General features: G+C 66.9%; 44 protein-coding genes (1 of these 44 running past the window's edge). 16 read left to right on the top strand and 28 right to left on the bottom strand.

Going from position 1 to position 57,671, the window contains the following annotated elements:
• Together C0R07_RS13675 and C0R07_RS13670 are read left to right on the top strand one after the other, a co-directional pair.
• Positions 1-1,521 carry the 3' portion of an MFS transporter gene (locus C0R07_RS13675; protein ID WP_102789162.1) on the top strand. The gene continues 165 nt to the left of window position 1, outside the view, so the window shows 1,521 of its 1,686 coding nt (coding positions 166-1,686); its start codon lies beyond the left edge, outside the window; it ends in the stop codon at positions 1,519-1,521.
• An 8-nt stretch (positions 1,522-1,529) separates the two neighbouring features.
• Positions 1,530-2,714, top strand: coding sequence for an HlyD family secretion protein (locus C0R07_RS13670; protein WP_102789161.1), 1,185 nt, complete (start codon positions 1,530-1,532; stop codon positions 2,712-2,714).
• Positions 2,715-2,871: 157 nt separating this feature from the next.
• Here C0R07_RS13670 and C0R07_RS13665 read toward each other — a convergent pair whose 3' ends face one another.
• From C0R07_RS13665 to creB, 7 genes are all read right to left on the bottom strand, one after another.
• Complete coding sequence (locus C0R07_RS13665) at positions 2,872-3,357, bottom strand: Fur family transcriptional regulator (RefSeq protein WP_019184450.1); 486 nt, start codon at positions 3,355-3,357, stop codon at positions 2,872-2,874.
• 16 nt (positions 3,358-3,373) lie between these two features.
• Entirely contained in the window at positions 3,374-4,777 is a 1,404-nt protein-coding gene (gltX, locus tag C0R07_RS13660) for a glutamate--tRNA ligase (RefSeq protein WP_070473343.1), read from the bottom strand.
• Between the two features lie 119 nt (positions 4,778-4,896).
• Positions 4,897-6,483 carry a M28 family metallopeptidase gene (locus C0R07_RS13655; RefSeq protein WP_070427558.1) on the bottom strand — a complete coding sequence of 529 codons (1,587 nt, stop codon included), beginning with the start codon at positions 6,481-6,483 and terminating at the stop codon, positions 4,897-4,899.
• 100 nt (positions 6,484-6,583) lie between these two features.
• The gene (locus tag C0R07_RS13650; RefSeq protein ID WP_070473522.1) at positions 6,584-7,015 is read right to left on the bottom strand and encodes a hypothetical protein; all 432 of its coding nucleotides are present in this window, start codon (positions 7,013-7,015) and stop codon (positions 6,584-6,586) included.
• A gap of 9 nt (positions 7,016-7,024) precedes the next feature.
• Entirely contained in the window at positions 7,025-8,344 is a 1,320-nt protein-coding gene (gene creD, locus C0R07_RS13645; protein ID WP_019184454.1) for a cell envelope integrity protein CreD, read from the bottom strand.
• An 89-nt stretch (positions 8,345-8,433) separates the two neighbouring features.
• The gene (gene creC, locus C0R07_RS13640) at positions 8,434-9,891 is read right to left on the bottom strand and encodes a two-component system sensor histidine kinase CreC (protein ID WP_070473346.1); all 1,458 of its coding nucleotides are present in this window, start codon (positions 9,889-9,891) and stop codon (positions 8,434-8,436) included.
• Between the two features lie 2 nt (positions 9,892-9,893).
• Positions 9,894-10,583 carry a two-component system response regulator CreB gene (gene creB / locus C0R07_RS13635; protein ID WP_070473347.1) on the bottom strand — a complete coding sequence of 230 codons (690 nt, stop codon included), beginning with the start codon at positions 10,581-10,583 and terminating at the stop codon, positions 9,894-9,896.
• Between the two features lie 45 nt (positions 10,584-10,628).
• On the opposite strand from creB, the gene C0R07_RS13630 reads away from it, so the two are divergent.
• The 4 genes from C0R07_RS13630 (at position 10,629) to C0R07_RS13615 (ending at position 16,538) form a co-directional block, all read left to right on the top strand.
• On the top strand, positions 10,629-11,486 hold the full coding sequence (locus C0R07_RS13630; RefSeq protein WP_019184457.1) for a 23S rRNA (adenine(2030)-N(6))-methyltransferase RlmJ: 858 nt from the start codon (positions 10,629-10,631) through the stop codon (positions 11,484-11,486).
• Between the two features lie 127 nt (positions 11,487-11,613).
• Entirely contained in the window at positions 11,614-12,159 is a 546-nt protein-coding gene (locus C0R07_RS13625) for a GNAT family N-acetyltransferase (RefSeq protein ID WP_019184458.1), read from the top strand.
• A gap of 208 nt (positions 12,160-12,367) precedes the next feature.
• Positions 12,368-15,835 carry a transcription-repair coupling factor gene (gene mfd / locus C0R07_RS13620; protein ID WP_070473348.1) on the top strand — a complete coding sequence of 1,156 codons (3,468 nt, stop codon included), beginning with the start codon at positions 12,368-12,370 and terminating at the stop codon, positions 15,833-15,835.
• 106 nt (positions 15,836-15,941) lie between these two features.
• Positions 15,942-16,538, top strand: coding sequence for an HD-GYP domain-containing protein (locus tag C0R07_RS13615; protein ID WP_019184460.1), 597 nt, complete (start codon positions 15,942-15,944; stop codon positions 16,536-16,538).
• A gap of 84 nt (positions 16,539-16,622) precedes the next feature.
• On the opposite strand, the gene C0R07_RS13610 is transcribed toward C0R07_RS13615, so the two are convergent.
• From C0R07_RS13610 to C0R07_RS13600, 3 genes are all read right to left on the bottom strand, one after another.
• Positions 16,623-18,716 (bottom strand): M13 family metallopeptidase, encoded by a 2,094-nt coding sequence (locus tag C0R07_RS13610; RefSeq protein ID WP_102789160.1) that lies wholly within the window; start codon positions 18,714-18,716, stop codon positions 16,623-16,625.
• A 219-nt stretch (positions 18,717-18,935) separates the two neighbouring features.
• Positions 18,936-19,685 (bottom strand): 2,3-diphosphoglycerate-dependent phosphoglycerate mutase, encoded by a 750-nt coding sequence (gpmA, locus tag C0R07_RS13605; RefSeq protein WP_070426899.1) that lies wholly within the window; start codon positions 19,683-19,685, stop codon positions 18,936-18,938.
• Positions 19,686-19,772: 87 nt separating this feature from the next.
• The gene (locus tag C0R07_RS13600; RefSeq protein ID WP_070473352.1) at positions 19,773-20,819 is read right to left on the bottom strand and encodes a cation diffusion facilitator family transporter; all 1,047 of its coding nucleotides are present in this window, start codon (positions 20,817-20,819) and stop codon (positions 19,773-19,775) included.
• Between the two features lie 143 nt (positions 20,820-20,962).
• Between C0R07_RS13600 and C0R07_RS13595 the strand changes: the two genes are divergently transcribed.
• Both C0R07_RS13595 and C0R07_RS13590 read left to right on the top strand, forming a co-directional pair.
• Entirely contained in the window at positions 20,963-22,387 is a 1,425-nt protein-coding gene (locus C0R07_RS13595) for a diguanylate cyclase (RefSeq protein ID WP_102789159.1), read from the top strand.
• Positions 22,388-22,515: 128 nt separating this feature from the next.
• Positions 22,516-23,649 (top strand): metallophosphoesterase, encoded by a 1,134-nt coding sequence (locus tag C0R07_RS13590; RefSeq protein ID WP_102789158.1) that lies wholly within the window; start codon positions 22,516-22,518, stop codon positions 23,647-23,649.
• 32 nt (positions 23,650-23,681) lie between these two features.
• On the opposite strand, the gene C0R07_RS13585 is transcribed toward C0R07_RS13590, so the two are convergent.
• The 4 genes from C0R07_RS13585 to C0R07_RS13570 all read right to left on the bottom strand — a co-directional run bounded on the left by C0R07_RS13585 (position 23,682) and on the right by C0R07_RS13570 (position 29,402).
• A complete protein-coding gene (locus C0R07_RS13585) occupies positions 23,682-23,957 on the bottom strand; it encodes a hypothetical protein (protein ID WP_046272084.1) in 276 nt (91 codons plus the stop codon).
• A 69-nt stretch (positions 23,958-24,026) separates the two neighbouring features.
• The gene (locus C0R07_RS13580; RefSeq protein ID WP_102789157.1) at positions 24,027-26,717 is read right to left on the bottom strand and encodes a serine/threonine-protein kinase; all 2,691 of its coding nucleotides are present in this window, start codon (positions 26,715-26,717) and stop codon (positions 24,027-24,029) included.
• Positions 26,714-27,316 carry an ECF-type sigma factor gene (locus C0R07_RS13575; RefSeq protein ID WP_102789156.1) on the bottom strand — a complete coding sequence of 201 codons (603 nt, stop codon included), beginning with the start codon at positions 27,314-27,316 and terminating at the stop codon, positions 26,714-26,716. Before C0R07_RS13575 ends, C0R07_RS13580 begins: the two co-directional genes overlap by 4 nt.
• A 112-nt stretch (positions 27,317-27,428) precedes the next feature.
• Positions 27,429-29,402: an oleate hydratase gene (locus tag C0R07_RS13570; protein WP_102789155.1), complete on the bottom strand. Its 1,974-nt coding sequence runs from the start codon at positions 29,400-29,402 to the stop codon at positions 27,429-27,431.
• Between the two features lie 221 nt (positions 29,403-29,623).
• On the opposite strand from C0R07_RS13570, the gene C0R07_RS13565 reads away from it, so the two are divergent.
• The 3 genes from C0R07_RS13565 to C0R07_RS13555 all read left to right on the top strand — a co-directional run bounded on the left by C0R07_RS13565 (position 29,624) and on the right by C0R07_RS13555 (position 33,800).
• Entirely contained in the window at positions 29,624-30,010 is a 387-nt protein-coding gene (locus tag C0R07_RS13565) for a BlaI/MecI/CopY family transcriptional regulator (protein ID WP_102789154.1), read from the top strand.
• Positions 30,007-31,509, top strand: coding sequence for a M23/M56 family metallopeptidase (locus tag C0R07_RS13560; RefSeq protein ID WP_102789153.1), 1,503 nt, complete (start codon positions 30,007-30,009; stop codon positions 31,507-31,509). Before C0R07_RS13565 ends, C0R07_RS13560 begins: the two co-directional genes overlap by 4 nt.
• Positions 31,510-31,625: 116 nt before the next feature.
• A complete protein-coding gene (locus C0R07_RS13555) occupies positions 31,626-33,800 on the top strand; it encodes a TonB-dependent receptor plug domain-containing protein (RefSeq protein WP_102789152.1) in 2,175 nt (724 codons plus the stop codon).
• A gap of 6 nt (positions 33,801-33,806) precedes the next feature.
• On the opposite strand, the gene C0R07_RS13550 is transcribed toward C0R07_RS13555, so the two are convergent.
• Complete coding sequence (locus C0R07_RS13550) at positions 33,807-34,940, bottom strand: fatty acid desaturase family protein (protein ID WP_102789151.1); 1,134 nt, start codon at positions 34,938-34,940, stop codon at positions 33,807-33,809.
• A 2-nt stretch (positions 34,941-34,942) separates the two neighbouring features.
• A complete protein-coding gene (locus tag C0R07_RS13545) occupies positions 34,943-36,016 on the bottom strand; it encodes a ferredoxin reductase (RefSeq protein WP_102789150.1) in 1,074 nt (357 codons plus the stop codon).
• Positions 36,017-36,109: 93 nt separating this feature from the next.
• Between C0R07_RS13545 and fabR the strand changes: the two genes are divergently transcribed.
• Positions 36,110-36,772, top strand: coding sequence for an HTH-type transcriptional repressor FabR (fabR, locus tag C0R07_RS13540; protein ID WP_026069985.1), 663 nt, complete (start codon positions 36,110-36,112; stop codon positions 36,770-36,772).
• A gap of 101 nt (positions 36,773-36,873) precedes the next feature.
• On the opposite strand, the gene C0R07_RS13535 is transcribed toward fabR, so the two are convergent.
• From C0R07_RS13535 to C0R07_RS13485, 11 genes are all read right to left on the bottom strand, one after another.
• Positions 36,874-37,236, bottom strand: a complete 363-nt coding sequence (locus tag C0R07_RS13535; protein ID WP_102789149.1) for a glycine zipper 2TM domain-containing protein — start codon at positions 37,234-37,236, stop codon at positions 36,874-36,876.
• A 128-nt stretch (positions 37,237-37,364) separates the two neighbouring features.
• A complete protein-coding gene (locus C0R07_RS13530) occupies positions 37,365-38,321 on the bottom strand; it encodes a transaldolase (protein ID WP_102789148.1) in 957 nt (318 codons plus the stop codon).
• A 16-nt stretch (positions 38,322-38,337) separates the two neighbouring features.
• On the bottom strand, positions 38,338-39,528 hold the full coding sequence (locus tag C0R07_RS13525; RefSeq protein WP_102789147.1) for a CaiB/BaiF CoA transferase family protein: 1,191 nt from the start codon (positions 39,526-39,528) through the stop codon (positions 38,338-38,340).
• A gap of 137 nt (positions 39,529-39,665) precedes the next feature.
• A complete protein-coding gene (locus tag C0R07_RS13520; RefSeq protein ID WP_254427851.1) occupies positions 39,666-41,531 on the bottom strand; it encodes a glycoside hydrolase family 127 protein in 1,866 nt (621 codons plus the stop codon).
• Positions 41,528-43,717 carry a formylglycine-generating enzyme family protein gene (locus tag C0R07_RS13515; RefSeq protein ID WP_102789226.1) on the bottom strand — a complete coding sequence of 730 codons (2,190 nt, stop codon included), beginning with the start codon at positions 43,715-43,717 and terminating at the stop codon, positions 41,528-41,530. The genes C0R07_RS13520 and C0R07_RS13515 overlap by 4 nt, the downstream gene beginning before the upstream one ends.
• Positions 43,718-43,754: 37 nt before the next feature.
• Entirely contained in the window at positions 43,755-44,708 is a 954-nt protein-coding gene (locus C0R07_RS13510; protein ID WP_102789146.1) for a ribokinase, read from the bottom strand.
• Positions 44,705-46,024: a serine hydrolase domain-containing protein gene (locus C0R07_RS13505; RefSeq protein ID WP_167390378.1), complete on the bottom strand. Its 1,320-nt coding sequence runs from the start codon at positions 46,022-46,024 to the stop codon at positions 44,705-44,707. Before C0R07_RS13505 ends, C0R07_RS13510 begins: the two co-directional genes overlap by 4 nt.
• Positions 46,025-46,123: 99 nt before the next feature.
• On the bottom strand, positions 46,124-48,298 hold the full coding sequence (locus C0R07_RS13500) for a TonB-dependent receptor (protein WP_102789144.1): 2,175 nt from the start codon (positions 48,296-48,298) through the stop codon (positions 46,124-46,126).
• 245 nt (positions 48,299-48,543) lie between these two features.
• Positions 48,544-49,425, bottom strand: coding sequence for a LysR family transcriptional regulator (locus C0R07_RS13495; protein ID WP_102789143.1), 882 nt, complete (start codon positions 49,423-49,425; stop codon positions 48,544-48,546).
• A 93-nt stretch (positions 49,426-49,518) separates the two neighbouring features.
• The gene (locus C0R07_RS13490) at positions 49,519-51,957 is read right to left on the bottom strand and encodes a sodium:solute symporter (RefSeq protein ID WP_102789142.1); all 2,439 of its coding nucleotides are present in this window, start codon (positions 51,955-51,957) and stop codon (positions 49,519-49,521) included.
• A gap of 85 nt (positions 51,958-52,042) precedes the next feature.
• Positions 52,043-52,900 (bottom strand): HpcH/HpaI aldolase/citrate lyase family protein, encoded by an 858-nt coding sequence (locus C0R07_RS13485; protein ID WP_102789141.1) that lies wholly within the window; start codon positions 52,898-52,900, stop codon positions 52,043-52,045.
• Between the two features lie 256 nt (positions 52,901-53,156).
• On the opposite strand from C0R07_RS13485, the gene C0R07_RS20050 reads away from it, so the two are divergent.
• The 4 genes from C0R07_RS20050 (at position 53,157) to C0R07_RS13465 (ending at position 56,852) form a co-directional block, all read left to right on the top strand.
• The gene (locus C0R07_RS20050) at positions 53,157-54,194 is read left to right on the top strand and encodes a superinfection immunity protein (protein ID WP_217350024.1); all 1,038 of its coding nucleotides are present in this window, start codon (positions 53,157-53,159) and stop codon (positions 54,192-54,194) included.
• 143 nt (positions 54,195-54,337) lie between these two features.
• On the top strand, positions 54,338-55,357 hold the full coding sequence (locus C0R07_RS13475; RefSeq protein WP_102789140.1) for a hypothetical protein: 1,020 nt from the start codon (positions 54,338-54,340) through the stop codon (positions 55,355-55,357).
• Positions 55,358-55,570: 213 nt separating this feature from the next.
• Positions 55,571-56,332: a hypothetical protein gene (locus C0R07_RS13470; protein ID WP_146027611.1), complete on the top strand. Its 762-nt coding sequence runs from the start codon at positions 55,571-55,573 to the stop codon at positions 56,330-56,332.
• Positions 56,333-56,390: 58 nt separating this feature from the next.
• Positions 56,391-56,852, top strand: a complete 462-nt coding sequence (locus C0R07_RS13465) for a hypothetical protein (RefSeq protein ID WP_102789138.1) — start codon at positions 56,391-56,393, stop codon at positions 56,850-56,852.
• 352 nt (positions 56,853-57,204) lie between these two features.
• Here the strand turns inward: C0R07_RS13465 and C0R07_RS13460 are convergent.
• Positions 57,205-57,671, bottom strand: a 467-nt coding sequence (locus tag C0R07_RS13460; RefSeq protein ID WP_146027610.1) for an integrase core domain-containing protein, incomplete at its 5' end; no start/stop codon positions are given.

Below are 57,671 nucleotides of genomic sequence, written 5' to 3'. Positions count from 1 at the left end.
AGCGCCAACCTGCCGTTCCTGCAGGGCCAGCTCGGGCTGACCCCGGCGCAGGGCAGCTGGCTGGTGGCCGCCTATGCGATGGTCAATGTCACCGCCAACCTGCTCGCCTTCAAGTTCCGCCAGCAGTACGGCATCCGCCTGTTCGCCGAGATCGGGCTGGGCCTGTATGCCGCCCTTGCGGTACTGCACCTGTTTGTCGGCACCTTTGAAACCACCGTGCTGATGCGCGCGGCCAGCGGCTTCGCCGGCGCGGCCTGCAGCACCCTGGGCACGCTGTACATGCTGCAGTCGCTGCCGCGCAAATACACCGGTAACCTGCTGGTGATCGGCGTCGGTATCGCGCAGTTGGCCGTGCCGATCGCCTGGCTGGTCTCGCCGGGCCTGGTCGATACCGGGCAGTGGCACAACCTGTATCTGTTCGAGGCCGGCCTGGCGCTGTGCGCGTTCGCCGCCGTGGTGGTGCTCAAGCTGCCGCCCGGTGCGCAGATCAAGGCCTTCGAGCCGCTGGACTTCCTCACCTTTGCCCTGCTTGCCCCCGCGGTCGGCTTGCTCGTGGTGGTGCTCGCGCAGGGCTACACGCGCTGGTGGCTGGACACGCCATGGCTGGGCTGGGCGCTGGTCGCCTCGATCGCGCTGTCCACCACCGCTTTCATCATCGAGCACTACCGACGCAATCCGCTGCTGCAGACGCGGTGGCTGGCCAGCCTGCCGGTGATCCACTTCATCATCGGCGCGTTCCTGATCCGCTTCCTGACCACCGAGCAGTCCTACGGCGTGGTCGGCCTGATGCGCACGCTGGGCATGGGCCCGGACCAGCTGCGCCCGTTGTTCGCGGTGATCCTGGCCGGCGTGATCACCGGCATCGCCGCCAGCTCGCTGACCTTCGGGCCGAAGCGGCTGATCCCGCAGCTGCTGATGGCGATCCTGCTGCTCGGCAGCGCCGCCCTGCTCGACCAGAGCCGCACCAGCCAGGACCGTCCCCACGACTTTTTCGCCAGCCAGTTCCTGGCCTCGGTCGGCGCCGGCATGTTCATGGGACCGCTGATCATGCTCGGCATCACCCAGGCGCTGAAACAGGGCGTGGACCACATGATCACCTTCCTGGTCACGCTCTCCATTACCCAGACCCTGGGCGGTCTGGCCGGCTCGGCCGTGCTGGGCACCTATCAGCTGCACCGCGAACAGGTGTATTCCGGCGCGCTGGTCAGCCAGCTGGATCCGGCCGACAACGTGGTCGCCCAGCGCCTGAAGCAGCAACAACAGGTTTACGCCAGGCTGATCACCGATCCGGTGCAGCGCAGCGCGCAGGGCACCGCGCAGCTGGCCCAGATCACCCGCCGCGAAGCCAACGTGCGCGCGTTCAATGACGTGTTCGCGCTCAGCGGCCGCGTCGCGCTGGTCTTCCTTGGCTGGTTGCTGCTGCTGGCGGTCCGCACCGCCGTGCTCAAGCAATGGCGCAAACGCCACGCGCCGACACCTCCCCTTTCCGCGCCGACGCCTGGCAGCGTCGCGCCCCGATGAGCCCGCCCATGTCGACCCAACCTCCGCACGACGATAACGCCCCGGAAAACGTCAATCCGCCGCCACCGACCGACGCCGCGCCCGCTCCCGCGCCGCCACCGGCGGCCGCGCCCTCCGGCGTGCCCAAGTACCTCAAGCCGAGCCTGCGGAGTGTCATCATCATGATCGTGATCGCGCTGATCGGCATCGCACTGATCCTGCGCGCGTGGTCGCTGTGGCCGTTCGAAACCTCGCGGGTGACCACCGACAATGCCTATGTGCGTGGCCAGATCACCGTGCTGGCACCACAGGTCAGCGGCTACGTCACCGAGGTGCTGGTGAAGGACTTCCAGCACGTCAAACAAGGCGAACCGCTGCTGCGCATCGACGACCGCATCTACCGCGAGAAAGTCGTCCAGGCCGAAGCCGATCTGGACAGCGCCAAGGCAGCACTGGCCAACTCCGATCAGTCGCAGGCGCAGAACCGCGCGCAGATCCAGGCCGCGCAGGCCAACCTGTCTGCCGGCCAGGCCGAGCTCTCGCGCTCGCGTACCGAACTCAAGCGCTACGAAGAACTCGCCGACCAGCAACTGGTCGCCCTCAACGACCGTGACAAGTTCCGCACCACCACGCAATCGGCGCAGGCCAGCGTGCTGCAGTCGCAGGCCCAGATCCGCATCGCCGAGGAAACCCTGACCTCCACCCAGGTTGCCCGCAAAGGCCTGGAAGCCCGCGTCGAGACGGCCCAGGCCCAGCTGGAACTGGCGAAGATCGATCTCGCCAACACGGTGATCCAGGCGCCGCGCGACGGTCAGGTCAGCGAAGCCTCGGTGCGCCTGGGCCAATATGTCACCGCCGGCTCGCAGCTGCTGTTCCTGGTGCCCGACACCCTGTGGGTGGTCGCCAATTTCAAGGAAGGCCAGACCTGGAAGATGCGCATCGGCCAACCGGCCACCTTCTCCGTGGATGCCTTCGACGGTCAGAAACTGCATGGCCACATCGAACAGATCGCCCCGGCGACGGGCTCGGAGTTCAGCGTCCTGCGTCCGGACAACGCCAGCGGCAACTTCACCAAGGTGGTCCAGCGCCTGCCGATCCGCATCGCCATCGACCCCGACCAACCGCTGGCCCCGCGCCTGCGCCCCGGCATGTCGGTGATCGTCAAGGTGGATACCGCCGCGGAAGTGCATGAGCCGGCCGGTGCGAAGCGGTGATGCGCTTGCAGCCTTTCCTCGCCCCAGGCTGCGTTACATCCGCTCTCGTGCAGAAATGAAAACGCCGCGCAGATGCGCGGCGTTTCAACATCAACAGCGTACCGACCAACGGTCGGTACCTACCGGCGGATGCAGCACCCCACGGTCGGTACCTGCCTTACCCCGCACACCGCGCGCACAGGCCATGCACTTCCAGCGTCTGCGCCTGCGGCTGGAACCCGAGCTCCTTGGCCCGCTTTTCCAGCTGACTGACAATTTCCTTGTCCTCCAGCTCCACCGCGCTGTGGCAGCTGTTGCAGATCAGGAACGGCACTGAATGCTGGGCACTGCTGGGATGGTGGCAGGCCACGAACGCATTCACCGATTCCAGCTTGTGCACGAAGCCATTGGCCATCAGGAAATCCAGCGCGCGGTACACCGTCGGCGGGGCGTCGGCACCGACGCCCTTGCCATTGCGCACCCACTCCAGCAACTCATACGCCTTGACGGGTTTCCCGGCCTCGGCGATCAGGCGCAGCACGTTCGCGCGGATCGGCGTCAGCCGCAGCCCGCGTTCCGAGCACACACGTTCGACCACCTTCACGAAGTCGGAGGCGTCGTGAACGTGATGGTGCGGAGCGGTACAAGCGGTCTTGGCGGACATGCGCGGTCTCCTGTGGTCAGGCCGTCGGTACTTTAGTGAGTGCGACCTCGATGCGTTTCAAGGCCTCTTCACGCCCGGCCAGGAACACCGTCTGCGAAATGTCGGGGCTGACCTGGGTGCCGGTGATGGCCACGCGCAGCGGCTGCGCCACCTTGCCCATGCCGATCTCCAGCGCCGTGGCGACGTCGTGCAATGCCGCCGAAACGCTCTCCACCGTCCACTCGCCGGCCGCGCCCAACAGCTCGCGGGCCTTGCCCAGCGCCAGTTCCGCACCCGGCTTGAAGTGCTTGGCCACCGCCGCTTCGTCGTACTCGGTCAGCGGCTGGTACCAGACCACCGCCTTCTCGGCCATTTCCTTCAGCGTCTGCACGCGGTCGCGCAGCGCCACCACCACGTCCGCCGGCGCGGGACCGGCGTTCAGGTCCAGGCCCAGCTTGTTCAGCTGGTAGACCAGGTGCGGGGCAATGCTCTCCGGCGTTTCGGTCTTCAGGAAGTGCTGGTTGACCCAGCCCAGCTTGGCCATGTCCAGGCGCGCGGCCTTGGAGTTGCAGTTGGTCACGTCGAACAGATCGATCAGCTCCTGGCGACTGAACAGCTCCTGGTCACCGTGCGACCAGCCCAGCCGGGCCAGATAGCTCAGCAGCGCGTCGGGCAGGTAGCCGGCGTCCTTGTACTGCATCACGTCGGCCGCGCCGGTGCGCTTGGACAGCTTGGCGCCCTGCTCGTCCAGGATCATCGGCATATGGCCGAACTTCGGCACGGGCGCGCCGATGCCTTCGTACAGGTTGATCTGGCGCGGGGTGTTGTTGATGTGGTCATCGCCGCGGATCACTTCGCTGATGCGCATGTCCCAGTCGTCCACCACCACCGCGAAGTTGTAGGTGGGGAAGCCGTCCGGGCGGAAGATGACCATGTCGTCCAGCTCGCTGTTGGCGATCTCGATACGGCCCTTGATCAGGTCGTCGAACACCACCGTGCCCTCGAGCGGATTCTTGAAGCGGATCACGCGGTTCGGGTCGTCCTTGTACGGCAGGCCCAGATCGCGCGCGGCGCCGTTGTAACGCGGCTTTTCCTGCTTGGCCATGGCGGCCTCACGCATCGCGTCCAGTTCTTCCTTGGTCTCGTAGGCGTAATACGCCTTGCCCTGCGCGACCAGCTGCTCGGCCACTTCCTGGTAACGGGCCACGCGCTGGGTCTGGTAGATCGGGCCTTCGTCGTAGCCCAGGCCCAGCCATTCCATCGCCTCCAGGATCGCGTCGATCGCGCCCTGGGTGCTGCGCTCGCGGTCAGTGTCTTCGATGCGCAGCACGAATTCGCCGCCACGGTGACGGGCCTCCAGCCAGCAGTACAGCGCAGTGCGGGCGCCACCGATGTGCAGGTAGCCGGTGGGACTGGGGGCAAAACGGGTGCGGCAGGTCATGGGGGGCTCAGGGCGGGAAACGGAATCCCGGCAATTTTACCCCGCCCCGGCCGCAAACCGGGCACTCCTCGCCCGGGATGGCATGGACCGCCCGTTCCAGGCGGTCCACGCGTTGGCCCTCAGGGGGTCAGCAACGGCTTGCGCGGCAGCTTTTCATCGCGCATCGCCGCGTTGTAGACGAACGAAGCCACGATCGCGGCGGCCTGCTTCAGGTCCTCCGGCTCGGCGTGGTCCCAGGTATCCAGGTTGCTGTGGTGGACGTTGGTGAAGTAGTCCAGCCGGTCCTGGATGAACTGGAACCCGGGCAGGCCGACGCGATCGAACGCGATGTGGTCGGTGCTGCCGGTATTGCGGGTCGCCACGGTGGTGGCGCCCACGTCATGGAACGGGGCCAGCCACGCTTCGAAGATCGGCACCGCGGCCAGGTTCTCCTGCGCGTAGATGCCGCGGAAGCGGCCCGAGCCGTTGTCCATGTTGAAGTACGCCGAGAACTTGTCGTAATCGCGCTGGCGCTGCAGGGCACCGGTCGGCTCACGCATCGAGGCCGGCAGCTTGAGCTGCGCCGGGTCGGTCGGTTCGGGGTAGCGCGCGAAGTGCCTGGACACGTAGTCCTGCGAGCCGATCAGGCCCTGCTCCTCGCCACTCCACAGCGCCACGCGGATGGTGCGCTTGGGCTTGGCGCCCACCGCCTTGAGGATGCGCATGGCTTCCATCATCACCGCCACGCCGGCGGCATTGTCGGCTGCGCCGGTGCCGGTGTGCCAGGAATCCATGTGCGCGCCCAGCATGACGATCTCGTCCGCCTTGCCGCTGCCGCGGATTTCGGCCAGCGTGTTGTAGCCGGGCTTGTCCTGCTCGTCGGTGAAGCGGGCCTCGACATTCACGCGCAGCTTGACCGCCTGCTTCTGGTCCACCGCGCGCACCAGCTGGTTGTAGTGCTCGGCCATCATCGCCAGCTCGGGCACACCGACCGGTTCACCGGCCTTGCGCGAGCCGCCGCCACCCACACGGATGATGCCGTTGTCCCAGCCGCTGATGCTGATCGTGGCCAGCACGCCCTGCTCGGCGAAGAACGCATTGGTGGCGCGGGTCAGCTCCTGTTTTTCAAGGTATTCCTTGGCCTTCTTGGCACGGTCGGCCTTGGCATCGGCGACGTCCTTGGGCACCGCGAAGACCTGCAGCTCGGCCAGGCCGGCGTCGTCGTGGCGGTGCGAATCGGACGTGGTGGCCCGCTCGTAATCGCGTGCATCGTTGAGCAGCAGGATCTTGCCGGCGAGCTTGCCCTTGTACTGATCCAGGTCGGCCAGCTTCTTGATCTCGACCTTGATCACCTCGCCTTCCACGGGGCCGTTGGTGCCCGGGGTCCAGGCCTTCGGCAGCGCATACAGCGGCGCCACGCGCGGGCTCAGCAGCTCCACGCTGGCGTTGCTGAACTCCCAGCCGCGGCCGAATGCATCGAAGGCCTCGTCATGCACATTGACCAGGCCCCACTCGTTGAACTTGCTGCGGGTCCAGGTGTTGGCCTCGCCCATGGCCGGGGAATTGGTCAGGCGCGGACCGATCTGCTCGGTCAGATGGCTGAAGGTCGCCATCACCTGCGACCGGTGGAAGGCTTCCTGGCGGATGCGGCTGACCATGTCCAGGTCCACCGTTTCCTTCGTCTGTGCACCGGCGACGCCGCTCAGTGCCAATGCCACGCTCAACATGCCCCACTTGAACACGATTACCCCCGCCTCTCGGCCAGACCACGAACAATCCCCGAGTCTATCGAGCACCGGCCCGGTGCCCCCGGGCCAAGAGTCATGGTCATTCCATCCAGCCGTACCAGAGCTGGCTGCGGGTGGGCAGCACCAGCAGCCAGCGGCTGCGGTCCACCGAGGCGCTGGCGTAGACCGGGGCATGCACCGGCCAGTCACCCGGCAGCCCGCGGATGCCGATCTCGCGCAGGGCCTGCGCACCTTCGCGCCACGGCCGGTACGCGCCACACCAGTGCGGGATCGGCAGGCGCCCACGCGCCTGCCGTGCCTGTTCCAGGAAGCCAAGCCCGTGTGCGGCGATGGCCGCGCAGGTGGCCGGCGCCAGGCCGAAGCGCACCAGCCCCGGCGCTCCCTGCACGCCGGGCAGCGCCATCAACGGTGAGGGCCAGCCCGAAGCCTCCCCCTCCAGGAGCGAGGCCACCTCCAGCCGCGCGGGGAGCGCCCGGCGCATACGTTCGTGCAGACAGCGATGCAGGCTCATCATCGTTGCTCAGCTCAGGCGTGCGCCGAGTTCGTACCAATCCACCCGACGGGTCACCCACATCACCGCGGCCAGCACGCCGAACAACAGCAGCGAGCCCATCAGCAGCGCGTTGTTCTCCGAGATCAGCAGGCCATACAGCGCGCCGTACAGGGCGCTGAGCATCACCGCAAACCCCAGGCCGCGTTGCCAGCTCTTCAGTACGCCGGACAGATACACGGTCTGGATGCCGATGCATGCCAGGGCCGAGAGCGCGTAGGCCTGCCAGAACGCGATGTGCTCGGAGAGGCTGAGCAGCAGCAGGAAGAAGATCGCCAGCGCCAGGCCCACCATCAGGTACTGCAGCGGGTGGATGCGCAGCTGCTTGATCAGCTCGAACAGGATGAAGCCGACGAAGGTGAGCAGGATGAAGAGGATGCCGTACTTGCTGGCACGATCAGCCTGGGTATACACGTCGACCGGATTGACCAGCTCCACGCTCACGGCCTCGGCATCGATGTCCGGGCGGTTGCGCAGCTGGTGCTGGGCGCGCGACGCCAGCGAGGACACCGCCCACTGTGCATCGAAGCCCTGTGCATCCACCTTGCGCTCGTTGGGCAGGAAGCTGCCACCGAACAGCGGATGCGGCCACGGCGAGCGCAGCGCGATGCGGCTGTCATCGCCCACCGGCACCACCGACAGCGAGCGCGTGCCATCCAGCACCAGCTCCAGCTCGACCTTGCTGCCCTTGAGCACGCCACCGCGCTCATCCTCAAGGCCCGGCAGGCCCACGTGCAGGCCAGTGCCGATGCCACTGACGCCGCCAGCGTCGGGCAGCAGCGCCAAGGCCGAGCCATCCACACGCAGGTTCGGCGAGCCGACCAGACCGCGCACGTCGGCGATGCCCACGGTCAGAAACGGGGCGCCATACACGCGGCCTGCCTTCACGGGATAGTCGTCATCGGCGAACTCGGCGCTGATCGTCGCCTTCCAGCTGTAGACCGGCACGCGGAACAGGCCGACGCGGCGCTCGTCCGGCTGCATCACGCCGTCCACCTTGAGCGTGGCCGGCATCTGCAGCCACTGCCCCTGCTCGACCTGTTTCTCCTTTTTCTTGGTGCCTGCCGCGTCCACCACCTCGACCTCGCGGGTTTCGGTCCACGGCACCACCCGGATCGGGCCGGTCAGGATCTGCGCGCCGGCACGGCTCTGCGCCACGCGCTGGTAAGCCTCGTCGCGGTAGGCCTCGCGCTCGCGGATCACGCCCTTGATCAGGCTCAGCGGAATCAGCAGCAACAGGATCAGTCCGCCCACGATGGCGAACCGCAACAGCATCTTCAGGGATTTCATGACCCGTCCTCGGTTGGGAGGGGGCCAGCTTCCCGCGCGCCGGTGTGCGGGGTTTGTGCCGACGTTGAAGTCTGTGTGAAGTGGCGCGGTCAGCGCCGCGGCGGTACCGAGGGCAGCCGCGACGGCAGCCACAGCACCGCCTGCGCGCCGCCCTGCTCGCGGTTGCGCAGGCTGATGCGCCCGCCGTGCAGGCGCGCCACTTCCTGCACGAAGGACAGGCCGAGGCCGGAGCTGCGCTGGCCGGTGCCCGGGCGCGCCAGCGAATAGAAGCGCTCGAACACGCGGTCGAGCGCATAGTCCGGCACGCCACTGCCGTGGTCGGCCACGGTCAGGGCGATGCCATCGCCTTCTGCGTGCGCACCGAGCGCGATGACCGTGCCGGCCGGTGAGAAGGCCACCGCGTTCTCCAGCAGATTGTTCAGTGCCTGGCGCAGCAGATAGCCATCGCCCTGGATGCTTTCGGCCCCGGCTTCCACCCGGATCGCTACGCCGGCCGCCTGCGCACGCAACGCCACCGCATCGGCCGCGGCCTGCAGCAAGGGCGCCAACGCAAGGCGCTCATGCTTCTGCAGCCAGCCGTACTGCTCGACCTCGGCCAGCGCCAGCAGCTTGTCGATGGTTTCGGTGAGGCGCTGTGCCTGGCTTTCGATGCTGCGGGCGAAATGCGCGCGGTCGGCATCCGGCAGCGGCTCCTGCAGCAGCTCGGCCGCGCCGCGGATGGCCGCCAGCGGGCTCTTCATCTCATGCGTCAACGACTGCACGTACTGCTCGACGTAGGCCTTGCCTTCCAGCTTGCGGCGCATGGTTTCCAGGGCCTGGCCCAGATCGCCGATCTCATCGCGGCGCGGCTTCGGCGGCGGGACCGGTTCCCCAGCGCTGACGGCCTTGGCATAGCGGTTGAGCCGGTTCACCCCGTGCATCAGCCACGCGGTCATCAGCAGGCCGATCAGCGCTGACAAGCCGATCAACCACGCACCACGCTTGATGATGGCGCGCTGGCTGGCCGCGATGAAGGGATCGATGCTGCGGTTGGGCTGGGCCAGGCTGAGGACGCCGATCAAGCGGCGGCCATCGGCGGGATCGAAGATCGGCGCGGCCACGTGCATCACCGAGTGGGTATCGTCGCCGGGGGTTTCCGGGCTGGACCGCGCACCGTACTCGCCGCGCAGGGTGCGATAGACATCGTTCCAGCGCGAGTTGTCGCGGCCGACATCGCGGCCGGTCGAGTCATACACCACGATGCCCTTGGCATCGGTGATGGTGACCTGGTAATCCAGCGTGCGCTTGGGAAAGCGCCACACCATCGCCTTGGGGTCGCGTCGCTGCGCACGCGCCAGGTCGGCGACGAAGCGGCCGTCGCGGATGTGCCCGGCCTTGAGATCGGCCGCCGCCATTTCCGCCAGCACGTTGGCCGCATCGACCAGGGTCGATTCCATCGCCTGGCGCACGCCCGGCTTCACTTCGTTGACGAAGATGCGCATCACGAAGAACGCGGCGATGCCCACGATCAGGAAGAAGCCCAGGAACAGTTTCAGGCCCAGCCGCATGCCTACACCTCCAGTGCGTAGCCCAGGCCACGGTGGGTGCGGATCGGGTCGGTCTCGGCACCGGCGGCACGCAGCTTGGCGCGCAGGGTCTTGACGTGGGTATCGACGGTCCGGTCGGCACTGTCGGCGTCGCTGTCCCAGCCACGGTCCATCAACTGGGCGCGGCTGAGGATCGCGCCGGGTCGCTGCAGCAGGGCGGCCATCAGCGCGTATTCGTAGCGGGTCAGGTCCAGCGGCTGGTCGCCGAACCGGATCCGGCTGCCCTCGCGGTCGATCGCAAAGCGGCCGTGCTGCTGCCAGCCCGACGTCTCGGCGGGGGCCGCGGCACGGCGCAGGCGCGCGCGCACCCGTGCCACCAGCTCGCGTGGCGAGAAGGGCTTGGCCATGTAGTCATCCGCACCCAGTTCCAGGCCGAGCACGCGATCGAACTCGTCGTTGCGGGCGGTCAGGAAGATCACCGGCACCTCGCTGAAGGTACGCAGGGTGCGGCAGACCTCGAAGCCACTCATGTCCGGCAGGCCGACATCCAGCACCACCACGTCGAAGGCGTGCTGGCGCAGGCGGGCCAGCGCCTGCCCGCCGAGCAGGCAGTGCTCGGCGCCGTAGCCTTCGCTGCGCAGCGCATACAGGACGGTGTCGGCGATGGCGGTTTCGTCCTCGACCACCAGGACGTTGTGCAGGGGGTGGCTCATGCGCGCAGCATAGCCGCTGGGCCCGCCGCCCCGTACACTGCGCCGATGAATTACCGCCACGCCTTCCATGCCGGCAACCATGCCGATGTGCTCAAGCACATCGTGCAGCTTGCCCTGCTCGACACCTTCAAGCGCAAGGACAGCCCGTTCTTCGTGCTGGACACCCACGGCGGCGCTGGCCGCTACCTGCTGGCCAGCGAGGAAAGCCGCAAGACGCTGGAGGCCGAAGACGGCGTGATGCGCCTGATGGCCCAGCCCCAGCTGCCGGCCGTGGTCGAGCGCTACCTCAAGGCGGTCCAAGCCGACAACCCGGTCGGGGCGATGATCAGCTATCCCGGCTCGCCCCTGTTGACCGCCCAGACCCTGCGCGAGCAGGACCGCATGGCCGTCTGCGAAGTGCAGGACGCCGAGGCCGCGGCGCTGAAGGCACTGTTCGCCCATGACAGCCGGGTCGGCGTGTACCACGCCGATGGCTATGCCCAGAACAAGAAACTGCTGCCGCCCAAGGCCAACGGTGTGAAGATCGGCCGCGGGCTGGTCCTGATCGACCCGCCTTACGAAGGGCAGGACGCCGAGTACCAGGCCATCCTGGCCTCGGTGACCGAGATCCTGGGGCGCTGGCCGCAGGCCAGCTTCGCGATCTGGTTCCCGATCAAGCAGCGCCGGACCATCCTGCATTTCCTGCGCAAGGCCTGCGCCCTGCCGGTGAAATCGGTGCTGACCGCCGAGCTGCTGATCCGCCCGGACGACTCCCCGCTGCGGCTCAACGGCAGCGGCATGCTGCTGCTCAACCCGCCGTGGCAGTTCGACCAGGTGCTGGCCCCGGCGATGCCGGCGCTCAAGCAGCACCTGGGCGAGGCAGGCGCCTCGACCCGCCTGCAGTGGCTCAAGCAGGCCGAATGACCCCCTGAATCCCAGGCCGGCACCCCGGCCTGGCCGGCGCCTCCCGGCCGACACGGCGTGAGTGATCCGTTCACGGAACGCTGCCCCCGGGATGCGAGAATCCGAAGACCACCAAGGAATCACCGGTATGGCTACCCGTAACCGCATGCCGCCCTGGCACGAGATTTTCAAGGCACCCAGTGGCCACGAGCTGCTGATCCGCCCCATCCGGCCCGAAGACGGCCCGCCGCTGCATGCCGCGTTCAGTCTGTTCGGTCCGGAAGAGATCCGCGACCGTTTCCTGCAGTCGGTGACCGAACTGTCGCCGGAAACGACGCAGCGCCTGACCCACCCGAATCCCAAGAGCGAAATCACCCTGGTCGCGGCCGAGTCCCTGCCCGCCGGTGAAGCCGTGGTGGGTGCGGTTGCGCGCGCCTCGATCATTCCCGGCACCCGCGAAGCCGAGTACGCGATCCTGGTCAGCCGCTTCCTGGTCGGCCAGGGCCTGGGCCGCCAGCTGATGCGCAAACTGGTCAAATGGGCGCGCGGCAAGTACCTGGATCGTCTGTACGGCGATGTCGCCGAAGAGAACGAGCCGATGAAGCAGCTGGCCGCCTCGCTGGGCTTCCAGCCGATCCCGCACCCGAACGGCACCCCGGGCCTGGTGCGCATGGTGCTGGAACTGGACAGCTGAAACGGGGGCGCGTGTCCGCGCCCTGATCCTGATCCGTAGAGCCGGCCGCTGGCCGGCTCGCGGACATCATGCATCGCCTAGAGCCGGCCAGCGGCCGGCACTACCGCACTCCCGGCACTATCAGCACGGCCGGCAACGGATCGTCCCTGCGCTTGCCGCCGCTGGATGACGCGGCCGCCACGTTGCGGTCTGCTAAAATCGACGGTTCATGTCACGCACCTCCTATCCCGCTCCGCCGCTGCCACGTCCTGGACAGCTCCGCGCCTGGTGGCGCGCTCCCGCTTCGGCGACAGCGCTGGCGTGGTACATCGCCCGCGCGGCACAGTCGCACGACGGGCCGTTGCTGGTGGTCGCGCGCGACAACCATGGCGCGAACCAGATCGAAGCCGACCTGCACACCCTGCTGGGCAGTGCCGGCGATGTGCCGATCGTGGCCTTCCCGGACTGGGAAACCCTGCCCTACGACGCCTTCAGCCCGCATCCGGACATCATTTCCCAGCGCCTGGCGGCGCTGCACGCGCTGCCCGCGCTCAAGCGCGGCATCGTCGTGGTGCCGGTGCAGACGCTGCTGCAGCAGTTGGCCCCGCTCAAGTACGTCATCGGCGGCAGCTTCGACCTGACGGTTGGGCAGCGGCTGGATCTGGATGCGGAAAAGCGCCGCCTGGAATCGGCCGGCTACCGCAACGTGCCGCAGGTGATGGACCCGGGTGATTTCGCCGTGCGTGGCGGCCTGCTGGATGTCTATCCGATGGGTGCCGATGCGCCGCTGCGGGTGGAACTGCTGGACGAAGACATCGATTCGATCCGCGCCTTCGATCCGGAATCGCAGCGTTCGCTGGACAAGGTCGAGGCCGTGCACATGCTGCCCGGCCGCGAAGTGCCGCTGGACGATCTCAGCGTCTCGCGGGTGCTCGCTACGCTGCGCGAACGCTTCGACGTGGATACCCGCCGCAGCGCGCTGTACCAGGATCTCAAGGCCGGCATCGCACCGGCCGGCATCGAGTATTACCTGCCGCTGTTCTTCGACCAGACCGCGACCCTGCTCGATTACCTGCAGCCCAACGTACTGCCGGTGCTCGCGCCGAACGTGTTCGAGGCCGCTGCCGCCTTCTGGGCGCAGACCCAGAACCGCTACGAACAGCGCCGCCATGATGTGGAGCGCCCGCTGCTGGCCCCGGAAGAGCTGTACGCCAGCCCCGAACAGCTGCGCGCCACGCTCAACGGGCTGGCCCGCGTGGAAGTCTGGCCGCCGGATCACGACCGCATCGCCGATGCGCAGCCGCTGGGCGACCAGCCGCTGCCTGCGCTGCCGGTCGCCGCGCGTGATGCGCCGGCCGGGGAAGCGCTCAAATCCTTCATCGGGCATTACCCGGGCCGGGTGCTGATCGCCGCCGATTCCGCCGGCCGCCGCGAAGCGCTGCTGGAAGTACTGCTCGCCGCGGAGCTGAAGCCGCCGGTAGTCGCCGACCTGCCCGGCTTCCTGGCCGATGACAGCGTGCGCTTCGGCATCACCGTGGCGCCGCTGGAAGACGGCTTCGCGCTGGAGAACCCGCCGATCGCGGTGCTCACCGAGCGCCAGCTGTTCCCGGAACGGGCCGGCCAGCAGCGCCGCAGCCGCCGCGCCGGGCGCGAACCCGAAGCGATCATCCGCGACCTCGGCGAGCTGAGCGAAGGCTCGCCGATCGTGCACGAAGATCACGGTGTCGGCCGTTACCGCGGCCTGATCGTGCTCGATGCCGGCGGCATGCCCGGCGAGTTCCTGGAAATCGAATACGCCAAGGGCGACCGTCTGTACGTGCCGGTCGCCCAGCTGCACCTGATCAGCCGCTATTCCGGTGCCTCGCCGGAAACCGCACCGCTGCATTCGCTCGGTGGCGAGCAGTGGACCAAGGCCAAGCGCAAGGCCGCCGAAAAGGTCCGCGACGTCGCCGCCGAACTGCTGGAAATCCAGGCGCGTCGCCGTGCCCGTGCCGGCCTGGCGCTGCACGTGGACCGCGCGATGTACGAGCCGTTCGCGGCCGGCTTCCCGTTCGAGGAGACGCCCGACCAGCTCGCCGCGATCGACGCGACGCTGCGCGATCTGGCCAGCAGCCAGCCGATGGACCGCGTGGTCTGCGGCGACGTCGGCTTCGGCAAGACCGAAGTCGCCGTACGCGCCGCGTTCGCCGCGGCCAGTGCAGGCAAGCAGGTGGCCGTGCTGGTGCCGACCACGCTGCTGGCCGAACAGCATTACCGCAACTTCCGCGATCGTTTCGCCGATTGGCCGCTCAAGGTGGAGGTGCTGTCGCGCTTCAAATCCACCAAGGAGATCAAGGCCGAACTGGAGAAGGTCGCGGCCGGCACCATCGATGTGATCGTCGGTACGCACCGGCTGCTGCAGCCGGACGTGAAGTTCAAGGATCTGGGCTTGGTCATCGTCGATGAAGAGCAGCGCTTCGGTGTGCGCCAGAAGGAAGCGCTCAAAGCGATGCGCGCCAACGTGCACCTGCTCACGCTGACCGCCACGCCGATCCCGCGCACGCTCAACATGGCCATGGCCGGGCTGCGCGATCTGTCGATCATCGCCACGCCGCCGCCGAACCGCCTGGCGGTCAAGACCTTCATCACCGCCTGGGACAACGCGCTGCTGCGCGAGGCGTTCCAGCGCGAGCTGGCCCGTGGTGGCCAGCTGTACTTCCTGCACAACGACGTGGAGAGCATCGGCCGCATGCAGCGCGAGCTGGCCGAGCTGGTGCCCGAGGCCCGCATCGGCATCGCGCACGGGCAGATGCCCGAGCGCGAGCTGGAGCGGGTGATGCTCGACTTCCAGAAGCAGCGCTTCAACGTGCTGCTGTCGACCACGATCATCGAATCGGGCATCGACATCCCCAACGCCAACACCATCATCATCAACCGCGCCGACCGCTTCGGCCTGGCCCAGCTGCACCAGCTGCGCGGCCGTGTGGGGCGTTCGCACCACCGTGCCTATGCCTACCTGGTGGTGCCGGACAAGCGCGCGATGACGCCCGATGCCGAAAAGCGCCTGGAGGCGATCGCCTCGATGGACGAACTCGGCGCTGGCTTTACCCTGGCCACCCACGATCTTGAGATCCGCGGTGCCGGCGAACTGCTCGGCGAAGACCAGAGCGGGCAGATGGCCGAGGTCGGTTTCAGCCTGTACACCGAACTGCTCGAACGGGCGGTGCGCAGCATCCGCCTGGGCAAACTGCCGGACCTGGATGCGGGCGAAGAAGCGCGCGGTGCCGAGGTCGAACTGCATGTGCCGGCGTTGATCCCGGACGACTACCTGCCCGACGTGCACACCCGACTGACCCTGTACAAGCGCATCAGCAGCGCGCGCGACAGCGGTGAGCTGCGCGAACTGCAGGTGGAGATGATCGACCGCTTCGGCCTGCTGCCGGACCCGGCCAAGCACCTCTTCGCCATCGCCGAGCTCAAGCTGCAGGCCAACGTGCTGGGTATCCGCAAGCTGGAACTGGGCGAGAACGGTGGCCGCATCGTGTTCAATCCCAAGCCGGAGATCGACCCGATGGCGGTGATCCAGCTGATCCAGAAGCAGCCCAAGCTGTATACGATGGATGGGCCGGACAAGCTGCGCATCAAGCACCCGTTGCCGCTGCCTGAAGACCGCTTCAGTGCCGCCAAGGCGTTGCTGCTGACCCTGTCCCCGCGCTGATTTCACGCCTGGCGCCGGTCGCCAGGCGGTATCTTTCCACCGGCACGGGCGGCATGCCGTCCTGCCAGGATGGCGGTCTTCCGGCCGCCCACCACCGGACGCCCCCATGTTCGACTCCCCCCGGTTCGACGCTGCCCATCCGCAGGCGTGTTCCATCGATGCCCTGTCGATGTCACTGCAGATGCGCGACCAGTACACCCGATTCCATTGCGACCGCGTCGGCCTGCTCGGCGAGCAGCTCGGCCGCCTGTGCGATCTGGATGACGCGCAGCGCGCACACCTGGCCCTGGCTGCGCGCTTCCACGACATCGGCAAGATCGGCATTCCGGACAATGTGCTGCTGCACCCGGCCCGGCTGGATGACGAACAGCGCGCGATCATGCGCACCCACCCCGAGCGCGGTGAACGCATCTTCGCCGCGACCGGGCGCAGCGACGCGGCCGAGGTGGCGCGGCTGATCCGCGCACACCACGAGGCCTTCGATGGCGGCGGGTATCCGGATGGGCTCAAAGGCAGCGCGATCCCGCTGGGTGCACGCGTGCTGACCATCGTCGATGGCTACGACGCGATGACCAGCGCCCGCCCGTACCGCGGGCCGATGCCGCATGCCAAGGCGATGGGCATTCTTGCCGACCAGCAGGGCGGCCTGATCGACCCGGAAGTGTTCGGGCTGTTCACCCGGATGATGGCCGCCACTACGTAGTGTCGGCCTGGGTTTGGCGCGAGCGTGCGAGAAAAGAAAAACCCGGCTTTCGCCGGGTTTTTCATGTCACTCAACCGCGTGCGATCACCAGATCACAACGCGCTTGTCGTCGGCCCGCACCATCGCATCGCCGGCCTTGCACTCGAACGCCTGCGCGTACGCCGGCATGTTCGACGGCGCACCGTTGGCACGGAAGTTGGCCGGGGCGTGCGGATCGGTGTTCAGGCGTACGCGCAGCTCGCCTTCATTGAAGCTGCGGCGCCACACGGTGGCCCAGTTCATGAAGAAGCGCTGGTCCTGCGAATAGCCGTCGACCTCGACGTTGGCCTTCGGGTCTTCCTTCAGCGCCATCTGCAGCGCGTCGTACGCCACGGTCAGGCCACCCAGGTCGCCGATGTTCTCGCCCAGGGTCAGCTTGCCCTTCACGTTCACGCCCGGCAGCGACTCATAGCCGTCGAACTGTGCGACCAACTGGTCGGTGCGCTGGGTGAAGGCGGCACGGTCGCTGTCGGTCCACCAGTTGTCGAAGTTGCCGTTGGCGGCGAACTGGCTGCCCGAATCGTCGTAGCCGTGCATCATCTCGTGGCCGATGACCGCGCCGATGCCGCCGTAGTTCAGCGCCGGATCGGCCTTGGCGTCGAAGAACGGCGCCTGCAGGATCGCCGCCGGGAACACGATCTCGTTCTTGGTGGCGTTGTAGTAGGCGTTGACGGTCTGCGGGGTCATGCCCCACTCGGTCTTGTCCACCGGCTTGCCGATCTTGTTGAGCATGTAGCGGTAGTTGAACGTGCGCGCGGCCTGCATGTTGCCCAGGTAGCTGTCGCCGTTGGTTTCCAGGCCCGACCAGTCACGCCACTTGTCCGGGTAGCCGATCTTCGGGGTGAAGCTGGCCCACTTCTCCAGCGCCTTCCTGCGGGTGTCTTCGCTCATCCACTCCAGCTTCTCCAGGCGCGCCTTCAGCGCCACCGAGAGGTTCTCCACCAGGTGCTGCATCTGCACCTTGGAGTCGGCCGGGAACACGGCGTCGACATACATCTGGCCCAGGCCTTCGCCGATGGCGCCGTTGACCGACTCCAGCACGCGCTTCCAGCGCGGCTGCATTTCCTTCTGGCCACGCAGGGTGGTGCTGTAGAAATCGAAGTTGGCCTTTTCGAAGGCGCTGCTCAGGTACGGCGCAGCGTCATCGATGGTGTGGAAGCGCAGGTAGGCCTGCCAGGTGGCCGCCGGCACGTCGGCCAGCATCTTGTCCACTTCCCCGAAGAAGCCCGGCTGGGCCATCGAGAACTTCTGCGCGGCCGGCACCTTCAGGGTGTCGAACAGCGCGGTCCAGCTGAAGTTCGGAGTGAGCTTGTCCGCGTCCGCGGCGCTGACCGGGTTGTAGCGCTTGGCGGGGTCACGCATTTCGATGCGCGACATCGAGGCCTTGGCCAGGCGCGTCTCGAAGTCCATCACGGCCTTGGCCTGGGTCTTGGCCTGCTCGGCATCGACGCCGGACAGGGTCAGCACCTGGGCGATGTAGGCAACGTACGCATCGCGGATCTTGGCCTGCGAATCGTCGAAGTAATAGCCCTTCTCCGGCAGGCCGAGGCCGCCCTGGCCGACATAGGCGATGACGTTGGCCGAGTCCTTGTAATCGGCGTTGGCGAACAGCGAGAACAGCACGCCCTGGCCCACCGCCTGGCTGTCGCGCAGGTACTGGGTGATGGCGGCGGTGTCGTTCAGCGCGGCGATCTTGTCCAGCTGCGGCTGCAACGGGGTGATGCCGGCGGCCTCGATCTTGGCCTCGTCCGAACCGGTCTTCCAGATGTCACCGATCTTGGCTTCCACCGTGCCGGCCTTGGCCTGGCTGGCGGCGGCCTGCTGGACCAGCGCGTGCTGCACTTCCAGCGAGCGCTCGCGCAGGATTTCGAAGCTGCCCCAGGTGGTCTGGTCGTTCGGGACCGGGTTGGCCTTGAGCCACTTGCTGTTCACGAACCCGTTGAGGTCGGTACAGGCGGCGATGGCGGTGTCCAGATCGGCATTGTTGAGCGAGATCAGCGCGGTCTTGATCTGCGACTGATCGAATACCGGCTTGGCATCGGCAGTGGCGGCAGGCGCGGTATCGGTCTTGCCACAGGACGCCAGCGACACGGCGATGGCGGCGGTCAGGCCCAGCGGGACCAGCTTGGAAAACTTCATTCGACTCTCCGGCTACAGATGGATGCATCACCCGGATCACGGGCAATCGGGCAGCGTAGCGCGGGAGGGGCCGGGGCGGACCGGCCAAAGGTCACACCATCGCGCAGCGGCAGCCACCCCATGGGTGGCTGCAGGAAGCCGGCGTTGCGTGCAGCCCCCCATGGGGTGGCCCTGCCCGCGGGGGTAAAGAAAAGGCCGGCTTGCGCCGGCCTTTCGTTGTTATTTCGCCTTGCCCTGGTTCGCCACGGCCTCAGCGGCCTTGCGCGCCGCTTCCGGGTCGCCCAGGTAGCGGAACGACTGCACGGTCAGGTCGTCGTTGAGTTCGAACAGCAGCGGGATGCCGGTCGGGATGTTGAGCTCCAGGATGGCTTCCTGCGAGACGTTGTTGAGGTACTTGTACAGCGCGCGCAGCGAATTGCCGTGGGCGGTGACCAGTACGGTCTTGCCATCCTTCAGCTGCGGGGCGATGGAATCGAACCAGTACGGCAGCACGCGGTCCAGCGTGGTGGCCAGCGATTCGGTGCCCGGCAGTGCGTTGCGGTCCAGGCCGGCATAACGACGGTCATGGATCGGGTGACCCGGGTCTTCGATGTCCATCGCCGGCGGCGGGATGTCATAGGAACGGCGCCAGATCTTGACCTGGTCCTCGCCGTGCTTGGCCGCGGTCTCGGCCTTGTCCAGGCCCTGCAGCCCGCCGTAATGACGCTCGTTCAAGCGCCAGCTCTTGCTGACCGGCAGCCAGTCCTGGTCCAGCTCGGCCAGGGCGCCCTGCAGGGTGTGGATGGCGCGCTTGAGCACCGAGGTGTGCGCGACATCGAACTGCAGGCCTTCTTCACGCATCAGGCGGCCGGCGGCGGCAGCCTCGCGGCGGCCCTGTTCAGTCAGTTCCACGTCCACCCAGCCGGTGAAGCGGTTGTCCAGGTTCCACTGGCTCTGGCCGTGGCGCAACAGTACGAGTTTCCGGGTCACTGCAGTATCTCCGACAGATGGCAAGGCAGACCCGCATTGTAGCGGCAACCCTGCCCTGCCCGTCCGCCGTCGGGCCGCCCGTGGCGCTCATGGATGCGGATGCCCGTGGTGGCCCTGCGCGTCCGGTGCGGCGCGGCGGCTGTCGTCGCCGCCGTGTGCGTGGCTGCCGTGTGCATGGCCGGCATGATCGTGCGTGGCGTGGTCATGGCCGGCATGGTCATCGGCATGCGGGTCACGCGGGGTGCCGACGCTGCAAGGGTCGCCGCAGTGGTCCGTCTCGATCTGCAGGGTCACGTGGTCGATGCCGTGCTGCTCGTGCAGCCGGGTGCCCAGCTCGCGGCGCAGACGGTCCGCATCCACACCGGCCCCCATCACCACATGCGCGGTCAGTGCCGGGGTACTGGAGGCCAGCGCCCAGACGTGCAGGTCGTGCACATCCACCACCCCATCGTGCGTACACAGCGTGCTGCGCACCTCAGCGACATCCATGCCCTTGGGCACGCCCTCGAGCAGCACGTTGATCGCCTCGCGCATCAACACCCAGGTGCGCGGTAGCACCCACAGGCCGATCAGCACGGCGAGGATCGGATCGATCGGTTTCCAGCCGGTCCAGCGGATGAGCAGCGCGCCGAGAATCACTGCGACCGAGCCCAGCATGTCCGCCCAGACTTCCAGGTACGCCCCCTTGACGTTGAGGCTCTCGCCGCTGCCAGCACGCAGCAGGCGCATCGAAATCAGGTTGATGACCAGCCCGAACACCGCGATCACCAGCATGCCGGTGGAGGCGATCTCCTGCGGCGCGCGGAAACGCTGCACCGCCTCCCAGAGAATGTAGCCAGCGACCACGAACAGCATGCCGCCGTTGATCATCGCGCCGATGGCCTCCAGCCGCGCATAGCCATAGGTGCGCTTGGCATCGGGCGGGCGTCGGCTGAGCCGGACCGCGACCAGCGCGATCATCAGCGCGAGGGTGTCGGTGGCCATGTGCGCGGCATCGGACAGCAGGGCCAGGCTGTTGGTCCAGAACGCGCCGGCCACCTCCACCAGCAGGAAGGTGGTGGTCAGGCCCAGCGCCCACCACAGCGGCTTCTCGTGGCGGATCTCGCTGGGCAGATGGTCGTGGTCGTGACCCATGGAAGCTCTCCTGGACAATGCCGGCAGGTTAAGCAGCGCCTCGCGCGGAGACTATTACACTTACCGCAGCGTTCAGTTTGCAATTCAATAACAACAGCGCCCGGCCGCTACCTCTCGACGGCCTGTGTGGCGGGAAGACAATCGTGCATAACGTTCCAAATCTTGATGAGGCCAGCCAACCGCTGGCGCTGGCCTGGGCCGATACGCTGGCGCGGACGCCGGCGGCGGCGGCGACGCTGCTGGCTGGCCTGTCGGCGGCGAGCCCGCCCGGGCTGGCCCACCATTTCTACGACGTGCTGCTCGAAGACCCGCGCGCCAGCCGCTTCCTCTCGCACGACCAGGTGCGGCTGCGCCTGAAACCGGCGATGCAGCGCTGGCTGCAGCAGATTCTCACCGCTACCCCGGACAGCATCAACGCGCTGGTCGCCGCCCAGCGCGTGATCGGTGACGTGCATGCCCGCGTGGGCATTCCGGTGGACCTCGTGGCCCGCGGTGCGCGTGTGCTCAAGCATCGCCTGTTCGACCGCATCATCGCGCAGGCCGACGAAAGTGCGACCGCCTTCGCGGCGATCCACTGCCTCAGCGCCTCGATGGACATCGCGCTGGAAGGCATGACGCTGGCGTATACGCATGCACGCGAGCGTTCCTCGCGGACGGATGCGGCTTACCGCCTGTTCTCGCTGGTGCAGAACGTCAGCACCGAGCGCGAACGGCAGCGTGCCCTGCTGCTGGATTGGGAAAACGCCCTGCTCTATGCGATGGCCAGCCAGAATGCCGAGGCCGAGCTCACCGGGCTGGCCCAGTCCGAGTTCGGCCTGTGGTTTACCCACAAGGGCATTCCCAGCTTCGGCGAAAGCAGCGAAACCGGCCAGGTCGGCGCGCTGGTGGCCGCGGTCGATACACAGCTGCAGGAAGCCTTGGCGCATGCTGATTTCGCGGCGCGCTTCGGCGCATTGCAGGGGATCCGCGAGCGGCTGGCGCAGATCCGCACGCTGATGGGCATGTTGTTCGAACGGATCGGTGAGCTCGATGCCGGCAGCGATGCACTGACCAACCTGCTCAACCGCCGCTTCCTGCCAACCGTGCTGCGCCGGGAGATCGAACTGGCCAATTCCACGCAGACACCGTTCTCGGTGTTGCTGCTGGATCTGGATCACTTCAAGGCGATCAACGACGCGCACGGACACGATGGGGGCGACCGCGCCCTGCAGCACGTGGCCGCCCTGCTCGGCCAGCTCACCCGCGGCAGCGACTACCTGTTCCGTTATGGCGGGGAGGAGTTCGTGGTGGTGCTGGTCGCCGCGACTGCCGCGCAGGCCGAGGTGATCGCCGAGAACCTGCGCAAGCACATCGCGCAGAGCCCGGTGCAGCTGGCCAACGGCCACAAATTGTCGTTGACCACCAGCATCGGCGTGGCCGCACACGATGGCCACCCCGATTACGAGCGGCTGATGGCACGCGCCGATGCAGCGATGTACCAGGCCAAGAAGCGGGGCCGTGACCAGGTGGTAGTGGCTACCGACGCACTGCCCGACGCCCCGGGCCGGCAGGCCCTGCAGCGCGGGTGATCCCGCCGGGGCGGATGCCGCCCCCTCATCCGCCTGTTGCGGCAACAGTGGCTGACCAATGGCGCATGTCTGCAGTGCCCGGTGCGGCGTAGCATCGCGGTACTGCCGTCCGCTACAGGAACCTCCCGATGTCGATCCGCCGCGCCCTGACCCGCCCTGCTCTGCTGCTGCTCCAGTCGGCGCTGCTGATCACGCCGATGCTGGCCACCGCACGCGAGGTGGCGGCGCCAGCCGAGCACGTCGATGCCGATGGTCCCTATGTGTTCCGTACCGCCACGGGGCTGGAGGCAGCCTGGGTGTGCAAGGACCATGTGATCCGCCGCGAGCTGCCGGCGGGCGAACAGGCCACGATGGTCGCGCCCGAATGCGGCTATCCGCACCCGCTGAGCGTGCTGCCACCGCGCACGGCGGAGGTCGCGCGCTTCCCGGCCACGCCGCGGATCGTCGCGCTGTCGGACATCCATGGCCAGTACGGCCTGCTGGTGAAACTGCTGCGGGCCCATCACGTGATCGACAACGACGACCGCTGGTCGCTGGGTGATGCCACGCTGGTGGTGGCCGGGGATGTCTTCGATCGCGGCCCGCAGGTAACCGAGGCGTTCTGGCTGCTGTACAGCTTGCAGCAGCAGGCCGCAGCGGCCGGCGGTGCGGTGCACTTCGTGCTCGGCAACCACGAGACGATGGTGCTCTACAACGACCTGCGCTATGTCAATCCGAAGTACCTCAAGAGCGCGCAGCTGCTGGGCCGTTCCTATCCCGCGCTGTATGGGCCGGATTCGACCATCGGCCAGTGGCTGCGTACCCGCCCGGTGCTGCTGCGCATCGGCGATACCCTGTTCCTGCACGGCGGCATCGCCCCGGAGAACCTGGACCTGGTGCGCACCATGGAGGCCACCAATGCCGGCTACCAGGCGGCGGTCGGTCTGCCGAAGGAGCAGGTCAAGGCTGCACCGGACACCGCTCGCCTGTTCGATGGCAAGACCAGCCCGATCTGGTACCGCGGCTACTTCGATGGCCGAATGGACACCGCCCAGGTCGCGGCCCTGCTCAAACAGCTCGATCTCACCCGCATCGTGGTCGGCCACACCTCGATGCCGCATGTGAGCAGCTTCCACGGCGACCGCATCATCGCCATCGACAGCAGCATCAAGAACGGTGAGAACGGCGAACTGCTGTTCATCGAGAACGGCGCGCTGAGCCGCGGCCTGCTCGATGGCTCGCGGGTGCCGCTGGCCGAAGGCAGGATGGGCGAGAGCGACTGACCGGGCGTTGCCTGCCGGTCAGCCCGTCCGCGTCAGCGCGGCTTGTAGATGCGCGAGACCATCCAGCCACCGTGGCTGCGGAAGCGGCCGCTGTCGCCGGTCAGGGCGAAGCGAAGCGCGACCACCGCGGCGCGCCCCCGCGAACAATGCCAGTCGCGCGCTTTGCCATAGGCCTTGCGGAACGCACGGAACGGGCCGCGTGCCTGCGTGATGTCCAGCTCGGCGTCATGGAGGTCCATGGCGTCGGCCGGGGCTGCCGGCGGAGGCGCGGCAGTGCGGCTGGCATCGGGATGGAGATGGTCTGACATGGCTTCCCTTCGATCAACGAGGCCCGGAATCGGCCTCCTGATCGATAAACCGTGAAAACCATCACAAACCTATCGCGTCCCGGCCAGATCCTGCGCATGGCCGCCGTCGAGGCGTTGTTCCAGCACGGTGATGCGGCCAAGGAACTCCGACGTCGGCGCCAGTTCCTGCAGGTGCGGCCGGGCCCGGGCGATCTGGGCGCGGGCCCCGGCGGCATCGCCGTTGGCGTACATGGCCTCGGCCAGCGGGATGCGCCATTTGGCGGTGGCCGTGGAATCGGCGCCGTAGAAGCCGGTGAACGTCTCGACGAGTTGCGCCGACAGGGGTACCGCCGCAGGATCGCCACGGCGCTGGGCCAGCAGCGCCTGCTGCATCTGCAGGCGCAGTTGCAGCCACGGTGGCAGGCTGGGATGGTCCTGGCCGAATGCGGCAAGGGCACGGGCGGCCTCGGCCAGTTGCCCGGCACGGGTCAGCCATTCGATCTCGACCAGGCGCAGTACCAGCAGCTGAGGCGACTCGGGCGGCAGCTCGCGTCGCCACAGGGCGGCCACCTGCTGCAGCGGTGCCTGCGCCTCGGCCGTGCGATCGGTGCGCAACAGCAACCGGGCCAGCACCATCTCCACGTCGAGTGTGTCGGCGTGCCCGGGCCCGAGCAGCGCCCGATAGCGCGCCAGCGCGGCGCGGTAGTTCTGCTCGGCCCGCGCATAGTCGCCGCGCGCTTCCTCCATCAGCCCATGCGCGTACTGCTTGACCGCGTAGGCGCGGCTGTCCACGCCATCCACGGCGGCGCTGGTCTGCAGGCTGTTGCGAAAGTGCTGATCTGCGGCCTGGTAACGGCCCAGGTCCAGGTACTGGCCCGCCAGCGCGGCTTCGGCCGAGGCGGTGTAGCTGCTGCCTGCGCCGAACATCTGCCGGGTCAGCGCGAAGCCGCGCTCGGCCAGTGCCAGCGCTTCATCGATACGACCCTGGTTGAGCAGGGTCGAGGACAGCGCGCGGAGGACCCGCTGGTACTCCGCCCCCTGCACACCCTGTTCGCGGGATGCCTCGGCCATGGCCTGGCGCAGGATCGCTTCGGCCTTGTCCAGCTCGCCCTGGCTGCGGTACAGATCGCCCAGGTTGGCCATCGTGGCCAGGGCGCCGCGCTGCAGCGGTGCACGGTTGCCGCCCCGGCTCAACGCCAGTGCGGCGCGGAAGGACTGCTCTGCGGCAGTCGGCTGCTCCAGCCGCGCCTGGGCCAGGCCGCGGGCGTTCAAGGCCTTCAGTCGTACCACCGGATCATCGTCCTGCTCCAGCAGCGCCAGTGCGTGCCCGGCACTGGCCAGCGCCTCCTTTTCCTGCCCCGCGCTGAGCAGCTGCACAGCCAGGCTGGCGCGCGCGTCGGCGATCTCGTGCGGCGCGGCGCCGGTGCGCACCAGGCCATCGACACTGTCGCGCAGCAGGGTCTGCGCATCGAGGGGTTGACCAAGATTCTGGTAGGCGCGCCCCAGCGCGGCCTGCATGCGTGCGCGCAGCGCCGGCGACACGGTACGGTCATGCGCGAGCCGGCGTGCACCCAGATCGAGAACCTCGCGCGCGGTCATCGGCGTGCCGTTGCGCAGGCCCGGATCGGCTGCGTCGAACGCGGCCACCAGCACATCGGCGATGCCTGCTGCGGCGGCCGCATTCTGTTCGGCCTGGTGGCGCGCCTCGCTCAGCCGCAGCACGAAGGCCAGCACCATCACCGCCACCAGCGCGACGATCACACTGGCGCGCCATTGCCGCCGCAGCAGCAGGCGCGCGCGATGCCAGCGGCCTGGCCGCCGCGCACGCACCGGCCGATGGGCCAGATGCCGTTCAACATCCTCGGCCAGCGCTTCGGCGGAGGCATAACGTTCGGCCGGATCCGTGGCACGGGCCTTGCTGGCCACCGCAAGCAGGTCGGCAGGCACCCTGCGCACCGGTGGCGATGTGGGCTGCAGCAGCTGCTCCAGCATCACGCCAAGACTGTAGACATCGCCCACCACGCTGGCCGGGCGCCCCGCCAGCCGCTCGGGGCTGGCATAGGCCGGAGTAAGGAATGGCGCGGTATCTTCGGCGTCACCCAGCAGATGCGCGATGCCGAAATCCAGCAACACCGGCTGGCCGTCGGCCCGCACCAGCACATTGCCGGGCTTGAGGTCGCAATGCACCACCGACTGCGAATGCGCGGCCTGCACCGCGCGGCAGATCTGCACGAACAGCCGCAGGCGGGCGGCCAGGTCCAGCGTGCCGCAGGCCCGGTCCAGCGGCTCGCCCGGTACGTATTCCATCACCAGAAAAGGCTGCCCGCCCTCGGCCACGCCAACGTCGTAGAGCCGGGCGATATGCGGATGCTGCAGATCGGCCAGGATCTGGCTTTCACTGGCCAGCCGGGTGGCCAACAGCGGATCGTAGGTGCGGCGCATCAGCTTGATCGCCACTTCGCGCCGGTACAGCGCATCGGCGCGCTCGGCCACGAATACCACGCCCATCCCGCCAACGGCGAGCAGGCGGCTCAACCGCCACGGCCCCAGCCGCTGCCCGACCAGTGCGGCCGGATCGTCCATCGCGGCCATCACCGCCGCCAGCGCCTGCTCGATACCGCCCAGGTCTGCCGTCTGCGCACGCAGCAGTTGCAGGGTTTCGTCGATCGTGGCCGGGTCGTCACAGAGCTCATGCAGGGCCGGATGCCAACGCGCCTCGGGCAGGTCACAGACCGCGTCGAACAGCCCGCGCACGCTCTGCCAGCGACCGGCCTCACTCATGCGCGCGTGGCCGGTCCGGCCAGGTGGCGGTTCAACCACGCCTTGGCGAACCGCAGGTCGCGATCGACCGTGGGTACCGAGACATCCAGCGCCAGGGCGATCTCTTCGCGGCCCATCCCGCCGAAATACATCCATTCCACCGTACGGGCGGCACGTTCATCCAGTCGGGCGAGTGCTTCCAGCGCGCGATTGAGCGCCAACACCTCCAAGGCGTCATGGTCCGTGCTGGCTTCCCGATCGACATGGGACAGGGTCAGGTTGACCACGCCACCGCCGCGTTTGGAGGCCGCCATCGCGCGCGCGTGGTCGACCAGGACGCTGCGCATCTTCAGGGCCGCCAGGGAAAGAAAGTGGACACGGTCGCGGTAGCCGACCTCGCCATCAATCATCCGCATCAGTGCTTCGTGCACCAGCACCGTCGGCTGCAGCACGCCATCCTGGGACGTGCCCAGGCGCGCCACGGCCATGCCACGCAGCTGCGTATACAGCAGTGCAAGCAGCTGATCGCGGGCGGCGATGTCCTGCTGCTCGCTCCAGCGGCGCAGCAGGCGGGTGACATCCTGGCGTTCGGCCGCAGGCGGTGTCGCATCAAAAGGCATGTGGGGCGGGTCCGTGCATCACAGCAGGCGATCAGCCTGCAGTATCGCCGATCCCCCTCCGCATGGAGAGGGGGCCGCGGTGATCCCCGGTCACCGCGGCACCGGAACCGGCCTACTTCCCGCGCTTGGACAGAGCCTCCCGCAGCGTTTCCAGCCGCGTGGAGAGATCCTTCAGCGCGCTGCTGCCCTTGCCGACCAGCCAGGACACTTCCTCTTCGACGAAACCACTACGGCTGCGTTCTGTGTCCGGCAGCGGCGGCAGGATGTGCGCGAAGTAGGTCTTGTCCAGCACGCGCCGGAGCAGCCGCTCACCGGGGAAGGGCTCGTTGTTGTTGAGCGCACGCGCGGCTTTGACCAGGTTGCGGATGTCGTACTGGGTCGGGCTCAGGTCCGGCACCTGCTTGGGCAGGTCCAGCAGCGTATACACCGCCACGCGCGCGGTACGCACCGAGCTTTCCATGGTGAACACCACATCGTTGCGGGTCTCCACGAACTGGCCGAGCAGGCCCAGGTTGGTGCAGCCCCTGGGCACGACGTGTGGGCGATCACCGGCAGCGCGCGGCATGAACTGCGCGGTGATGTACGGCATCAGCGCGGTGCGCACCTTGGTGTTGGCAGCGATCTCGTCAAGCTGGTCGACGATGCCCAGGTGGTAGCACAGCTCGGCCAGGATCTCGCGGCCGGTACAGGCCGGCATCGGCTTGGCCACGTGGTTGCCGTTCTGGTCCATCAGCAGCGCATACACCCACACCACCAGCACGTCCCTGGGCTGATCGACGAAGTGCGGCTGCCGGTTAACGGTGAAGCTCAGCACCCAGTTGGAGTCGGTGAAGGTGATCACACCGCCGGTCACGGTCCTGCCCGAGTATGGGTCGTTGACCGAGAGCGCCTTGATCTTGTCCACCAGCGGCGAGGGCCGGCAGGTCAGCGTGGCCGACTCCCACATCGAGCGGTCGATATCGCCATGGAATTTCGCCGGCTTGCCGAAGATCGGCGACTGCGCGGCGAGGTTGTGCCACAGCGCCCAGTCACTGTCCTGCCCGGGTGTTTCGCGGGGGCGCTTCAGCACCGGCACCGTCTCCATGTCGCCGTAGGCGGTGCCCTCGGTCATCGAGCCGGTCAGCGCGAACACCAGATCGCCCTGCGCAACCGGCAACAGGGTGTCGTTGCCGTTCACGCGGCAGCGCAGGCCGGTGACGGTACGCGTCTCCCCCTCCACGCGCATCTCCAGGTCGTATACCCGGGTGCCGAAGGTGACCTGCACACCCTGCTCGCGCAGCATCTTCACCAGCGGTTTGACGAAGCTTTCGTACTGGTTGTACTTCGGGAACACCAGCGCGGACATGTCGTTCAATCCGTCGATGGCATCCAGGAACCGGTGCATGTAGAGCTTCATCTCCAGCAGACTCTGCCAGTTCTCGAAGGCGAACATCGAGCGCCAGAAGAACCAGAAATTGCTCTGCAGGAAGCCGTCGCTGAAGTAGTCCTCGATGGTCACATCGTCGAGATCTTCCTTGCGCTTGAGCATGAGCTTGACCAGTTCCCACTGCTGCGGCTTGCTCAGCCCGAACGTGGAGAAATCCTGGATCTTCCCCTGCTGGTGCATCAGCCGGGCCTTGGAGTAGTTCGGGTCGTTGTCGTTCACCGCCCGGTACTCGTCGAGTACGCTGTAGCCGGCGGGCAGCTCCAGCGCCGGCACATCCTGGAACAGATCCCAGAAGTTGTCGTAGTTCCAGTTCATTTCGCGCCCGCCGCGAACGAGATAACCCTGCTCGGGGTCGCCGGCGCCATCGAGCGAGCCGCCTTCGATGTCCAGGCTGTCGATCAGGGTGATGTTGCCTGCGGGCATGCCGCCATCGCGGATGAGGTAGAACGCGGCGGCCAGGCCGGCGATGCCCGTGCCGATGATCCACGCCTTGCGTGTCGCCACGCCCTCCGGTGCCACCGGGCGGTTGCGCATGTAGGCGCCCATCATGTCCGGCGGCGGCAGCGTGTTCTCCGGCCGGTTGGACCAGTAGCCACCCGTTGCGTCGGGCTCCTTGTCGATCACCGTCGCGGTGTGCACGTTCTTTTCCTCGGCAGCCATATCTCCACTCCTTATTCGATGGACCCACGGGAGGCACCGGATGACCCGGCGCCCGGCAGCACGGCTTCCCTACCGCTCGCGGCCCCTCCTGGCACCGCGCTGCACACCACGATGGTACGCACCCCACCTGTGACGGCATTGATCCGCATCAATGCCCTTGCGGTTGCATTCCGTGCGACATATGTCGCACACTTGCGACACTCCGCCAAACCGGGATTCCCATGTCCGCGCTGCCTACCCCCTCCAACGCCGAGCTCGAACTGCTCAAGGCACTGTGGCGCCAGGGCGCCTGCAGCGCGCGCGAAGTGCACAACGGCGCCGTGGCCGCGCTCGACTGGTCCTATTCCTCCACGCGCAAGACGCTGGAACGGATGATCGACAAGGGACTGGTCGAAGAAACCGTCGAGCACGGGTTGAACATGTACCGCGCCCGGGTCGGCAAGGTCGCCACGCTGGCCGCCCTCAGCACCGACTTCGCGCGCCGGGTGCTGGAAATCGATGGCGCGTTGCCGGCCCAGGCGTTCGCCGACAGCCGCCTGCTCAGCGAACAGGAGCTGCAGCAGCTCGACGCGCTGCTGCGTGCACCTGCCAAGGACGACCAGGCATGAGCCTGACGCTGGGATTCTGGGCGGTGCAGGCCGCGGGCGCCCTCGCCGCTGGCGGGCTGGCCTGGGTTGCCGGCCAACGCCTCCACCGCCACCTGGGCCTGTCCCACGCGGCCTATGGCTACTGGCTGGGGCTGTGGTTGCTGGCGGTGATGCCCGTGCTGCTGTCGACGCTGGTGGCGCTGTGGGTGCCCGCACCGCTTGTCGCGCTGCCGCCCGTGCTGACGATGCCGCTGCCGGTCGCGTTGGACCTGGGAGACGCCGGCACCGCCGGCGGCGTTGCGGCGACCTCTCCCTGGATACGTCCTTCCACCGCCATGCTGCTGGCGGCGCTGTATTTCGCCGGCCTGGGCGTCGCCTTGCTGCGCGTGGCCTACGGCATGCGGGCCACGGCCCGGCTGTGCCGCGCCACGACCCCGATCACGCCCGCAGACTGGCCGGGACCGCGCAGCCGTGCCTGCGCGCAGCGGCTGATGTCGGCCGGCGTTGTCTGTCGCCTCAGCGCAGTGCCGGTGAGCCCGTTCGCAGTGCGCTGGCCACGACCGATGATCGTGCTGCCCCGGTCGGCCCTGGCACACCTGGAGGACCGTGCGTTGAGCCTGATCCTCGGCCATGAAGCAGCGCACCTGGTGCGCCGCGATCCGCAGCGCGCGGGTCTGATGGCGGTGATCAACGCCCTGCTGTGGTTCAACCCGTTCCTGCCCCGCCTCACCGCACGCGTGCAGCTGGCGGCAGAACTGCGCTGCGATGCGCGGGCACTCGCCGAAGACGCCCAGGGCGGGCGCGAGTTCGCCACCGCCTATGTGCGCACGCTGCGCCTGTCCGCCGCCGCCCGCACGCCTGCCCAGGCACTGACCCACCGCGATCTGGCCGGCCATGAAATCCGCATCCGCCACATGCTGCATGGCGATGCCGCGCGGCCGCTGGCACGATCACGGCGCGTGATGCTGCTGGGCAGCGCGCTGCTGGTCGGGAGTCTGCTGATGGTGATGCAGGCGAGTACGGCGCGGCCGCTGCCGGATCCTGCCGCCGGCAATGCGCCGCCTGCGGCCTCGATGACGCATGCCGTACTGCCCCTGCCATTGCCACCGTTGCGCCAGCGCTCCAGCGAGATACGTTTCCAGGCGCCGCTGGCGACACCGCGGGTCACCGGTCACTTCGGCGACACCGGCAGCATCCGGCAGCGGCCGCACCGCGGCACCGATTTCGGTGCACGCTCCGGCACGCCCGTGCTGGCCCCCGCCGACGGGCGCGTCGTCGCGGCCACGACTGCCTACCCGGACGGTCCCCAGTACGGCACGGTGGTGGTGATCGATCACGGCCAAGGCTGGCAGACGCTGTATGCGCACCTGCAGGGCACCGATGTCGTGGTCGGGCAGCAGGTGCAGGCCGGCGAGCAGATCGCCCGCGTCGGCAGCACCGGACGCGTGACCGGTCCGCACCTGCACCTGGAAATGCTCCGCAACGGCGAGCGCGTCAACCCGCAGGCGCATCTGCCATGACCGGCTGACCGCTCCCCCCACACATCCGCCCCTCCGCTGCATTTCGTTTTCCTGGCCACAGGAGGGGCGCGTGTTGCCCCGCGAAATGCCCCCTGCCCTCCTGCACGGACCGCCCCATGTCACCGACGTTCCGCACCGTACTTGCCCTGACCCCGCTGTGTGCCGCGTTCTCCAGCGCTGCACAGTCACTGCCCGCACCGCAGGCGCCGCCGCCCACCGAACTGGAGACCGTGCAGGTGCAGGGCACCGTGTACGACGCACGCCGCGAGGACACCGCCACCCGGATCGTGGTCGGCGCTGAAGCGCTGCGCCAGTACGGCGACATCGGCCTGGTGGATGCGCTCAAACGCCTGCCCGGCATTACCGTCGGCACGGGTGCGCCCGGCCGCAGCGGCACGCTGTCACTGCGGGGGTTGGGTGCGGGCTATACCCAGATCCTGCTCAACGGCCAGAAAGCGCCCGCCGGGTTCGACCTGGACTCGCTCACGCCGGAGATGGTCGAGCGCGTGGAGATCATCCGCGCACCCACCGCCGACCAGCGCGCCGAAGCGATCGCCGGCTCGATCAACATCGTGCTGGCCGCAGGCGCGCGAAAGGACAGCGGGCAGCTGTCGGTAGCCTGGGGCAACAGCAATGGCCGGAACACGCCCTCGGTCAGCTGGCAGCGCAACCGGCGCGCCGACCACCGCAGCAGCGCGATCACGGCGACCGCATCGCGCCGCGAGTTCCTGGTCGAGGAAACCGGTACCGAGCGTGCATGGAATCGGCAGGGAATACCGACCACCCTGCGTGACACCTCCCTGCGCGCCAGCGGAAACCGCGATGTGCTTTCACTGGCCCCCAGCCTTGAAGCGACGCTGGAGAACGGGGACACCTTCGCGCTGCAGGGCTTCGCCGATGCGAGCCGGTTCAACCGCATCACCGACATCGACTGGGCCACCACGCTCGGCGCCCCACTGCAGACCACCCGCTATCAACAACGCACGCGCATCGACGTGGCGCAGGCCAATGGCAGCATGACGTGGACGCGGGCGTTCGAACGGGGCGGCACGTTCACCACCAAACTGCGCCTGGGCGGCAACCGCGAGCGCTACACCTATCGGGAACAGGGCCAGGCGGCGGATGGGCGACAGAACCTGGAGGACTACACCGACGCGCGGTTGACCGTGGGCGATCTGAACAGCAGTGGCAAGTACACGCTGCCCGCCCGCGGGCGGCATGCGCTGCAGCTCGGCTGGGAGGGCAGCGAAGATCGCCGTGATGAAGCACGCGTGCAGCAGCTGTTGCCTGTCCACGAGGGCGGCGTGGTGGCGATCAGCGATCTGGCTTTCGACGCGCGCATCCGTCGCCTGGCGCTGTACGTGCAGGATGACATCTCGCTGAGCGAGCGCTGGTCCCTCTATGCCGGCGCACGCTGGGAACAGATCGATACCCGCAGTGACGGCAGCAGCTTCAGCGGCATCCAGCGCCGTGACCAGGTGCTCTCACCGGTGTTGCAGTCACTCTGGAAAATGCCCGGCACCCGGGGCGACCAGCTGCGCGTCGCGCTGACCCGCACCTATCGATCGCCTACGCTGGCCTCGCTGATCCCGCGCCCGTACACCTCGACCAACAACCGCCCGCTCAACCCCGACGAACGCGGCAACCCGGCGCTGCGGCCCGAACTGGCGACCGGCGTGGACCTGTCCTACGAAACCTACGGCAAGGACGGCGCGCAGCTCAGCATCGGCGGTTATGCGCGCCGGATCAGTGAGGTGATCCGCACTGAAACGCATCTGCAGGACGGGCGCTGGGTGGCCACGCCGGTCAACGGCGGCACCGCGATGACCTGGGGGCTGGAGATGGATACGGCATTCCGTCTGCCGCAGTTGATCGCAGGCGCGCCGGCCGTGGCGGTGCGTTTCAATGCGACCGCCAACGATTCGCGCGTGGATGATGTGCCCGGTCCGGACAACCGTCTTGATGAGCAGGTACGCTTCAGCGGCACCCTGGGCGCGGACTACGAGATCCGCACCGGCTGGACGGTCGGCGGCAGTTACACTTACCGCACCGGCGGCACGGTGCAGGTCAGCCCCGGCCAGTTCGAGATCAGTGCGTATGGGCGCGAGTTGGACCTGTACTCGCTGTGGTCGCTGCGCGCAGGCAGCAAGCTGCGGCTGAGCCTCAACAACGCGCTGCACCGGGCGCTGCACACGGGGCAGGAGCGGGTCAGCGAAGACGGTACCGAGCAGCTGCGGCGCCAGCGCAGGGCATCCCCGCTGCTGCGCCTTCAGCTGGAACTGCCGCTCTAGCCGGGCTCAGCCGGGCTGTCGGCTGGCCTCACCCACCGCCGGCAGTGCCCGTGCGCGGCCGGGCTTGCTCGGGAAGGCATGGCGCACGATCCGCCACATCACCTGGCCGAACTGCCGCGGCAGCGAACCGGTGTTGTAGTGCTGGCCGTACCGCGCGCAGATGTCCTTCACTTCCACGGCGATCGCGGCATAGCGGTTGGCCGGGATGTCCGGGTAGAAGTGATGCTCGATCTGGTGGCTGAGGTTGCCCGACATGACATTCATCAGCTTGCCGCCGGTCAGGTTGGACGAGCCGCGCAGCTGGCGCAGGTACCAGTGGCCGCGACTTTCATCGCGCACGCATTCCTTCGGGAAGGTCTCCGCGTCGGCGGTGAAGTGGCCGCAGAAGATGATGACGTAGGTCCACACGTTGCGGATCAGGTTGGCGGCCACATTGCCCAGCAGCACCGGCAGGAAGAACGGGCCGGCCAGCGCCGGGAACAGCAGGTAGTCCTTGAACATCTGCTTGCCCATCTTGCGGCCGACTGGACGGAACTGCGCGCCCAGCTGACGCAGCGTCATCTTGCCGGCGAACACGCGACCCAGGCGCAGGTCCTGTATCGCGATGCCCCATTCGAACAGCAGCGCGAACACCACCGCCACCACCGGCTGCATCAGGTAGAACGGGCGCCAGCGCTGCTCGGGGAAGATCCGCAGCAGGCCGTAGCCGATATCGTCGTCCAGCCCGCGCACGTTGGTGTAGGTGTGGTGGCGGAAGTTGTGGGTCTTGCGCCAGTTGTCGGCGGTGCCGACGATGTCCCACTCATAGGTGCTCCCCTGCAGCTGCGGATCGCCCATCCAGTCGTACTGGCCATGGATGACGTTGTGCGCCAGCTCCATGTTTTCCAGGATCTTGGACAGCGCCAGCATCACCACGCCGGCAATCCACGCCGGGATCAGCACGCTGTGCACGAAGGCACCGAGGAACAGCAACGCGCGGCCGGCCACGCCGGTCCAGCGGACGGCGGCCACGACGCGGCGGATGTAACGCGCATCGCGCGCACCGAGCGTGGCCAGCTGGCGCGCGCGCAGTGCATCGAGTTCAGCGCCGAAGGCCTGCAGTTCGGCCGGGGACAGCGCGCGGTTGTGCACGGAAGACATGGTCACAGCTCCAGGATCAGGTCGGTGCTGGCGCTGTTCACGCACAGCTTTACTTGCGTGGCCGGTTCGGCCGCGTGCTCGCCGGTCAGGGTGTGGCGGGTGACGCCGGATACCTTCCCGCAGACACAGGTATTGCAGATGCCCATGCGGCAGCCGCTGGCCGGGCGCAGCCCTTCGGCTTCCAGCGCCTGCAGCAGCGACGTGCCGCGTGGCAGGGCAAGCGTGCGGCCGCTGCGGCGCAGTTCGACCTGCACCGTGCCCTCTTCGGCATCCGGCAGCACCGGCGGTGTGAACGCCTCGGACTGCAGCGACGCGACCTGGCCCTGCAGCCGCGCCTGCGCTGCATCGACGAAGCCACCCGGGCCGCACACCAGAGTGCGGGCGGTGCTCAGATCGCCCAGCGTCGCGAAGGCGAATGCATCCACACGCGACGCCGGTGCCGCCGGGTCGCGGGTCAGCGCGATGTGCAGCGTGAACGAGGGATGGCGCGCCGCCAGCGCGGCCAGCTCTTCGGCGAAACAGACTTCCTCACGCCGGCGTGCCCAATACACCAGGTCCACCTGGCCCGGCATGCCGGCACCATCGAGCTGACGCAGCAGCGCGCGCATCGGGGTGATGCCGCTGCCAGCGGCCAGCAGCAACAGCCGCGCGCCAGAGGCCTTGGGCAAGGTCATTTCACCGAACGCCTGGCCCAGCTCAAAGATCTCACCGATCGCCGCGGCATGGGCCAGATGCTGGCTGACGGCACCGCCGGCGATGGCCTTGACGGTGATCGCCAAGCGACCGTCGGCCAGCACGGTCGGGCTGTAACTGCGCGACAGGCGGCGGCCATCGACTTCGACGCCGAGGGTGACGTGCTGGCCCGGCAGCAGACCACGGAAATGGCGGTTGGGCTTCAGTATCAGGGTGACCGCATCCGCGCTCTCGGCGGTGCGCGACAGCAGCCGGGCCAAGGGGCGGCGCAGCGTCCACAGCGGGTGCAGACGGGTGCCCCAGAAGTCGAACAGCGCTTCAGGGACCCAGCGGCGGGGGCTGGCGGCGTGACGGCGGGCGGCAATGCGCGGGACGGTGCTCATGCTTCGCACTATACGGCCGAGCATACGACTGTGTATACAGTTGTATATTGCCGGGACGGGCTATGATTCAGGGACTTGACCCCGCTGCCCCTGATGACCTCCCCAGACCTGCCCCTGCCCGCCTCCGACGACGCCCATCCCGCGCGCAAAGCCTCCATCTCCCGCGAGGATCTGCTGGCCGCGGCATTGGCCCTGATCGGCCCGCACCGCAGCGTCTCCACGTTGAGCCTGCGCGAGGTCGCGCGTGAAGCCGGGATCGCCCCGAACTCGTTCTACCGGCAGTTCCGCGACATGGACGAGCTGACCGTGGCCCTGATCGACCTGGCCGGGCGCTCACTGCGCACGATCATCGGCGAGGCGCGCCAGCGCGCCGCCTCCTCCGACCGCAGCGTGATCCGCCTGTCGGTGGAGACCTTCATGGAGCAGCTGCGCGCCGATGACCGCCTGCTCCATGTCCTGCTGCGCGAAGGCACGGCCGGCTCGGATGCGTTCAAGCATGCGGTGGATCGCGAACTGAATTACTTCGAAGACGAACTGCGGGTCGACCTGATCCGCCTGGCGGCCGCCGACGGCGCGCGGCTGCATGAACCGGCCCTGGCCTCCAAGGCGATTACCCGGCTGGTGTTTGCGATGGGTGCGACGGCGGTTGACCTGCCGCCGGAGAAGGATCCGGAACTGATCGAGCAGCTGACCCAGATGCTGCGGATGATCATCACCGGGGCGCGCACGTTGGCGGGCAGTCCGCCGCTGCGCTGATCCGGCCTGCGGGCCGCGCACAAAAAAAAATGACGACCCACCGGGCCGTCATTTTTGATCCTGTTGCCCGCCGCAACTGCAGCGCAGTGGGCGGCGCTTGATCAGCGGTACTGACGTTCGCAGCGACGCTCAACCACGCGATCACCATTCTTGGACTGCTGGTTGCCCTGGATCTGGCGGCCTGCGGCACCACCAGCCACGGCACCGGCAACCGTCGCCAGCTTCTTGCCGTTGCCGCCACCCACCTGGTTGCCCAGCAGACCACCCACGACCGCGCCGGTCGCGGTGCCGGTGATGCGGTTGGGATCCTTGGAATTACGCTGGACCTCGACGTTGTGGCACACCACCTTGCTGCCGTCGTTGAAGCGGCGTCCCTCGTCCTTGGGGCCATAGGTCTGGGCGCCGGCAACGGCCGATACGGCGAGCAGACTGCCCAGGCACAACACGCGGAAGCTCGTCTTCATGGTCGATCCCTGTTTATGGAACATGGCCCGAGTGTCTGCCTGCCGGCGGCAAGCCCGGGTGAAGTTGCGTCCACGCCACGTCAACGCCAGCGGCGGCGTTCAGGCCGCAGCCATCCAGCCATGCGCGCTTACAACCGCGCGCGGATCGTCTGCCGCAACGCGTCCAGATCCTTGGCGAACGCATCGATGCCGCTGGCCAGCTTCTCCGTCGCCATCGGGTCGGCCGCCAGATCCGCCGCAAAGCGCGCCGCATCGATCGGCGTCACCTGCACCGACTCGGCCGCACCGGCCACCAGCTTGCGCGGCAGCTGGCCATGATCGGCGTCCAGCGCCTCCAGCAGGTCCGGCGAAATCGTCAGGCGATCGCAGCCGGCCAGCGCCTCGATCTGCGCCGTCGAACGGAACGACGCACCCATCACCACCGTCGGCGAACCACGGCGCTTGAACTCGGCATACACGCCGCGCACGAACACCACGCCCGGGTCTTCATCGATGCTGGCCGGCGCCTGGCCGTTGGCCACGTACCAATCCAGGATGCGGCCCACGAACGGCGAAATCAGGAACGCCCCGGCCTCGCTGCAGGCCAGCGCCTGGGTGGGATTGAAGATCAGCGTCAGATTGCAGTCGATCCCTTCGGCCTGCAGCTGACGTGCCGCTTCCACGCCTTCCCAGGTTGCCGCGATCTTGATCAGCACCTTGCTGCGCGGCACGCCGGCCGCGTCGTACATGGCGATGAACTGACGCGCCTTGGCCACCGTGGCCGCGGTGTCGTGCGCCTGGTCGGCATCGACCTCGGTCGAGACCCGGCCCGGCACCAGGGTGCTGAGCAGGGTGCCCACGCCCACGGTCAGGCGATCGGCCACCGCGTGCACGATGGTCTCGCGCTCGCCCGCCTGCTCGCGGCCCCAGGCCAGCGCGCCCTCGATGAGATCGGCGTATACCGGCAGGTCCAGCGCTTTCTTCACCAGGGTGGGGTTGGTCGTGCAGTCGACCGGCTTCAAGCGCTTGATCGCCTCGTAGTCGCCGGTATCGGCAACCACCACGGACAGATCACGCAGCTGGGAGAGTTTGGACAGCGACGTCATGGAGAGCTCCTGGGCATCAGTCATCGGAGCACGCGTCGAGCAGCGCGCTGACCGCCGCCGTGTCCTGGTCGAACACCGGCGCGGCGAACGGCTCCGGGCCGGGTGTGCGGCCGAACACGATCGGCCGGGTGATGCCGCGGTAGCTGCCCAACAGCGGGTGCGGCAGCGACGTGACCATCTGCTCGGCCTGCACCTGTGGATGGTCGAACATGTCCTCGACCTGGCGCGCGGCCGCGCACGGCACCTCTTCGCCGAACAACGCCTCCCACGCCAGCGCGCTGCGCGTGGCCAGCGCGGCGTGCAACTGCGGCAACAGTATCTCGGCCTCCGCAGCCCGCTTGCGCACCGTGTCGTAGCGCGCGTCGGCCGCCAGTTCCGGCCGCCCGATCCGCTCGCACAATGCCTGCCAGAAGCGCGGGGTATTGGCCGAGATGTACAGGTATCCATCCGCGGTGGGATGGATGCCGGTGACACCGCCTGAGCGCATATCGCGGCCCACTGCCGCCGGCTCGCCCTCCGCCCAGACCATCCGCGCCGACTGCATCGTCAGCGCACTGCGCAGCAGCGACACACCCACGAACTGGCCTTCGCCGCTGCGTTCGCGCTCGTAAAGGGCCGATGACACACCGGCCGCCACCAGCGCGGCAGCGTAGTAATCGACCACCGAGCCGTACAGGATCTCCGGGGCGCCGCCCGCCTTGCCCTGCATCGTGCACATGCCGGTCATGGTCTGCAGCACCTGGTCGTACCCTGCCTTCTCCTTCAACGGCCCCTGCTCGCCGTAGCCGGTGACCGAGCAATACACCAGGCGCGGGTTGAGCTTGTGCAGGCTCTCGAAATCGATGCCCAGGCGTACCGGCACGCTCGGCCGGAAGTTGTGCACCAGCACGTCCGCCTCGCGCACCAGGCGCATCAGCACCGCACGCTGGTCAGGCTGTTTCAGGTCCAGCACCACGCCGCGCTTGGAGCGGTTCACGCCGAGGAATGCGCGGCTCTCGGCCTCCAGCGTGGAGGGATAGCGCCGCAGGTTGTCGCCGACCGGCGGCTCCACCTTGATCACCTCCGCGCCCTGGTCGGCCAGCAGCGTGCAGCCGTAGGGGCCGGCAATGTAGGCGCTCAGATCCAGCACCCGAATGCCGCTCAACGGCCCGGTGGCACCTTCCCGCTGTGCGATGGCGAATGGAGAACTGGGGTTGCTTCCGGTCATGGTCAATACACTCGATACCTTGATGGAAGTTTCCTCCTGGCCAACGGGAAGAAACAGATCGTGTGGGTATGTTCTGGGTGGACAAAAAGCACGCTGCGGCGTCGGCGGCGCCACCGCCGCCGAACACCGCCGGGACGTCAGCCCGACGGCGCCAGCGACAGCCAGCTCAACCGCCAGCTGCCGTGATCGCGCCCGCCACACCGGTAGTAGGGCTCGAACGTCAGCGGGCCGCGGCACTCCAGCTGCACGGTGATCGACGCGCCCTCGCCCGTGTCCTCGCCCACCTGCAGCCACTGCGAGGGTGGCCGGTCCGGCAAGCGCACCGTCTCATCGGTTTTGTACCCGTCGATCAGGCCGGTGGCATACACCAGCGGCCCGTAGCTCAACCCCACGTACTCCCAGCGCAGGACCTCCTGCGCCACCGGCGCGCCATCCGGCGCGCGCGATTCCTGCACGTTGATGTTGGCCGCCCGGTGCAGGCGTGGCTGCATCGGCAGTTGCACGCAGATCGTGTCGCCGGACTGCCAGGTACGCTGCACGTGCACGAACCCGTCCGCGCCCGCCTCGGCCGCCTCGGGCTGTCCATTGACCTCGATCCGTGCGCCCGTCGCCCAGCCCGGTATCCGCACGCCGATGCTGAACTCGGCGACGCACTCGGGCAGCACGGTGAGGGTCACCGTACCCTCGAAGGGGAATCGGGTCGCCTGCAGCAGGGTCACTGCACCGGCCTGCGCGTGCAGCAACGTGGCCTCGCCCGGCCCGTACAGATTGACCCGCAGCTCACCATCGGCCGCGATTCCATAGGCGACTTGTGGCAACTCTTCCACGGCCATCGCGCCGCTGGATTTGCAGCAGCGCCAGTACGTGGTGTGCACGCGCCGGCCGTTGGGATAGGTGTAGTAGCACCAGTCCTCGCCATTGGCGGCCATCGCCGCCAGCAGGTCGTTGTAGGCGGTGCGCTCCAGTTCATCGGCGTAGCGTGCGTGGCCGGTGATGGCCAGCAGCTCACGGTTGAGCTGCATCCACGCCAGTACCGAGCAGGTTTCCACATAGGCCTGCGGGAAGAAGGTGCGCGGCGCGTTGAATACCTCCCGCGACCGGTGCGCCACCCCACCCCACGGCCCGCCGCCCAGCGTGAGGTGCTGCTCGCGGATGTTGTGCCAGAGATGATCCAGCGCCTGGCGATGGTCGTCTTGCCCGGTGGCCTTGTACAGCTTGGCCAGCCCGACCAGGTTCCAGCTGAGCTGATAGGCCTTGCCGGTTGCGATGAAGGCCGCGTCCTCACCAGCCAGCGCCTTGTCCAGCAGCGCCAGCCGCGGGTTGGCGTTGGCCTGCGCCAGGATGCATTCGGCCAGTGCCAGATAGCGCGGCTCGCCGGTGACCAGATAGAGATCGGCGGCAGGATCCAGCAGTACCGTGGCGGACATGCCGTGGTGGTTGCCCAGCGTGGTGATGTCGATGCCCGATTGCAGGGCCTGCCAGCACAGGTCGGCGATCCGGCACGCGGCCTGCAGGTAGGCTGCGTTGCCGAGCGCGCGCCACGTTTCCAGGAACCCGAGGATCAGGTAGCTGTGCGTCCAGATGTCCCAGGTGCGCAGCGCCGGCTCGCCGTTCCAGCTCTCCGGCTTGGGCGGCTGCGGCACGGTGAAGCGACGCTCAGGCGCATAGTTGCCCAGGTAGCCGTCATCGTCCTGCTGGCTGATCAACCAGTCGGCGACGCGGCGCAACGAGGCCTCCAGCTGCGGCTGCCCGCCCTGCGCCACCGCCCGCGCGGTGGCCGAGAGCCACTTGCCGGCGTGCTCGCCATACCAGTCGCCCTCGTGGTTCTGGTGCTTGTGCGCCTGGCTGAAGATGCTGATCGGCGCGCTGTGCTCATCCACGACGAACGTGCTCAGGCGCCCGCTGCGGTTGGCTGCCAGGGCATCGCCCAGCACGCCCTGCAAGGTGACCTGTTGCGGCGGGACCAGCGTCATGCCGCGGGCGGCGGGATGCAGACGGGTCATGCCGCATCCACCACGCAACGGAAGCCGACCGTACCGGCGCGATCCTTGGACGGACCCATCAGCAGGTACTTGCCGTGCTGATCCAGGCGGTAGGCCTGCGGGAAGTACCAGTGCGAGGTCTGCGGCTGATAGCTGCTGCCGCCACGCAGTACGGCCGCGCGGGTGTGCGCATCGCTGAATTCATCGGTCCATTGCCACACATTGCCGACCAGGTCCTCCACCCCGAACGGGCTGGCCCCCTGCGGATGTGCATCCACATCCGCCGGCGGGGTGAGGCGACGGCCACGATTGACCCGCGGCACGCGTGCGGCATCCCACGCGTTGCCCCACGGGTACAGGCGCTCGTCGGTGCCCTGCGCGGCGTACTGCCATTCCCACGCATGCGGCAGCCGCTTGCCGGCCCACGCCGCGTACGCACGCGCGTCCTCGATCGAGACCCAGGTGACCGGCTTGTTGTCCCAGCCCGCACGCGGCGCGCCGTCCTTCCAGTCCGCCAGGAAGTTGTGGTCATCGGCCGGCCGGTAGCCGCTGTCATCGAGGAAGCGCTTGAACGCGGCGTTGGTGACCGGGTGGCGATCGATGTGGAACGCAGGCAGCGCCATGCGCCGGCGATGGTGGCGGCGCGCGCAGTCTTCCCACGGGTACTGCACATCCAGGCCCGCCCAGGTGAACCCTTCGATCTCGATACCGCCCACCTGGAACAGGAACTCGCCGGCCGGGATCGTGACCATGCCTGTCGGCGCCTCGGCCTGCGGGGGCGTGCTCGCGATCGCCAGCAGTTCCTGCGGAGCGGCCTTCCACGCGGCGGAGTAACTGTTGAGGGGCTGCTGTGCGCGCTCGGCGGTCGCCGCCAGGAATTCGTCCAGACCCTCGATCGCGGTACCTGCAGCCACACTCAGGATCGCCCCGAAGCCGCGCGCTTCCATCGGCAGCTCGATGTACGCCGCGCCGTCGATGATCCGCGGCGTCAACGCGCGGCCATGCCACGCATCGAAGTAACGCGTGCCTTGCGCATGCGCCAGCGCGATCTGCTCACCGTCCACGGCGTATTCGTTGCGGTTGATCAACGTGTGCAGCGCTACCCCCTCGCCCGGGAACCGGCTGGCGAAGATGCCGCCCTGCAGGCAGACCTGGTACGGCTCCCAGTCCATCGAGACCACCAGCTGCGGGAACTGCCGGTACAGCGTGGCAATCCGGCGCAGCGCTTCACCGTCGCGCGGGGTGAACTGGTTCCAGACGCCCCAGATGTTTTCCCAGGCGTTGTAGCCGATGCCGTTGAAGAAGCAGTACTGCAGGTCGTGATTGCGGTTGCGGCCCCAGCGGTTCTCGTAGTTCACCATGTGGCGTGGCTCCAGCCACTTCCATTTGGAGACGGGCGGCACCGGGCCATCAGGCGCCTTCTTGCCCCAGCTCTGCACGTTCCAGATCAACTGCTCTTCGGAACTGATGGTGGATTCGGGCTGCACCACCACTGGATTGCCGCGTGCATCACAGGCATCGAAGAACGCCCGCGGCACACCGTTGAAGGTATCGCCGTTGATGCCGTCGGCACCGACCGCCTTGACGATCTCGGCCAGCCCATCCCAGTGCGTCACGCCCGGGTCGCGGGTGCCGTGGTCCCACGGCTTGGCCGGCAGGAACACTTTGACGCCGCGCTTCTGGAAGGCCTGCACCGCGGCCTTCAATCCCGCCAGGCCGCCGGGCATGTCATGCGCCAGATCGAACTGGTTGCGGTCATCGATACCGATGTTGGGGTAGATGTACCAGATCAGCACCGAATCCAGCCCGCCGAACCGTGCGGTCAGATCGTCCAGGTACCGATCGACGGTGTACTGCCCGGTGGCCGCATCGAAGAAATAGCGATCCTCGACCATCATCTGTGCATGCACGAAGTTGCGCTGCGCCCACTGCAGCTCCGGACGACGGTAGTTCACATCGGTGTAGCCGATCCGGACCAGGTGCTCGCGGCGCCAGTCCTTCAGTTCTTCCAGCCAATCGCCCGCGCTGGCATTGGCATCGATCATCCAGCTGCCGATATCGGCGAAGGGCCACGCCGGCGCCTTGCCGGGCGTCGGCAGGTAACGCCCGGTGGTCACGTGCGAGAACTTGTACTCGGTGCGGATCGGCTCACGCCCGTAGTCGGCTGCATCGGTGTCGTAATCGGGGCTCTGATACGGCGTGGTCATGGGCAAGGCATCCAGCAGGAAACGGAAAGGAGGGACATCAGCGCGCGCACGCTGCCGCCAGCGCGGCATGGGCGGCGGCATCGGGAACGCGCGTGGGATCGCCCAGCAGCGCCTGCACCTCGGCGCGGGTGGGAATGCTCGCCTGTGCGCCCAGGCGGGTGCAGGCCAGCGCGGAAGCTGCGGTGGCCGCCAGCAACGCCTCGGCCATCGGTTGATGGTCGGCCAGCGCAGCGATCAGGGCGCCACAGAAAGTATCGCCGGCCGCGGTGGTGTCCAACGGGTCGATGCGGAACCCCGGCTGCAGCAGCACCTCGCCGTTCACCCGGGCCAGGCAGCCACGCGCACCCAGGGTCACGATCACGCAGGGCACCGGCACGCGCGCCAGCCCCGTGGCCAGGTCCGGGGGATGGCCGGCCACCACATCCAGCTCACCTTCGTTGACGATCAGCACATCCAGCAGCGCGAGCAGCGCATCGGACAGGACCTGTGCCGGCGCCGCGTTGAGCGCGACCTTGAGCCCGGCCGCACGGGCGCGGTGGGCATAGGCGGTGATGGTGGGCACGGGGGTTTCCAGCTGCAGCAGCAGCCAGTCCACGCCCTCCAGTGCCGGCAGGTGCTCCTCGCGAAGCCCGAGGTTCGCACCCGGCGCGACCGTGATCGCGTTCTCGGCGGTGTCGGCCAGGCAGATGAAGGCGGTACCGGTGGGCAGCGCAGGATCGCGCACGGTCGACAGGGCCACACCCGCATCGCGCAGGGACGCTTCGATCGGCGCGGCGAAATCATCCTCGCCCACGGCCAGCAGCATCCGTGTCGGCGTACCGCCGGCCCGCGCGCAGGCCACGGCCTGATTGGCGCCTTTGCCACCGGGGAACGTGCTGAAGCCACGGCCCAGCACCGTCTCACCGGGCGCCGGCACATGCGTGGCGCGCACCACGAAATCGAGATTGGCCGAGCCGGCGACAAGGACGGTGGAACGTGTCGCACTACTCATGGGTCTATCGCCTCATCAACGCGGTTGTAGAACGTCGTACTGATGCGCGGCAGATCGTCATTGCCGCCCGGAAGATGCTGCAGCATCAGGATCGCGACCAGGCGGCGTGCCGGGTCGATCGTGTAGTAGGTCGAGGCCGCGCCCGACCAGCCGAACGCGCCGACCGAAGCGGTGCGTCCTTTCAGGGCCGGATCCAGCAACACCGAACCGCCCAGGCCGAAGCCCTCGGCATCGCTGAACTCGGTTACCGGCCGGGGCAAGGCGGTGTGCACCAGCTGGTTCTGCATCATCAGGGCCACGGTGGAGGGTCGAAGCAACTGCACCTCGCCGTAGCGGCCGCCGTCCAGCAGCATCTGCGCGAACCGGCCATAGTCGCCGGCCGTGGAATACAGACCACCGGCACCGCTTGGATACGGCCGGAGCGCACTGCCGGGCACCCGCGCATGCACCTCATCGGCGAGCACCAGATCACCGTGCTCGCCCATGGTGGTCAGCGCCACCACCCGTGCGCGATCGCGCACCGGCACCACGAACCCGGTGTCGCGCATGTCCAGCGGGCCGAACACACGCTGTTGCAGGAACTGCTCGAACGGCAGCCCACCCACCACTTCCACCACGCGCGACAGAACCTCGATCGACGTGCTGTCGTAACGGAAGCGCGTGCCCGGCTCGGTCGCCAGTGGCACGCGGGCCAAGCGCGTGGTGTAGGCGGCCAGGCTGTCCGCGGCCTGCACCTGCTGGTGTTCCAGCAATGCGGTTACCGCCTCGAATCCCTCGCCACCCGCTGCGAAACCAGCGATATGGGTGAGCAGATGTCGTACGGTCAGCGTCTGTGTCACCGGCCGCAGCTGTGGCGCCGCGGCGGTGCCCCCGGCGAAGACCTGCAGACGTGAGAACTCAGGGAGATGGCGCGCCACCGGATCATCCAGATCCAGCCGACCCTCTTCCACCAGCATCAAGGCGGCCACCGAGGCCACCGTCTTGGTCATCGAGTAGATGCGAAAAATGCTGTCACGCTGCATGGGCGTGGCATGCGCCAGGTCCTGCCAACCGTAGGCGGCGTCATGCACGATGCGGCCATCGTGGATCACCAGCGCGACCGCGCCGGTATAGCCCTGGCGGCCGGTCGATTCGTGCAGGAAGGCATCGACTGCTGGCAAGCGCGCCGACGCAGCCGTCGTTTCCGTCTGGCTCGGCGGGTCCGGCAACGACGCCGCGGCCTGTCCCACCGCCAGCATCAGCAACGCGAACACGGCCAGGCGTGCCCGGGGGCGGCAATGACGGGCGTGGGCCGGTCCGTGCGATGGCCAGTACATCCGCTCTCCTGCTGTCGGTGGCGGTAACGTCATGACAGGGTAAGGCAATAAAAACGGACCGGCGCTGCAGTGCCTCGCAGCGCCGGTCCGCGGTGACGGTCAGAACGTGAAGGTATGGGTCAGCGACACCATGCGGCCACGGCCGGAGAAGAAGTTCTGCCAGCCCGGCAGCTGCGACCAGGTCAGCACGTACTGCTTGTCCAGCAGGTTCTCGATGCCCAGCGACAGCTTGCCGTAGGTGCCGGTGTCATAGTTCATGCTGAGATCCCACAGCGCGTAGCCGTAGGTATCCTCGTCATTGCGATACACCGCACCGTTGGACGGATTGACGAAGGTCTCGCGCAGGTCACGGCTGAAGGTACGACTCACGCCCAGCGTCGCGTCGAAGCGATCGTTCGGCGTCCAGGTCAGCGAGGCATTGACCTTGTCCGGCGAGATATCGAGGATGCCCATCTCCTTGTTCAGGCCCGAGCCGTCGTAGTACTGGGTCTGGCCGCGGATCCGCGAGTACAGCAGCGTCGCCTTCCACTGGTCGTTGAAGGTCCAGGCGCTGTTCAGTTCAACGCCTTCGATCCGGGTCGGGGCGCGGGTGAGGATGAAGTCCTCGGTCACCTTGTCCACGGTCAGCGATGAGCCGAACTCGGAGGTCGAGCGGTAAGCCGACATCCCGACCTGGGCCTGCTCGCCGCGCCAGTTGAAGCCCACTTCCTTGTTCTTGGTGATCAGCGGCTGCAGATCGGCGATGCATGCCACTGCCTTGCACGGGCTGTTGGCCTGGATGTTGCGCAACGGGATGCCCACGTTGGCGATACCGAAGCCTTCCGAGTAAGAGGCGAACACCGACCACGCATCGGTGATGCGCCAGATCGCACCGAAGTTGGGCAGGTTGGCCTTGTAGTCGAGCTTGCCGCCCTGCACCGGGGTGAAGTCGCGGTAGGCGGTGGTGGTGTAACCGTCGATTTCCAGCTCACCGTCTTCGCGGCGGATGCCGGCATCCAGCGTCACCGGGCCGATGTCCCAGCTCAGCTGCGCGTACGGCGCCAGGCTGGTGTACTTCATCGGCGGCACCCAGACCCGGTCGGTCAACGCCAGGCGCTGTTCCGCCGCGTCTTCCACCAGGTCCAGGCCGGTGCGCAGGCGCAGGCCCTCCACCGCGAACAGGCCACTGTAGGCATAGGCCGCGCGCAGCCCCTTTTTCTCGGAGTTGATCTCCGACTGGTCCCAGATGCGCTGGTCTTCCGGCGGGGCCGGCTTGACCAGCTGGCGGTCCGTGCCGTTCTCCGGCACATAACGCATCGCCTGTTTCGCCCAGTACAGGTCCACGCTCAGGTCACCGCCGAAGAAGTCGGCATGGGTGTACTTGGCAGCGAACTGTTCGAAATCGTTGAACTCGGCCAGCGAATCCTTGATCGAGCCCTTCTCGGCGGTATTGGTGCTCGGCACCGGGCACTCCACGGCGTCGTAGCGGCAGCCTTCGACCGGGATGTAGTTGTGCTTCCCACCGATATGGAAGTTGCTGTAACTGGCCTGGATGCGCTGCATCTGGCCCTCGCCGAAGTTGTAGCCGCCCTTCAGGAACAGGTTCTTGCTGTAGGAATCGGACAGCGAGCCGGAGGTGTTCAAGCCAACCCGGCGGCCGTCGCCGTCGTAGGCGATGCCGCGATCGATGTAGGCGCCGCTGATCAGGAAGTCGGCCGCATCGCCCTTCAAGGTGTGGGTGATGCCGATCTTGGACTGGCCGCTGTCATCCTTGAACTGGGTGCCGTAACGCGTGCTCACCGTGGTCTGGTGGCCCTCCACTTCCGGATTCTTGGAGAGATAGTTGATGACGCCACCGGCACCGCCGATGCCTTCGGCGGCCGACGGGCCGTTGATGACCTCGATGCGGCCGATCACGCCCATGTCGGTGAACGTGCCGTTGCGGCTGCCTTCGCGCAGCGGGGAGCCCTGCGGCACACCATCGAACAGGCGCAGCGCGACGCGGCCGCGCAGGGTCTCGCCACTGTTGCTCATCGCCTGGGAGGATTCGGAGTAACCGGGCACCATGCGTGCCAGCACGGCCGTGGCGTCTTCGGTCAGGTTGAGGGTGCGCTGCACCTGTTCCTGGTTCACGACGGTCACTGCACCGGGAACCTTCTCGATCGAAATCGGGGTCCGGCTGCCGGTCACGATCACCTGGTCCAGATCGGTGGGCGTCGTGCTCTGCGCCATGGCAGGGCTGATGACACAGGCGAACAGTGCAGTGCTGATGGCCGCGGAAAGTGGCTTGATCATTCGTTTCTCCCCCCCAAAAAAAGGAAATGCGGGACAGCCGGCCGGGGAGCCGTCGCCACCGATGACGCGCGTGGGCTTTCGCCCTTCCGCCGGTCGATGCGGTTCCCTTGCGGGTCTCCACGTCCTGTCCGGCAACGAGGCGAGAGCCTAGGCGCGGCGTCATGGCGATAGAACTGCGCTCAGGTATGTTCAAAGCCTAGGATTTGTTTCGCTTCGCACCGCGCACCGCGCGAAAACCCGTGGTGTCAGCGTTGCGGCTCGGTCAATGCGACGCGCGCTTCCTCCAGCAACACGTTCACCAGGCGGATGCGCACCGACGAACGCGACCAGACCACGCCAATCCGGCGCGGTTCGCTGCACTGCGGCAAGGGAATGCGCACGACATTCAAGCCTTCCGGCCAGGGCTTGGCCCAATCCGGCACCAGTGACACGCCCAGCCCGCGGTCGACCATGACCGCGATGGCGTTGAGTGCATTGAGCTCGAACCGCTCGCGCGGCACGATCCCGGCCTGTCGCAGGTAGTCATCGGCGAGGCGACCGCCCCATTCGTGGCGGTCGTAGCGGATCAACGGCTGCTCGCGCAGCAGCTCGTGCGGGTCACGGCTGCCCAGATGGGCCGGCGCCAGCACCACCAGTGGTTCTTCGCGCAGCTGCTGCCACTTGCAGGTCTTGGGCAGCGCGAAGGGGGCCTGCAGCACCATCGCCGCATCCAGATCGCCAGCCTCCACCGCGCGGTACAGATCGGCCGAGTAGCCCGGTTTGATGAAGACGTTGATCTGCGGGAAGGTCGCCACCATCCGCGACAGGATGTCCGGCAGCAGGCCGGCCAGTGCGGTCGGGCACGCGCCCAGCCGCAGCTCGCCGGCCAGGTCGTTCTCATTGGCCACGCTGCGCAGATCGGCGACCTGGCGCAGCAGGTCGCGCGCCCGCTGCAGGATGCGCGCGCCGTCCTCGGTAACGCTGACGGTGCGCCCGGCACGGGCGATCAGCGGCGCGCCGAGTTCACGTTCCAGCGTGCGGATCTGCTGGGCGACCGCGGCCGGGGTGATATGCAGCGAACGTGCCGCGGCGGCCATCGAGCCGCGGTCCACCACCGTTACGAACGTACTCAGGAACTGGGTTTCCACGGATCACCTCTCAGCGCGTGAGCACGCTACACGACCGACTGGCGCAATGCGATTGGACCAATGGCCCGCGCGCCGGCGCCTCAACGGTGCTGGTCATGGGGCTGCCGCTTCGGCCGGGGTATCGCTGTAGATGGTCAGCCCCTTGAGCGAGCGGGTCGGCGCCGGGAAGAACAGGCTGGCCACGTAGCCGATCACGATGCACAGCAGGATCGAGATCGCCAGATAGAAGTACGGGTGCACCAGGTTCATGCTCCAGCAGATCAGCGTGATCAGGATCGAGCCGGCCACACCGATCGCCACGCCCGGTGCGTTGGCCCGGCGGGTGAACATGCCCAGCGTGTAGGCACCGGCAAAACCACCGCCGAGCAGGCCGGCCAGTTCGATGGAGACATCGAACAGCGAATGGATGTCATAGCGGCTCATCACCAGCGCGATGCCGATGCCGATCAGGCCCACGCCCACGCCGGACCATTCGGCCACGCGCACGGCGGTTTTTTCGTTCGGGTCCTTGACCAGCTTCTGGTAGAAATCCACCGAGACCAGGGTCGAGATCGAGTTGATGATGCTCGACAGGGTCGACATCGCCGCAGCGAAGATGCCGGCGATGATCAGTCCGGTGACGCCGGCCGGCAGCTCGGCGGCGATGAACAGCGGGAAGGTCGCATCGATCGGCAGCAGCGGATTCAGGCGCTCGGGGTTGTTGCGGTAGTACATCCACAGGGCCGTACCGATGCCGTAGAACACGAAGCCACCCGGAATCATGATGACCGCGAAGGTCCAGATCGAGCGTCCGGCTTCCTTGTCCGAACGCGTGGACAGCGCACGCTGCATCAGCACCTGGTCCTTCGGGAAGGTCAGCACCACATCGAACACCACCAGGAAGATGAAGCCCCACACGGTGGCCTTGGTCAGGTCGAAGCTGAAATCGAAAAGCTTGGTCTTGTCTTCCGCGCCGACTGCGTTGAGCAGCTGGGGCAGATCGCCACCCGTCTGCATGAAGATGAACCCGATGGCGAACAGCGCGCCGCCGAACATTACGATCACCTGCACCACGTCGGTCCAGATCACCGCCTTGGAGCCGCCCACGGTGGAGTAGATGATGGTGAACACGCCCATCAGCATGATCGACCAGACCACATCCACGCCGGTGATGGTGGAGATCGCCAGCGCCGGCAGGAACAGGATCACGCTCATGCGGCTGCCGATCTGCATCACGATGCACAGCGCACTGGACAGCATCCGGATCGCCGGATGGAAGCGCGTCTCCAGATAGGAGAACACGCTCATCAGATCCAGCCGACGCAGCAGCGGCACGATCCAGACCGCCACGAACATCAACCCCATCACCGCGATCAGGTTGTTGGTCATGTACTGCCAGTTGGTATCGAACGCTTTGGCCGGGATGGCGATGAAGCTGATCGAACTGGTGTTGGTGGCGTAAAGGCTGATGCCGGCCGCCCAGAACGGAATCGAGCGCCCACCGACGAAGAAGTCCGCCGTGGAGGCGTTCTGGTCCTTGAGATAGAAGTAGAAGCCCATCCCAAGCATGGCCAGCAGATAGACGCCGATCACCGTCCAATCCAGCCAGCGCAGCAGGTGCTTGCCGCCCTGCAGTTCGGCGTACTGGAGCTGGCTGCCGGTGGCGCCCGCGGTGGCCCAGGCCAGTCCGTTGCCCCACGCCGTGACGGCCTGCGGTGCTGCGGCAATCGGCGTGTCCAGTGTCGTCCATGCGTCGGTGATGGTGTGGAAGGTGCGCGCCTGGGTCACGTCGCTGCCGTCGTTCACCAGCATCAGCAGATGTGCCTGGCCCAGCGCGCGCATCGAGCCGGCGATGATCGTGCCGTCCGGCGACGCGACCTGCTGCCAGCTGGCGTCGGCGTTGCGGCGCCACAGCTGATCGGGTTGGCCAGCCACAGCGGTGGCCAGGTAGAGCGCGCCCTTCTGCGCCTGCAATGCGTGCGGTACACCGGAAGCCGGCACCTGCTCAAGATGCTGCCAGGCGGCCGCCGCCCCGCGTCGATACAACTGGGTGACGCCGCCAGCGTCGGTGCCGATCAGGAACAGTGCATCGTTGAACGCCGCTCCCTGGGCGTTGCTCAAGGGCTGCGGCAGCGGCACGGGAGGATCGAGAACCAGCGCGCCGGCGCGCAACGTCAGCGCCTGCAGCGCATCGCTCCTCACGTCCGGCCCGTCCAGCAGGTAGGTACGCCCGGCGATGCTGGCGCTGCCCTTCACCACCCTGCCCGGCGTCGCCGCCGGCACCTTAAGCGGCTCCCACGCGGTGTTGTCCGCACTGAGTGCCCAGCCATGGCCTTCGCTGAGCGCAACGATGCGCCCGTCCACGTGGAGGAGCCCGGCCGCCGATACGGGTGCCGGCAGTGCGGGCAGGCTGCCCGAGCTGACCGTAGTCAGGCTTTCGGCGGCGACCGCGCCACTGCCGGTGAGCAGCACTGCGGCAGCAAGCAGGCGCGCCGAGCGTGCACACCGCCGGACCAAGGACGAGAAGAAGGCGAACGGGACAGGCTTGAGCATGGAATCACCCGGAAAGAGCGCGGCGTGGCCGATGCAGGCCGTCGCGCAGGAATGAGAAAGGGGTCGATGCATCCGGTTGTCGCCGTCAGGCGACCGGAGGAGAGGCCGCGGCCAGGAGGGCCTCGGCACGGCGCAGATACGGCAGGTCGATCATCCGGCCTTCGAACAGGAACGCGCCGTGGCCGTTGCCGGCGGCGCTCGCCGAAGCAGCGACGATCCGGCGGGCCTCCTCAAGCATCGCCGGCGGCACGCTGAAGGTGGCATTGGCCAGCCCCACCTGGCGCGGGTGGATGCAGCTTTTGCCAATGAAGCCCAGCTGCTGGGCGATCCGTGCCTCGGCCAGGAAGCCCTCGGTATCGGTCACGTCCGGGAAGGCGCCATCGCAGGCGAACACGTTGGCTTCGGCCGCGGCAAGGCGCACCGCGAACAGCGTGGCATGCACGTTGCTGAGCTCACGGTGGATGCCATTGGGCGCGAACAGGTCGCCCAACCCGAGCTGCAGGCCGGCCACGCGCGGATGCGCCGTGGCCAGCTCCGCGGCCGTGCGCAGCGCCTTGGGCGTTTCGATGTTGATCAACAGGCCGATCGGGCGCTCCACGCCATTGGCCTGCTCGGCCCGCTCCAGCCGGGCGATCGCGGCCAGCAACTGGGCGACCGATTCGATCTTGGGCAGATTGAGCAGGCTCACGCCGGGCAGTGCCACGGCCGCCAGATCGGCATCGAACTGCGCACTGCTGGTGCCGTTGGTACGCACGATCAACTGCTTGCCGCTGGCCCGGGTGGCCGCGCGCCGCAGGACATCGGCGACGTGGGCACGCGCCTGGGCCTTGCCGGTCTCGGGAACCGAGTCTTCCAGATCGAACGAGAGTGCATCGGCCTGGCTGGCCATGGCTTTGTCGAACAGTTCCGGGCGTGCCCCGGGGACGAACAGCTTGCTACGCATGGTTTTCCCTCATCAACCCGCGCAGTCTGCAGAATTAAAAGCCAGTAAAAAGTGCGGCCCCGGACATTCATTGGATAGTTTTTGTATCGATCGGGGGAGTGCCGATGGTTACGGACCTGCTCGGCTTAAACTGGGCACCTTGATGTCAGCCAGCTTGCCTGCCACACACGGGCCGGATCGACCGCCCGTAGTTCAGCAAGTGTGGGATGACAGCTGGATGGAGACCAGTCGCCGATCTAGGCACCAAGACCGCCGTATGAACGCCCTGGGGGCGCAGATGGGCGCCATCACCCAAGCTGCCACTGCAGCGGCTCAGAACGGCGGGGCTGCGATCGGCCAAGTCAACTTCAACGCGGGTTTGGGTGTTCCGGCGATGGCCGAGGCATTGGCCGAGGGCGATACCCACCTACTGCGCCTGCCCCCTCGACCTTCTTGGGGCCGTATGGGCACTGATCGAGGCGCATGGGATCGTCGTGCCGATGGACGTGCCCGGCGATGGTTCGATCAACTCAACGACTGGCGAGATTGCTGGCGGCACCGGGTCAATGACCCGGTGAGCAACCACAAGAGGGGGCCGACGAGCGACGGCCCTGCGCTGCCTCGCGCACAGTCCACGAACCCGGATTCGGTTCGCCGGCTGGCCAGGCTGCGGGTGGCCTCGTTTGCAGGCCGGGCAAAGGAAGCCGAGCACGCCTATCTGGAAGCAACGGTGCCGGGAGTCAAATACCTGGCCTCCGGACGTACGAGACGGCGGCGTCGATGTCCGTGGCAGACGGGGGGAAGACCAGCCACGGGCCGGGACAGCCTGAGATTTCGGTTCAATGGCCTGCCAACTGCTAATATGCTGCCCCAATGCTCAAAAGGATTTGACATGGTTGCGGTGCGCCTTGCTGTCCTTCTGTTCCTCGTGGCTTACAGCTACTCCATGGGACAGATACCGCCTGACGGCTTGAACCCGTTTGGCAAACTGGTCGCTGGTCTTTTCTTCCTTTTCGCGCCCATGCTCTACCTGCTTCCGTCGTATGAAGCATGGCGCGGAAATCACCACAACTTGATCGGCGTTGTCTTGGTCAACGTGCTCCTCGGATGGACGCTGTTGGGCTGGGTCGTTGGCTTGGTGTGGTCGGTCTTGAAGCCCGCGTCGCCTGCGATGCCGGCCGCAGCACCTGAGGAATCAGACTCCATTTCCCCTCCCCCAGCACGGGCCACAAAGCGGTGCCCGTTCTGTGCAGAAGACGTGTTGTACGAGGCCATCAAGTGCAAGCACTGCGGCAGTGAACTGCCCGCACGCTGACCCGCATCCCCAATGGGTGCGACGTGGCACGGAGCGCATCAGTCCCTCTTAACGCCGGCGGCCGTTGACTGCACGACTGCAAACCTCATTCAAGGCCAAGGTTCGGTAGGCGGCAAATCGGACCACGCAGATCAGAGATCCCCATGTACGTCATGCTTGAGAACAGCAACGATATTGACAAGGCGCAGCGTCAGTTGCGGGCCACACTGAAGGCGCAGTCCGATGGCGTAGTGACCAAGGCCTTGGGTTACGAAGTCGGTGCCCGCCCGGTGCACTCGTTCCAGAGCCAATGGTGGTACTGGACCAGCGAGGGCAACAAGGGCGGCCCCTCGGGTGCGCGTCGATTCAACTGGTTCGGCGCTTACAACGAGGCTGCGGCGGTGAACATCACCGTGGAAATGAACATCGCCTACCTCTCCGCTGCGAAGGAACCAGGCCGGCGCCGGCCAAATGCATTCTTTGCCAAGGACATTCGCAGCGGCCAGATTTATCTCTTCCACACCGGCGTTTTCGGTGGAAGCAAGGCAGGCATCAGTCGGCCTGGCTTCCTCGCACACAGCGGGCTGAAGCCCAAGGTTGTGTTGCGAGCCGAAGGAAAGCAGATCCACGGGATCATGGTGATGCCGATTCAGGGACAGTCTGCGAGTCGAACATGCTTCAACTACGTGCGGGCGGCGGCGGACTACAAAGCCGCTGCACGTGCCGGAAAACTCAAAAGCGCTCGATTCAAAAAACAGGTCTCACGCTGGAGGGACTACTTCATCGAGGCGGGAGGAAGCCGAAAGTTCTTTGTCGGCGGCATGGTTGAGTACAACTCCCGTCACTGGGAAGTGGTCCATGCGCTGAAACTCTGGCGCGACAAGAAAGGCTTCACCAAGGGACAAACGGTCGTGAAGGATCGCTTTGTCGATCTTGCGGTTGCCAAAGGGGAGACGCTGATCGAGGCTTACGAGGTGAAGACCTCCTGCGACCGGACTGACATCTACTGCGCCATCGGACAGTTGATGGTGCATAGCCGTGCGGACGACGACTGTAAGCGCATCTTGGTGCTTCCCATCCATGCAAACCCGTTCGATGGCTTGGCGCCCGTCCTGAATGCGCTGGACATCAGCCTGATCCGGTATCGCTTTGAAATCGACGCTGTGAGACTCCCGGTGAAGTAACGGGCTCGGTGCTCACTCGACCCGTTGCCACGGGCTCGCCCTTCCCTTTCGGCGGTTCACCCCGGTCAGGCACAAGGTTCGGCCAGCTGAGCCCGGTCTGACCGGACAAAGACCCGCTGCAGCCTCCGCCGACGCTCAGGACGATGGGTTGGAGCGTCTGCTCAGGCAAGCAGACAGAGCTACAATCCGCCTCGACCAATGGAGTGGATCACCATGAGCATTCACGAGAAGTTCTACGGCCAAGCAATCAGGGAAGCGGAAAGCGGGGCGCGTCGGGACGACATCTGGGCCAAGGCCTTTGCTGAAGCCGGGGGAAACCCCGCTCGCTCAAAGGCCCTTTACATACAACTGGTGGCCCGACACCTATCTTCTGTAGCAGATGCGTTTGACCGAGAAGAGCGCCGCCAAGCCGTAGCCGAAGCTGCGCTGTACTCCGGTGGCGCGATTGTGAGGATAGGCAAGCGCGTGGCCTACCTGATGTTCCTCTGGGGAACTTGGGCCGTGTTGTCCTTGGCGCTGCTCTCGCTGCTGGGCAACCAAAGCCAAGAACTCTACCGGGCGTTTGTCCAACAGCAAGCGATCAACCTCAAGCTCCCCGAAGACCCGAGCTTTGCCCGTCGGACCTTCTACGATGCCGAAGGAGCTCCGTTCTTGGAGCCGACCCGGCAGGACTACTACAACGTCGCTGTTCTTCAGTCCACCGGACTTCGCAATGCCCCGATTCCAGCCCAGCTCTACGGTGACATCAGGGTATCGGACTTCTACTTCAACTACCCCGAAGCCGCACCTATAATGCTTGCGGGAATCACGAATGCCAACCAACAGTACAGCCAGATGCTTCGATCGAAGCCTGACGTTGGCACGGTCATTTCGGCGGACACGGGCCGCTGGGTGAGCTTATACCTGATCATCGGACTGATCTTCGTCGGCCTCACTTGGGCCGTCATCGCCATGAGCAGGCGACGACCCACCTGACTGTTCGCTTTCGCTGAGCAAAGGCCCCCTACTGCAGGAAGATGGAACTGGACGTCAGATGAAAACCCTTATCGCCCTGCTTGCCGCCGCATCGGTCTATCCCGCCACATCCGTCGCTGCCCCACCTGTCTTCCTCAACTGCCAGCTGACGGTCGCCCCGGACTATCAAGCATTCCGCTCACAAGAGCAGAAGGACGCGTTCGTACTGGAAGTTCTGCAGCGGGGCATCGCGGGCTACTTGCTCCCACCATCCGAAACGTGGATGGTCGACTTCGACAACAAACAAGTCATCGATTTAGAGAACGGCCCCAAAAGCGCTATCAGAGCTGCAGATATCACCGCAGGCATGATCATCGGGGCCGATGGCTACGGCAACCGATTCACACTCAACCGCGTCTCAGGAAGGCTCAAGTTCACCAGATCTTCGGGCATCAACAGCTTCGTGGCCCAAGGCATCACAGTTCCCACAACCTCTACCTGGGAGTTCCAGTGCCGCGCATCGCCTGACCGTGTGATCTGAAAGGCCTCGATAGTCACCGTTTCCCTTGTTGATTCCTCTGTTGGGTTAGAGGTGATGGCACGGCCTCCCACCCGTGGGCTCTGCGATTACCTTTGACTAAAGAAAGTTAAAAAACCGCCGATAGGCCAGGAATCGTTCGTAGAAATGGACTTCGAACTGCGTCCCGAGCATCGGGGTCAGCTGCGAAGATGCGCCCGACTCACCAGGACAGGTTTGAGTGCGTCCGATCTGAGGTCGATTCTTCCCTACCTCTCGGTCAATCACACGCTTGGTTCCTTGGAGTTCAGAATATGCAGAGACGGCATTTGCTACAACCAGATCGACGTCCCCCCGGCCTGAGTAGTGGGCGGGTTTAGAATCCAGTGCTGATGGTATCTTTCTTCGCCGCCAACTGCGCGGCGTGCTGGGCGGGTGTTAATCCGCCAAGCGCTCTTTTGGGCCTTTCTTCGTTGTAGTCGCGCCGCCAGCTTTCGATGCTGGTACGGGCATGAAGCAATGTCGGGAACCAGTGCTCGTTGAGGCATTCATCGCGCAAACGCCCGTTGAAAGACTCCACGTAAGCATTCTGGTTCGGTTTGCCCGGCTCGATCAGACGCAGGGCAACTCCCTTGTCGTGAGCCCAGGCCACCATCGCCTTACCGCAAAACTCCTTGCCGTTGTCTGTCCTGATCACTCGTGGCAAGCCGCGCTGCATGGCCAGTCTGTCCAGCACCCTGGACACACCTTGCCCGGAAATTGCTCGCTCCACTTCGATGGCAACAGCCTCGTGGGTGGCGTCGTCGACGATGCTCAGGCACTTGATCACCCGGCCTTCCGCGG

The organism is Stenotrophomonas bentonitica, from assembly GCF_002887735.1.
GTDB classification, from domain to species: Bacteria; Pseudomonadota; Gammaproteobacteria; order Xanthomonadales; family Xanthomonadaceae; genus Stenotrophomonas; species Stenotrophomonas bentonitica_A.
The sequence above is the reverse complement of the archived record's forward strand: the minus strand, read 5'-3'. Positions and strand labels throughout refer to the sequence as shown.

Excerpts from the sequence above, each read along its gene's own strand:
- C0R07_RS13630 (WP_019184457.1), top strand. The coding sequence starts at position 10,629 with ATGAATTACCGCCACGCCTTCCATGCCGGCAACCATGCCGATGTGCTC.
- C0R07_RS13465 (WP_102789138.1), top strand. The coding sequence starts at position 56,391 with ATGAAAACCCTTATCGCCCTGCTTGCCGCCGCATCGGTCTATCCCGCC.
- C0R07_RS13575 (WP_102789156.1), bottom strand. The coding sequence starts at position 27,316 with ATGCCTTTTGATGCGACACCGCCTGCGGCCGAACGCCAGGATGTCACC.
- C0R07_RS13610 (WP_102789160.1), bottom strand. The coding sequence starts at position 18,716 with ATGAAGTTTTCCAAGCTGGTCCCGCTGGGCCTGACCGCCGCCATCGCC.
- C0R07_RS13665 (WP_019184450.1), bottom strand. The coding sequence starts at position 3,357 with ATGTCCGCCAAGACCGCTTGTACCGCTCCGCACCATCACGTTCACGAC.
- creC (WP_070473346.1), bottom strand. The coding sequence starts at position 9,891 with ATGCGGCTGGGCCTGAAACTGTTCCTGGGCTTCTTCCTGATCGTGGGC.
- C0R07_RS13625 (WP_019184458.1), top strand. The coding sequence starts at position 11,614 with ATGGCTACCCGTAACCGCATGCCGCCCTGGCACGAGATTTTCAAGGCA.
- C0R07_RS13510 (WP_102789146.1), bottom strand. The coding sequence starts at position 44,708 with ATGAGTAGTGCGACACGTTCCACCGTCCTTGTCGCCGGCTCGGCCAAT.
- C0R07_RS13485 (WP_102789141.1), bottom strand. The coding sequence starts at position 52,900 with ATGCGTAGCAAGCTGTTCGTCCCCGGGGCACGCCCGGAACTGTTCGAC.
- creD (WP_019184454.1), bottom strand. The coding sequence starts at position 8,344 with ATGAAATCCCTGAAGATGCTGTTGCGGTTCGCCATCGTGGGCGGACTG.
- C0R07_RS13535 (WP_102789149.1), bottom strand. The coding sequence starts at position 37,236 with ATGAAGACGAGCTTCCGCGTGTTGTGCCTGGGCAGTCTGCTCGCCGTA.
- C0R07_RS13570 (WP_102789155.1), bottom strand. The coding sequence starts at position 29,402 with ATGGCTGCCGAGGAAAAGAACGTGCACACCGCGACGGTGATCGACAAG.
- C0R07_RS13470 (WP_146027611.1), top strand. The coding sequence starts at position 55,571 with ATGAGCATTCACGAGAAGTTCTACGGCCAAGCAATCAGGGAAGCGGAA.
- C0R07_RS13545 (WP_102789150.1), bottom strand. The coding sequence starts at position 36,016 with ATGAGCACCGTCCCGCGCATTGCCGCCCGCCGTCACGCCGCCAGCCCC.
- C0R07_RS13655 (WP_070427558.1), bottom strand. The coding sequence starts at position 6,483 with ATGTTGAGCGTGGCATTGGCACTGAGCGGCGTCGCCGGTGCACAGACG.
- mfd (WP_070473348.1), top strand. The coding sequence starts at position 12,368 with ATGTCACGCACCTCCTATCCCGCTCCGCCGCTGCCACGTCCTGGACAG.
- C0R07_RS13490 (WP_102789142.1), bottom strand. The coding sequence starts at position 51,957 with ATGCTCAAGCCTGTCCCGTTCGCCTTCTTCTCGTCCTTGGTCCGGCGG.
- C0R07_RS13525 (WP_102789147.1), bottom strand. The coding sequence starts at position 39,528 with ATGACCGGAAGCAACCCCAGTTCTCCATTCGCCATCGCACAGCGGGAA.
- C0R07_RS13580 (WP_102789157.1), bottom strand. The coding sequence starts at position 26,717 with ATGAGTGAGGCCGGTCGCTGGCAGAGCGTGCGCGGGCTGTTCGACGCG.
- C0R07_RS13600 (WP_070473352.1), bottom strand. The coding sequence starts at position 20,819 with ATGGGTCACGACCACGACCATCTGCCCAGCGAGATCCGCCACGAGAAG.
- C0R07_RS13615 (WP_019184460.1), top strand. The coding sequence starts at position 15,942 with ATGTTCGACTCCCCCCGGTTCGACGCTGCCCATCCGCAGGCGTGTTCC.
- C0R07_RS20050 (WP_217350024.1), top strand. The coding sequence starts at position 53,157 with ATGAACGCCCTGGGGGCGCAGATGGGCGCCATCACCCAAGCTGCCACT.
- C0R07_RS13500 (WP_102789144.1), bottom strand. The coding sequence starts at position 48,298 with ATGATCAAGCCACTTTCCGCGGCCATCAGCACTGCACTGTTCGCCTGT.
- C0R07_RS13505 (WP_167390378.1), bottom strand. The coding sequence starts at position 46,024 with ATGTACTGGCCATCGCACGGACCGGCCCACGCCCGTCATTGCCGCCCC.
- C0R07_RS13650 (WP_070473522.1), bottom strand. The coding sequence starts at position 7,015 with ATGAGCCTGCATCGCTGTCTGCACGAACGTATGCGCCGGGCGCTCCCC.
- creB (WP_070473347.1), bottom strand. The coding sequence starts at position 10,583 with ATGAGCCACCCCCTGCACAACGTCCTGGTGGTCGAGGACGAAACCGCC.
- C0R07_RS13530 (WP_102789148.1), bottom strand. The coding sequence starts at position 38,321 with ATGACGTCGCTGTCCAAACTCTCCCAGCTGCGTGATCTGTCCGTGGTG.
- gltX (WP_070473343.1), bottom strand. The coding sequence starts at position 4,777 with ATGACCTGCCGCACCCGTTTTGCCCCCAGTCCCACCGGCTACCTGCAC.
- fabR (WP_026069985.1), top strand. The coding sequence starts at position 36,110 with ATGACCTCCCCAGACCTGCCCCTGCCCGCCTCCGACGACGCCCATCCC.
- C0R07_RS13520 (WP_254427851.1), bottom strand. The coding sequence starts at position 41,531 with ATGACCCGTCTGCATCCCGCCGCCCGCGGCATGACGCTGGTCCCGCCG.
- C0R07_RS13565 (WP_102789154.1), top strand. The coding sequence starts at position 29,624 with ATGTCCGCGCTGCCTACCCCCTCCAACGCCGAGCTCGAACTGCTCAAG.
- C0R07_RS13475 (WP_102789140.1), top strand. The coding sequence starts at position 54,338 with ATGTACGTCATGCTTGAGAACAGCAACGATATTGACAAGGCGCAGCGT.
- C0R07_RS13585 (WP_046272084.1), bottom strand. The coding sequence starts at position 23,957 with ATGTCAGACCATCTCCATCCCGATGCCAGCCGCACTGCCGCGCCTCCG.
- C0R07_RS13670 (WP_102789161.1), top strand. The coding sequence starts at position 1,530 with ATGTCGACCCAACCTCCGCACGACGATAACGCCCCGGAAAACGTCAAT.
- C0R07_RS13555 (WP_102789152.1), top strand. The coding sequence starts at position 31,626 with ATGTCACCGACGTTCCGCACCGTACTTGCCCTGACCCCGCTGTGTGCC.
- C0R07_RS13590 (WP_102789158.1), top strand. The coding sequence starts at position 22,516 with ATGTCGATCCGCCGCGCCCTGACCCGCCCTGCTCTGCTGCTGCTCCAG.
- C0R07_RS13515 (WP_102789226.1), bottom strand. The coding sequence starts at position 43,717 with ATGACCACGCCGTATCAGAGCCCCGATTACGACACCGATGCAGCCGAC.
- C0R07_RS13550 (WP_102789151.1), bottom strand. The coding sequence starts at position 34,940 with ATGTCTTCCGTGCACAACCGCGCGCTGTCCCCGGCCGAACTGCAGGCC.
- C0R07_RS13560 (WP_102789153.1), top strand. The coding sequence starts at position 30,007 with ATGAGCCTGACGCTGGGATTCTGGGCGGTGCAGGCCGCGGGCGCCCTC.